Consider the following 57671-nt stretch of genomic DNA (forward strand, 5'->3'; position numbering starts at 1 on the left):
AATTAATTTAAAAATATCATTTAGAATATTAGCATTATAATTAATTTAAAAATATCATTTAGAATATTAGCATTATAATTAATTTAAAAATATTATCTAAATCATGATTTTATAATTTTTTTAAAAAATATCATTAGAATAAATTATTATAAATGATTTCATAATATTATTTAAAAAAATTTAATAATATGTAAATAAAATATTATTAAGTTCAGCTATTATTAATTTTGATATAAACAAAATTTTTGACAGTGAAAAACTTAACGATAATTTAATTTGAGGATACAAATGATTAAAGAAAAAGAGACATTAAAAGGAAAAATAACTTTAGCTTTGCTAAACCATCTAAAAATTTCTAGAGCACAACTTTTTGCAATTTTGACTGCATTGACAACAACTGTTTTAATTGTTAGTAATCTCGCTAGTACTAAAATGTTTGACTTTTTTGGAACAGGATTAGTTTGGGATGGAGGTGCGATACTTTTTCCTCTTTCTTATATTTTAGGGGATGTAATTACTGAGATCTTCGGTTTTAAGTGTGCAAAAAAAATTATCTGGACAGCATTTGCAATGAATCTGATAGCTGTTTTAGCATTATTTGTTGTTCAACTTTTGCCTCCAGGTCCTGGTTGGGGAAATCAGGCAGCTTATGAAACCATTATAGGTTTTATGCCCCGTATTGTTTTTGGTAGTCTGATTGCTTTTGTCACAGGACAAATTCTTAATTCTTATGTTTTTGTAAAAATTAAAGAGATGACTCATGGTAAACACTTATGGCAGAGGGCACTTGGATCTAGCTTAGTTGGTGATTTAGTCGATACTCTTATATTTACAACAATTGCATTTGTTGGTACTATTTCAACTACTCAATTTTTGGGATTATTGTTAATTGCATACCTTTCAAAGATCATTGGTGAAACCGTATTATTGCCTGTGACTTATGGAACAATTAATTTATGTAAAAAACTGGTGGAAAATGAATCAAAATCAGTTTAATTTTGAAATTAATGCTAAAATTCCTGATGCATTAGGTAGGGCAGGTATTATTCATACTCCTCATGGAAATATTAAGACACCTACTTTTGTTGTGGTTGGTACTTATGGTAATGTTAGGTTTTTATCACAATCTCAATTTAGTAATATTGGTCTTCAAACCATGATTAGTAATGGGTTTCATTTATCCAAAATTTCTAATGAAATTGAACAATCTGGAGGATTGTCACAATATTCTGGATATAATTGCCCTACTATTACTGATAGTGGTGGATTTCAGGTTATGTCTTTTGGTAGTGGATTAGGTAAAGTAATTTCAATGGATAAACGAAATATTGCTCGCGAACAATTTAAAACTGAAAATAAAAAACGTTTAGCAAGAGTAACAGAACATGGAGTATATTTCAAAACAAAAGATGATGATGATGAAAAACTTTTCACTCCGGAATATTCTATGGAATTTCAACATGAAATCGGTGCAGATATTATTATGGCATTTGATGAACTTACTAATATTGGGGATAGTAGAAATTATAATGAAGAGGCACTTGACCGCACTCATCGATGGGGAATAAGGTGTTTAGCTGAACATGAAAAATTAACTCGTGAAAGAAAAGATAAGCCTTATCAAGCTCTTTATGGTGTTTTACAAGGTGCACATTATAAAGATTTACGAGAAAAAGCTGCTAGAGAGTTAGGGGCTATGAATTTTGATGGTTATGGTTTGGGTGGTGCATTTGAAAAAGAACATTTGCCTGATATTTTATTTTGGTCTAATAGTATTTTACCTGAATTAAAACCTCGTCATTTACTTGGTCTTTCTAAACCCGATGATATTTTTGTTGGAGTTGAAAATGGTTGTGATACTTTTGATTGTGTTGCTCCTACTCGTGAGGCAAGGCATGGAAAAGTTTACACTCTTGATGGGGATATTAATCTAAGAAATGCAGAATTTGTTGATGATCCTTTGCCTTTGTTTGAAGGATGTCAGTGTCCAACTTGTAAATCTGATTATTCAAGAGAGAAAATTCGTCAATTATTAAAAAATAAAGAAGGTAAAAAAACTAAAAAGCAAATTGCCGATGATAAAAAACTTGCTTTGGAACTTTTAACTATTCATAATGTATATTTCATCGTAAACCTTACACATCAGATTCGTCAATCTATTCTTGATGGGAATTTCTTCAATTTTCGCGATAATTGGCTAAAAAGATATTATAAATAATTAAATATTAATTCTTAAAAAATCGAATTTTTTTAGTTAGCTTTAAAATAATAATTTTATTTTTATTATTATTTTATTTTCATTTTTTATTATTATTTTTCACTATATTATTTTTTAAATTATTTTTCACTATATTATTTTTCACTATATTATTTTTTAAATTATTTTTATTCTTAATAAAATTTGAATATTTTAATTAATATTTCAATTAATATAAAAATAATTAATGAGAAATATAAAAAATAAGATATAATCAGTGTTTTTAAGTAAAAAATGCAAGATAATTTAAAAAATAATAAAAATAAAAAGTAATAATGACAATAATAAATAAAATAAGAATAAAAATAAGAATAAAATAAGAATATTTCAAAGTATATTCAATATTATAAATAAAATATTATATATAATAAAAATATTCTAAAATAAATTTATTAATTTATAATAAATTAGAATAAGTTTAAAATATAAAATAAGTTTAAAATATAAAATAAATTTAAAATATAAATTTAGATTAATTAAGGAGTTAATCTACGTCTGTCTCTTGGGAATAAAACTGTTTCTCTTATGTTTTTCAAACCAGTTAATGTCATATTAAATCTGTCTGCTCCAAGACCCCAACCTGCATGAGGTGGCATACCATATTCAAATGCTTTTAAATACCCTCCAAATGCATCTGGATTTAATCCTTTTTCAGCTATTTTTTCTCTTAAAAGGTCGTGTTGATGGACCCTCATAGCTCCTGAGGATATTTCAAGATCTTTATACATTAAATCGAAAGCATGACTTTTTACAGGATTTTTTTCATTTGGCATTACATAAAATGGTTTTATTTCTGTTGGCCATTCAGTTAAGAAATAATAACCATCCATAACTTTTCCAAGTGCTTTTTCAGCAGCTCTTGACAAGTCTTCTCCCCATTCCATAGGAACATCTTTGGAATTTACAATATCAACTGCATCATCATATGTTACAATATCAAAATGTCCTTCTGGTATTTCTAAGTCCATTTCAAGTGTCTTCAGCTCTTCTTTACAGTCTTGTTTAACATTTATAATTACTTTTTGAACTAAGTCATTTAATATTTTCATAACATCAACATCGTCCATAAATGATGCTTCCATATCAATAGAAATTGCTTCATTTAAGTGACGAAGAGTATCATGTTCTTCTGCTCTAAATATTTGGGCTATTTCATAAACTTTATCAAAACCAGCAGACATCATCATCTGTTTATATAATTGAGGACTTTGACCGAGAAATGCTTCTTTTTCAAAGTATGTAATAGGGAATAATTCTGTTCCTCCTTCTGTAGCTGAAGCTACAAGTTTTGGAGTATTTATTTCTAAGAAATCTTCTTCTTCAAAGAAAGTTCTAACAGTATGCAACATCTTACTTTTTATTTTAAATATTGCACTTATTGATGGTTTTCTAAGATCTATAAATCTAGAATCTAGCCGAGTATCAATTTCTGCTTTAACTTTTTCAGTAGGATCCATTGGTAGTGGTTGATTAGCTAAACTAAATATTTTTATTTCAGATGGAATAATTTCCACACCATTAGGTGCTTTTCCACTTTCTTGAACTTTACCTTTAAGTCCAATAACTGATTCTTTTCTTAATTTTCTTATTTTCTCTAATAATTCGGGATCTATTTCTTTACTTGGAGCGGTTAATTGAATCATTCCATTCCTATCTCTAATAAGTACAAATATAATTCCTCCAAGATCTCTTATTTCATGTACCCATCCCATTACAGTAATTTCTTCATCAGTTAAACTTTCATCCACATCTTTTGTATAGTGTGTTCTTCTCCATTCACTAGATAATCTTGTCAACTTTTCACCTTTAATGACTATTGTTTATTTTTGTAATTTTCAATTTAATTTTAACTTTAAATATAAAAATTTAATTATAAATTTAAATATAACTATTTTATTTTATTCTAAATGAAATAATTTGGTTTTATAATATAATTTAAGTTTTAATTATTGTATATTAGTAAAAATATGTATTTTATATAGTTTATTATTTTATATGGTTTATTATTTTATACAGTTTATAATTTAATAAAAAATTTATAAAATAATTATATATGAACATTTATCCATAAGATAGTTATATAATAAATAATTATTTATAAAATAATATTAATTAAAATAATATTTAAATCTTTTTTAGACCTATTAACTTAATATAGAAGTTTTTATATTTTATTTTTTATTTATTTATATAATTCTTTTTTTAGGTATATCATATCAATTAACTGCTCATCATCTTCAAAAATTTCTTCACTATAATTATCAACAAAGAAATTTGGTATTATGTGAGATTTCTCAAAACCACATTTTTCATAAAAGCTAATTGCTTTTTCTACGTCTCCTGTTCCAACATAAATCTTTTTGAATTTATTTTGATCTTTACAATAACTAAACACAAATTCTATTAATTTTTGCCCATATCCTTGATTTTGGTATTTTGGGTATGTTGCAATATTTTTTATTTCATAGCTATCATTTAACGAATTGACTACGCAGATACTTTTTAAATCATTATCATATAAAGCAAATAATTCTCCATTTTCTAGATATTTGTCTATCATTCTTTCTTCTTCATCAGCTAAGAGTAATAAATCTAAAAATTCTTTTTTATTTTCTTTTATTTTCTCTATTTTCATTATTATTCTCTATATCTCTTATTTTTAATTTTTATATCTTATTTTTTCTTTAATCTAACTTTAACGGAGTTTGCATGAGCATAAAATCCTTCATAATTAGCTATTGGGACAATTGTTTCTTCTAAAGATTTTAAACCTTCTTTTGTAATTTTTTGCACCGTAGGTTTTTTTAAAAAAGAATCTGTTGATAATCCAGAATACATTCTAGCTCCTCTATCTGTTGGAAGCACATGATTAGTACCGGATCCATAATCTCCAGCTGCCACTGGGGAATATTTTCCTAAAAAGATTGAACCTGCATTTTTTATTTCTTCAAGTATCTTTTTATCTTTTTTAGAATCTTTAGTCATTATGATTAAATGTTCTGGAGCATATTCATTGGATATATCAATAGCTTCTTCAATTGTTTTTGTTACTATGATTTTTCCAAATTTTTCTAAAGATTCTTCAATAATTTCTTTTCTTTCAGCTTCTATAATCAGAGAATCAATTTCTTTTTTAGTTTCTTCTGCTAAATCTAAACTATCTGTAACTAAATAACAAGAAGCATTAGGGTCATGTTCAGCTTGTGAAAGTAGATCATGGGCTATATATTTTGGATCAGCAGTCCTATCTGCTATTATTAAAACTTCTGAAGGTCCTGCTGGAAATTCAATGTCAACAGTACCATAAACAAGCTTTTTTGCTGCTGTAACAAATATATTTCCAGGACCAACAATCTTTTCAACTTGTGGAATTGACTCAGTTCCATATGCCATAGCCGCTATGGCTTGAGCTCCCCCTACTTTGTATATTTCATCTGCTCCAGCTATATCTGCTGCAACTAAAATTGCATCCATTATTTTTCCATCTTTTTGTGGAGGACTACAACATATTATTTTTTTAACTCCAGCTATTTTGGCAGGAATAACTGTCATTAAAATTGTAGATGGATATGCTGCTCTTCCACCAGGAATATAACAACCAACTTTATTTATTGGCCTAATTATTTGTCCTGCATTTATTCCTTCTATTATTTCCATATTCCATTCATTAGGGATCTGTCTTTTGTGAAATTTTTCTATATTTCTACCAGCTTTTTTAAGAGAGTTAATTAAATTAGGATTTGATTCCTCTAAATTTTTATAACTTTCTTTTATTTCAGCTTCAGTAACTTTGAATGATTCTATAGATACCTTATCAAATTTTTTGGTATATTCTTTAAGGCTCGAGTCTTTAGAATTTTTAATATTTTTTAAAATTTCAGAAACAATAGGTATGATGTTTTCATCGGTTTCTTTTGTTTTTTTTGCGAATTTACTTAAATTTTCTTTGTTATAATATAAGATTTCCATATAAATCAACTATTAAAATTAAAAATAAAATCTAATTAGTAATTATTAGCATTATTTAATACTATTAAAATGAATTATCATATATAAAGTATTTATCTGAAATAATATAAATATTATGTTATATTAGATTATTCATAAAAACATTTATAAGCAATTTAAAGATAATATGTTTTATAGCTACAAAATTATTTATAATAAATTATAATAAAAACATTTAGCAACAATTTTAAATATTATTAAAATATAAATAATGTAGTAATATGGGTATACAAATATTGTATTGAGATGGGCATACATATAGTTTTCTTGATAATATTTAGAATTATATAACATTGTATAATATTATAAGGATAAAAAGTAATAACTATGATTATCAAAATATTTTGAAAAATATTTTATTTATTTAATTGATATTATTAAATTGCCAATATTTTTAAATAATTTATAATATTAATAATAAATTATTTAATTATTATTAAAATATTTTTAAAATATTAAAAATTAATCTATCATTAATTCAGAATTACTAATAAGAATCTATAAATTTATATAATACTTTTATACAATGTTATTATTATATAAATATAAACTGTTATTTTTATAGCTATAATATAGTATTTATATAATTATATACTATTGTTTAGATAAATATTAGCTATTATTAACAAGATCTCAGTGCTTGAAATTGATTTCATCAATTTATAATAGTAAGAGAGTAGCTATTTAATGATGAAGTGGTAAGAGGTTATTTATGTATAAAGATGAAATGATTCAGATGCACCAATTTTTAGTATATGTTTTAAAATTTTTAGAAACAGAAAGTGAGATACCTAATTCATGTAGTGAATATATTGCACTTAATATAAGTCCTCATCATATTCATAGAACTAAGGCAGAACATAAACATGCGATTTTTGTACTTTCAAATACAATTTCAGAAATTATCTTAAAAGAAGATAATGATTCTGTTCCTACTAACGTTTCTAATGCATTATCAGAGCTTGTAAAACGTTCTAGAAAGGAATTAAAAGTTGAAAGTGCTCCTGTACCTGTTGAATCAAAATAGAATATAAATATATATTTAAAATCATTTATTAAAAAACCATATAAGTACCTGTTGAATCAAAATAGAATATAAATTAAAATAGAGTATAAATCAAAATATTGTATGATTAAAAGAAGATAATGGAATGAAAATACTCTAATATTTCATTTTATTTATTAATATCTAACTTATTTTATTTAAAATATCTATAAACTGTAAAATATTGATTTGGGGGATATATTATCATATATTACGTATTATAATGGATATGTAATATTTTAACGTGTTTTTATATACTTTCTTATAATTTAATTTTAATAAACAAATTTAAAATCTTTTATTTTTTATTTTATGATTTTGTCAATATTATTAATATTAATTAATTATTATATTATATAAAAGATTTTATATTTTATAAAAGATTTTTAATTATATAAAAGATTTTTAATTTTATATTTTTTATAATAATTTTAAATTTTATTAAACTATTTATTTTTATTAAATAAACTTATTAAACAAAATATTTTCATATATATTTTTAGATATATTCTCAGATATATTCTCAGATATATTTTTAGATATATTTTCTACATATTCTTTATTATTTTTATTTTTATTTTTATTTATAGAGATATTCGTATTTTTAATTTTTTTGGGGTGTTCTAATGGAAAATTCAAATATTATGTATTACGATGAGGAGGGAACTTCAAATGATGAAATTATCATATTTATCCATAGTAATTTACTGAGTAATTGGATTTGGATAAATCAGAGAGATTATTTCAGAGATTTTCATTGCATATATTTAGATCTTCCTAATCATGGTAAAAGCCATTTTGACAATGAATTTTCAATAGAAAAATCCACTGAGTTGATTAAATCATTAATCCAAGAAAAATCTTTAGGTTTATCAAATGATACAAATTCTAATAGAAAAACAAAAAAAGTAAATTTAGTAGGTATTTCTTTAGGAGGTCAAATTGCTTTAGATTTATTGGCTAAATACCCTGAATTAATTGATAAAGTTGTTGTATCTGGTGTTAACTTATATGAAAATCCTGAAGAAAATGACTTTCATGAAGTAATTTCCATGATGGATTTACTTAAAATTAATATTCTTGATAAAAAACCTGAAAAATTTTTAATTAAGGCATTATTAGCAGAATATGGCATAAAAAAGGATTATGCTCCGTTTATAAAAGAATCATATGCTAAAATTTCAAAAAAAGACTTGAATTCAATCACTAAAGAATCTTTAAAATTTACAATTCCAAATGATATTGGAAGTTTTAATAAAAAAGGGTTTAATAAAGATAATAAATCTGAAATTAAATATAATAATATTTCTGAAATTAGTAAAAATAGCAATAAAAATAATAATATTAACAATATTAACGATAATAATCTTAATAACAATAAAAATAATAATATTAACAATATTAACGATAATAATCTTAATAACAATAAAAATAATAATATTAACAATAATAATCTTAATGGTAATAACAATAATTTTGAAATTAGCAATAATAATGAATATGAGAATCTTTTAATATTATATGGAACAAAAGAGTATCCTAGAGTTAAAACATCTGCAAGGTTGATAAAAGATGTATTTAATCAAGCAGAAATTTTTGGAGTCTACAGATCGATTCATCTTTGGAATATTATAGATTATGAATGGTTCAATGAAATTGTTAAAGATTTTTTATGTAATAAAAAAAATGATTTAAAGAATAAAGATTATTTGATTGGATTTAAGGATGAATAAGTGATATTTAAACTTCTTATATAAATATTTTTATTTATTATCTTTATTTATTATTTTTATTTAATATTTTTAATTAGGTATTTTAGGTTTTTTTATGGATAAATATGGATTTATTGGATATGGAAACATGGGGCAAATGATAATTGAGAATATTCTTAATTTGAAGATTTTTAACCCTGAGGAGATGATTATTTCAAATAGGACTTTATCAAAGCTTGATGAAATTAAGAAAAAATATCCTAATATCAGTGTTACAGATAATAATATAGAACTAGCTAAAAATTCTAGCAAAATATTTATTTTTGTTGAAACTCCCGAGTTTAAAGATTTAATCTGCCAAATTTCTCCTTTTCTTCATGAAGATTCACATATTATTCATGTATGTGCGGGATTAAGTTTTGATAATATAAAAAATTTTTATAATGGGTCTATTACTCAAGTTATTCCTTCTATCTCTTCTAAATTTAATAATGGTGATATTGATTATATCAATCATATTAATAAGAATTTTACAAAAGAAAATCAAAATGTTGGAAGTTATACTAAATTAGGGGTTTCTCTGATTTTACATAACAAAAATACATTGGATAATGATAAATGTTTGGTTGAAGAAATTTTTAATGAGTTTAGCTATATACAAATAATTGATGATTTTGAATTTAATATAAATGGGAACAATGAGAGAGTTATTGAAATAGCTACTATTTTAACTAGTTGCGGACCTGCTTTTTTTTCTAGTATAATTGATAATTTAGCTAATATTGCTTTTTCAAAGTCTGAAAATGGTATTAGTATTGATGAAGCTAAATATTTAATTGTTAAAACTCTTTTAAGTACCTTGATTCAAATTAACAATAATAACTTAGCTACTGATGAAATAATTGATAAAACTTCAACAAAAAAAGGGATAACTGAAATAGGTGTCAATTATTTAGATAAAAATTCAAATATATTAATTGAAAAACTTTTTGATTTACTTATTGAGAGATATGATGAAGTTAAATTGAGTCTAAAAAAAAATTATTCTTGATACCTTTTTAAAATTTTATTATTTTATTTTTTGGCAGAAGAAAAAGCCCTTAATTAAATTTCCTTTCATTTGCATTTTTTATAATATGAGGATAAATTTGTTAGTTTATGGAGGATTTAAATTTTTTTAATTAAGGGCTTTAGGACATAAATATTGCATTGTTTTTCGTGTTTTGTCCTGTAATTATAGTAGTGTTTTTTCTACTATATAAATATTTAGGTATGCCTAAATATTTTTTCTTTATTTTTATATTTAAAATCTATTAAATAATTAAATTTTATATATTCCATATATTTTAAATTTGTTTTGTTTTTGTGGTTGTTATATAAATATGAGTTTTATAATAATCCTTTAACTATTTTTAAGGAATAGAATATCTTAAATTAGTAAAAATATCTTTTTGTGTTGATAATTATGGGTTGATTATTATGTGGAATTTGAAAAGTTACTAATTGTAGGATTTATTTTCTATAACTTCATATGTTTTATAACAATTGTTATATTATTTTTTTAGTATTGCTTATCTTTTTGTTGATTCTAAAAAAATATATTATAACAATTGTTATATTATTCATTAAAGTATATAAATGTTGCGGTCATTAATCTAGAAAACATAAATATTTATTACTTAAAAACTATTAAAAATAAATAATATCAATTAATTATTTTATTAATTAAAATTAGCTATAATAAAAGTATCAATATCAAAAATTAGTAACTATAAGTTTATATTATAATTAAATAGGATGAATAGTTTTAATAGTATTTTCAATAAATTTATTCACTTGTGTTATGTTGGAATTATTTTTTGTATTTGTAATAATATAAAAGTTTGTGCCATTTTTTCTGAAATATACTTTTATAGTTGTTATATTTCCTTGATGAAGTTTTGAATTACCTTTAGATGTGATATAAACATATGAAATATTATCAATACTTTTATTTTTTACATTATCTCCGTAAACAGATATATCTGGGTTATCATATCCATAAACATCATTCACTCCAATATCATAACTTGTATTTTGATAGTATATTAGGGCATTATTTTTAGATGCTGATTGTGCTTGTTTAACATTATTTGGGACATCAAAAGAGAATCCATTAAAATTAATGCTCTGATTGGGACTTGTTTCTCCACCAATACATCCACTAACAGATATTACTCCCACTATTATCAAAATTATCAATATTATGGAATTTTTATTCATATTGAACACATCAGACTAATGTAAAATTCTATTTAAAATTCAGAACTAAATAATAATCTAAATTAAACAATTCTAATCAATTAATATAATAATATAATATAAATAATATAAATCATTTTAAAAATATAATAATCTAAACTTTAATATAATATTTAAATTTTAATTTAATATTCTAATATAATATTTAGTTTTAATATGACATTTAAATATAATATTTAAATGTAATTTCATTAATATTAATTCAGATATCTATTAATTGTAAATATATTTTTGTTAAAATTATAATTTTATTTGGATTCTTTCGTTGATATAAATTTAACATATTTTCCGTCAATGTTAAATACTCTACATTCTTCTAATGTTTTTTTACCATCGGTAATATCAAATTTTAATCCATGTCGGTATATCTCATTTCTTTTTTCTAGGTCTACTTCAACATCACATAGTAAACCAGTAGTAGGGGAAATATCAGGTTTAGAAAGCTCTATTAATCTTGCATCAATTATCTCTTTATTTTTTCTTAATTTCAATTTAACTTTTTTCAACATTTTTAATCATCAATTAACTATTTGTATCAAGATTATAATAAATCTATTCTTAAGATAATTTTCATATTTTTCTTCTTTCTAAATTTAATTTTTGTTAGTTTAAAAATTTATATTAATTTATTTTTTTCATGTTTATAATTAGAATTATAATTTAAATATTCTTGTTATATTTATAGTTGAAATATTATAATTATTATATAGTTGAGATATTATAATTATTATATAGTTGAAATATCATGACCATTATTATAATATTTTTATTCTTCTAGGACATATTTAAAATCCCAAAATGGAATTCCTTTTATTTCTCTATTTTCAAGATGTTCTATTTCATGTGAGGAACCATAAGCACCAGAACCATAAAATTTTAATGGTCCATTGATATGTTTTACTGATATTTTCATATCTTTAGGGTTTAGAATTGACTCTAAAATGTAATCTCCATCTACTTTTGTCATGAAAGGCCTTTCTACTAACTCTCTTTCATTTTTATTTCCGCATTTTTCCATTCGGTATATTTTGCCTTCTTCAGCTAAAATTTTAGGATTAACAAATAAGTATATTTTTTCTAATGTATATCCTATTTTACTTTTTTTATCATATTCTGTCACTTTTTCTTTTATTGACATTAGTTTTTTAGAGTTTTTACTGACACTCCAATCTCCTCCGAATCTTACTGAAAAGAAAAGAGGTAAAAAAACTTCTTCTGGAAGATTTAATTTTTTAATTATTTCTTTTTCTTTCATGGTGAATGTTAAAATCTTTTTTATATCTTCTTTTTCCAAAATGACACCCTATTTATTTTATCTGCACTTAGCTCTTATTAATATTTTGAATTTTAATGTTCTTAAATTTTTTATTAAAATATATTTTTTTAATTGAAATATATTTTTTTAATTGAAATATATTTTTTTATTGAAATATATTTTTTTTAATTGAAACATTTATAAAAATTGCATATTTCTAATTATTTAACTAAATTTTTTTTATTTTTATTTTTAAAATTTCTTGAAATATTATTTATTATTAAAGTTATTCAAAAAATTTTTATTCAATCATATCTTTATTTTGATATTTGAATAGTTATCATAATATCAATTCTTGCATAATGCAAGAGTTTTTATATGATGAGATTTATAATATTTACAATTCTTGCAATACGCAAGAGTTTATTTTTTTAATTATACTCTTGCATTAAGCAAGAATTAAATTTATATTTTATTTAATTTTTAGGAGATGTAAAAATGACAAATGAATTTTCTGATGCAGATAAGAGGATTGAATTAATAAAAAACAACCCTAAAGATGCTATATTAAAATTATCATGGCCTATGATGTTAGTAATGTTATTGATGGTTGGTTATAATATTGTTGATACTATTTGGGTAGCTGGATTGGGTGTAAATGCATTAGCTGCTCTCGGATTTATTACTCCACTTTATATGGTTATTGTTGGTCTTGGTCAGGGTATGGGTGCAGGTACTACTTCTTTTATTGCTCGTTGTATCGGTGAAGAAGATAGAAATAAAGCTAGTAATGGGGGAATTCATGGGATTTTAATCATTGTTTTTACTTCAATAATTTTACCAATTTTTCTAATTTTCTTTTTAAAAGATATTTTGATATTAATGGGAGCATCAGAAGTATTAAACATTTCTATGCAATATGGTATCATTGTTTTTTTAGGTTCTTTCGCGATTTTATTTAGTTTATTAGGTTCTAGCATATTACGTGCAGAAGGAGATATGAAAAGAGTTACTTATGCAATGATATTAACAAGTATTTTAAACATAATTCTAGATCCTATATTTATTTATGTATTAAATATGGGTATATCTGGTGCTGCAATAGCTACTATAATCTCTTCTTTTGTTTCTGCAATAATAATATTTTATTGGATATTAAAAAAACAAGATACCTATCTAAAGCTTAATTTCAAAGATTTTAAATTTAATTCTGATATTATTAAAGATATACTTAATGTTTCTTTACCTGCAAGCTTAGAAGAATTTACTTTGGCTTTATCTGCAATTGGAACTAATACTATTTTATCATTTGTTGCAGGAGCTTCAGCTGTGGCTGTCTATACTGTAGGTTGGAAAATTGTTACATTAGGCATTATTCCAGCTATAGGGCTAGAAATGGCTACTTTAACTGTTGCAGGAATGGCATATGGTGCTAGAAATTGGAAAAATTTAGAAATAATTTTTAATTATGCTACACAAATAGGAGTTTTTTTAGGTGTTATTTTAGCTATTATCACATTCATATTTGCTCCACAAATAGCAGCAATGTTCACTTACTCTACTGGAGCTGAAGAAATAATAACAAATTTAATTTCATTTATAAGGATTATGTCATTATTTTTCATAGCTATTCCTTTAGGACTTGTTTCAACAGCTATTTTTCAAGCTGCAGGAAAAGGAATAACTTCTTTAATATTAAACTTTATAAGGGATATTGGTTTAACTTTATTTACTTCTTTTATTTTAGCTATTGTATTTAATTTTGGAGAATTTGGTGTTTATTGGGGTATTGTTTTAGGTGTTATATTTGGGTCAATTATTAATTATCTTTACTTTAAATTTTTTTTAGGAAAATTGAAAAATAGAAACAATATTTTTAATAATAAAAATTCTAAAGAGGATATTTTACCCAAATAATTACTGATATTTAAATAATTACCGATATCTTTATTTTAATTAAAATTATAATTTATACTATATTTTTTATTAATTAATTTATTAATTAAATATCTCAATATGTTATTTTATTAAATACATTATTTAGAAAGATTTTATAAATTCAAATAGTGATAATATGGATCCATTAAATCATATTATAAATGCAGACCCTTCAAATATTTCTTTAAGTTTTCTAATTGAAATTTTAAATAGATATAATAATATACGTTTATTTTTTGAGATGAATAAATTAGGAATAACCTATCATGAATACCAATTTCTATTTTATTTATATTATGAAAAAAACGCAATTCAAGAGGATATTGCTAAGATTTTTAGAAGAAATGAAAGTACAATAACCAGGGCTTTGAAAAAATTAGAAGATAAAGATTTGATAAGAAGAGAACCAGACGAAAATAATCGTAGGAAAAATATTGTTTTTCTTAAAGAAAATGGAATTGAACTTGTAAAAAAAATTCAAGAAGTCAATAATGAATGGGAAAAAGAAGCTTTAAGTGGTTTTTCTAAAGAAGAAAAAGAAAATTTAAAGAAAGCATTAAAAAAAATCGCTGTGAATTCATTTAAAAAGGATAATATATGATTTTAAAATTAGTTTTAAATCATATTAATTATAAATTTAATCAATCTATAAATCCTATTAATTTTTAAATTACATTAATTTTTAACTCATATTAATCTTTAAACCAACACAATTTTTAAATAAATATCTATTCGGATAGTCATTATTTAATTTAATCAGTTGATTAATCATTTATTAATTGGTTAATTACTATAATTATTGAATAAATTATTGATTTATACTAATTATTGCTCTAAAGGCATTAAAATCCTAGTCAATAATTTATCTTCTGGTACATCGTCAGGACTATTATAGTAACTTTCTAGAAATATTCCATTTGTTGTCATTCCATTTTCTTCAATCCAATTAATGATTTCATCATATGTTTCCCCCATTTCTTGATAAGGTCCTTGGTAAAGTGCATATACAGCTATCATCTCTTCTATATGGCTGAATTTTATGTCTTCTTTTCCAGATAATTCTTTAGAAACAGGAAAACCTATTTCTACTTTTAAATTTTCCATTTCCATATTAAAATATCTTACAAAAGGAATATCTTCTGGATATTCTCCAATTTCAGCTAAATATTTTTCTATTTTTTGGTATGTTTCTTTTATTAATTTTGGTAGCTTTTCTAATTCTGTAGTGATTTTAATAGAAATTACTGGTTGTTTAGCTTTTTTTACAATTTCTATTCTTGATAAAAGTGGCATTTTATCTCCTTTTATTTATTTTATAAATTTTATTTTATGCTAAATCATTATTATGCTATTTTATAATTATTACTTTCATTCTTATTTCTATTATTATTCCTATCATTTCTATTATTTCTATTATTTCTATTATTATTCTTATTTTGATTATTTATTATTAAAATCTTCAATTGCCCCATCAACTATTTCCAGTATGGATTCATTAATATTAGGATATTTTTCGTCTATTGCTATTGGAATATTATCACAATAAACAACTTCCAGCCCTGCTTCAAGAGAATCTTTAGTAGCTACATCGACTGCAGCTGCTTTTAATTCTGTAAGCATTAAATCTGCTTGATCTATATATTTTTCTATATCTGCTTGTAAAAGTGGCCTATTTGAAAGGTGAGGTGTTGTTCCAACAACTTTACAATCATAATTACTTTCAAGATGATTTACTAAAACATCTTTTATTTCATCTGGAGCAGTTGTTGCAAATAGAACTTTTTTATTTTTTATATCTCCTAATGGTTTAGGTCTAAATACAGTTGATATTATTTTTGCATTAGGATTTACTTCACTTATAAATTCTTCAATAACTTTCATTTTTTCTGGTGTTGTCATTGGTTCTTCACACATTGTAAGAATTACTAAATCAGCTAATTTTATTCTGAATGGCCCAAAAAAATTAGTTATATTTAGAAGTGGTTGATTTGCACCTATTAATGCAATATGTTTATCTGTTTTAATTGGTGGGATTGCTGCACCACTGCCTTCAAAAATAATAAATTTTGATTCAACGGAGTTAGCTATTTCAGCACCTTTTTTCATGTTTGTCATAAATACATCGCCAGACATTCCTCCTCCACATCTTCTACAACCTATTGTAAGTATTCTGCTCATAAGAGCATCTTCCCAATGGTCAGAAGCAGCGTGAACTCCTTTTTCTGACTGTTCCATTAAAAATTGTGGGGTGATTTCCATTTCATCCCCTCTCACGATTTCTGGTTCTTCTGGGCCTCCTCTACCCATAGCAACAACACAAGGTTCATAACCATTTTCATCTATGAGTCTAGCTGCAAATGCAGAAACTGCTGTTTTACCTATTCTTTTGCCTGTTCCAAGTATTTTTATAGATGGTTTTTTAGGTATTTTATACTCAGTTAATGGTTGAAATTCAAAATCAGGTCCTCTGTATAAAACACCTTCTGCAATTACTTTTGAAGCTATTTTAAATCTTTTAGAGTAATCAAGGACTGGCTCATCACTTAAATCCATTACAACATCTGCATTATACTCTTTAATCATTTCAATTATTAAATCATAAGGAATTTGATTTTCATCTGGGCCAAAGTGTACTGGCATTCCCATCATCTTAGCATAACTCTCAGGATCATCAGTTCTTAATTTTTCAGTTCCTCCAATAAAAACTGTTGCAACAACATCTACATGTTCTAAACTATTTAATATTTCTATTGCAGATTTAGTGACAGGTAAGTAATGTTCACCATCTACTAAACATACCATTTTTTCCATATTTTTCATAAAACCACTTTTTAGATTTTTCAATATATTTTTTAAAATCTTTTTTATTATATTCTATCTATAAAATATTGTTAATATTTGTTTTGTTTTTCTATTATTTTAATTAAATAATTTTATTACTAATAATAAAGATATATTAAATTTAATTAATAATATTGGGAGTATACTAAATTTAATTGATAATATTGGGAGTATATTAAATTTAATTACGTATTTTATGTCTTAGAAATATTGTAATATTAGAGAGTATTGTAACTTTTACATTATATTTTTAATATTAAATTTATAATTTTAATATTCTTGGTTTTAATTTTTGGTTTTAAATTTATAATTTTAATATTATTTGTATTATTTTAATTTATTAAAATTAGAAATATATTTAATATATTATTAATATATAGATATAAAAAGTTTCATAAATATTTTAGGTTGTTCACCTTGAATAATCTTAATTATAAATAGTATCAATTAATTATTAATATAACATTAATTTAAAATTTTTAAAGAGTTTTAGTTATTTGGGCTGTTTTCATCAGTTAATTGTTTCAATGTTTTAGTATTAATTAGTTTTAATGGCTCAATTCATTAAATTTTAATTATTTTAATAAATTAATTATTAATTGATATTTAATATTCAAAATTAAATTTAGATAATATAAAATTTAGATAATATAAGTATTAATTTAGATGTTTTATAAAGAACAATATAACTATTATAAATTGAAATTTTTATGGTGTTAAAATGAAAGCAGATGCATTTAAAATAGCAGATGGGGTATATTGGGTTGGTGTCCTTGACTGGGATTTAAGAGATTATCATGGATATACTTTAGATGGTACAACATACAATTGTTACTTGGTATTTGGTGATGAAAAAACAGCATTAATTGATAATACATATCCTGGATCTTCTGCACAACTTTGGGCAAGAATATATGATGCTTTTGAAAAAGAAGGTAAAGAACCAAAGATTGATGTAATTATACAAAATCACATTGAAAATGACCATAGTGGCTGTTTGGCAGAATTTACAAAAAAATTCCCAGATTTAGATCTTTATTGTTCTTCAAAAGCAGTTCCAGGGCTTAAAAGTCACATTCCTTCTTTAGAAAACTTTGATATGAATGTAGTTAAAACTGGGGATTCATTGGATATTGGTGGTAAAACTTTTACTTTTCTTGAAGCACCTATGTTACATTGGCCAGATAGTATGTTTACATTTTTAGAGCAAGATGGGATATTATTTTCTAATGATGCTTTTGGTCAACATATATGTTCAAGTGAAAGATATGATGTTGATATTTCAGAAGATTTCTTAATGAGGCATGCACAAAAGTTTTATGCTAATTTAATAACTCCTTCATCTCCTCTTGTTTTAAGAAAACTTAATGAAGTTGTAGAATTAGGACTTCTTGAAAAAATCAAGATTATTGCTCCTTCACATGGGCAAATGTTAACTAAGCCTATGAAAATAATTAATAAATATCAAGAATGGGCTTCTGGAGAATGTAAAGATAAGGTAACATTTTTATATGATACAATGCATCATTCCACTCAAAAAATGGCATATTCTATGATGGAAGGACTTATAAGTGAAGGGATCAAAGTTAAATCTTATTTTTTACATACTGATGGTAGAAGTGATGTTGTAACTGATGTTCTTGATAGTAAAGCTATTTTTGTTGGTAGCCCGACTATGATGAATAATCCTTATCCTAGTTTGGGTGATTTAATCTATTATTTTAACGCTCTTTCTTTTAAAAAAACTGGATATGAGAAAAAAGCTGTTGTTTTTGGTTCTAAAGGTTGGGGTGGTGGAGCAAACAGAAAACTCACCACTGATCTTGAAGGAGCAGGATTTGAAGTAATTGAACAATATGATTTGACTTTCATTCCTAAAGAGGAAGATTTAATTAAATGTTATGAAATTGGAAAAGAAGTAGGTAGAAAGTTGAAAGAACAATAATCATTTTTTTATTTTGTAATTTATTTTTTATTTTCTTATTTTTTATTTTCTTATTTTCTTATTTTTTTATTTTCTTATTTTCTTATTTTTTTATTTTCTTATTTTTTTTTATTTTGTAATTTATTTTCTTATTTTTTTTTATTTTTCTAAGTTAATTTCTAAATTATTTTCTATTAAATAATATCTATATAAATTAAAATTTTTGTTCACATTTTAGGAATAAAAATTCCTAAAAGGTAAACTTTATATATTTTGAAATACAATATATTTTTGTACAAGTATATTAAATCAAAAATAGTTTTAATGGTTATTTAATTTATAATATATATTTTATAACTTTAAAACTAATGAAAGTATATATTATAACTTCAAAACTAATTAAAGTATATATTATAACTTCAAAATTAATAAAAATATATATTACAACATTAAAATTATATTTAAATGATTTAAAATAAAAAAGGTGATGTTTAAATTTATTAATTAAATTTAAAAGTTATAGGTGACTAAAAACTATTGGCCTATGAATGCTTATAATATGTTGAATATTTTATTAAATATTAATATTATTATTAAATATTATTATTTTAGTTCTTATATTAATTAAGCAAGAGGTTAAAGTCTTTAGTTTTTGTAAAAAAACAAAGATAGTATCGAAAATATAAAATTAGTTACCTATGCTAATATTAAAATATAGGCTACCGGCATGAACAAAACAACCACATTATTTATAGTGCTTTTGTTCCTATATCTCCTCTGTAGCTTTGAACCAATTTCATCCACCGAACAAAGCCTTTCAAATGAGCTAATGGAACACACTGAGCATTATGAAAACCCTGAAAGACCAAAAGAACCTAAAAATACAAAAAAAACAATTAAATCAAAAATATTTCGTGATATTAAAAAGATAAACAGAATTTTAGAACATGATGGATTACTTTTAAAATTATTAAAAATGGAAAATAATAATTTTAAAGAATAGATAAAAATTATAAAGAGATAATCATTAAATGAAAAAGATTATTGTGTGATTGATATTAAGTGAATTTTTAAAGTGAATTTGTAATAATTTTTACTAGTAATTTTCTTTCACAATTAATATCTTTTCTTGTTTTATGGAAGTTTTGTCTATTAAAAGTAACCTTGTTCTTTTGATTAATCAATAAATAATTGATTATATTAATATCTTTTTAATTTCCTTATTAATTTTTTAAATCTTATTTTTAATCTTGTTTTACTTGAATATTATTTTAAATTATAATTTTTTTATTTAACATTATTTTATTTACTTATTGTTTTATTTAATTTGATCTTATTTTAACATTATTTAATTTATTAGTTACTAGTTTGAAACATGATATTATAATTTAAAATCATTTATTTTTTTTTAAATATCTTTTATTACTATTTTAAAATTCAATAATTTTATTTTTAGGGACTGAATTTTCACTAGTTACTGAAATAACCTCTTTTATATACCTATACATTTCAATGACCTTCAAGTATATATTATAGACCAACATATTATTACTATAAATTATTTTATAGGTCCTTTTTAAAATCATTTTTAAATCATTTTTTTAAAAGGACTTTTTGTGGCGAATTTTTTGTATTAAAAAATTATATATTAGCTAATTGGTGAAAATATGAGTACATTTGATATAATAAACAAAAGAAGAAGTGTAAGAAGTTATTCTGATGAAAAGATTGATGAAAAAGATTTAAAAAAAATTATAGAAACTGGTAAAATTGCGCCTGTTGCAGGTAAATTTCAGATTACTGTAATCCAAAATAAAGAAATTTTAGAAAGAATAAATAATACTGTTAAAGAATTTTTTAAAGGAAGTGGGGATGAAGAAAAAATAGCTCAAGGGGAAGATCCTAATTTTAATGCTTTATATGGGGCTAATACTTTAGTATTATTTTCTGCACCAGATGAAAATCCTTTCGGAGGGTTAGACACTTCACTTGCTGCTGAAAATATCATACTTGCTAGTACAGAGTTAGGTTTAGGGACTTGTTATATGCTGACTCCTATTTTCGCCATTCAATCTCCAGGTAATGAAGATTTAATTAAAAAATTCAATTTACCTGATGGATACAATCTTATATCTGCTTTAACAATCGGAAAAGAATCTTCTAACAGTCCAAAACCAGATAGAATAGATTCAGATAATATTAATTATATAAAATAAAAGTTTTAAATTATTGAATAATTTGAATTAAAAATGTAATATTTTAAATTTATTATTTTATAGTTATTTTTTTATTTTATTATTTTACATTTATTTGATATTTTATTATTATTTTAGATTTATTTAACATTTTCTTGTTATTTTTTTATTATTTTTTTTATTTTAATTGATTTTATATCCTTTCATTAAGATTTAACTAATTATTAATTAAATTAAATCATCTTTGTTAATATTAGGTTAATACTTGTATGCTGGGGAATTTTTTTTAAATTAGATTATTTTTATATTTCTATTATCCTATTTCTTCAGTTATTATAGTTTAATATTTTTCTTTTTTTTTAAAAAATTTTATATACTATGTTATCAAAACATTCCTCTATGCATATTTGTTGTTATTATAAAAATATTTTTCATTCGTATATTTAGAAAATAAAACTAATTTTCATGCTTTAAATATTCATTTGAATGTATTATATATTTTTATAAGCAATATGTCTTTTTTTCAACAATTTTTATAGTATATTTGGGGGTGTTAAATATTTTTAATAATAAAAAATTAAGTCTTATTCTTTTGGTTGTTTTGTTTTGCTTTTTTATTTTAGCTTCAACCAGCTCAGCATTTGCTAGTGAAGTTAATATAAATAATACTACTAGTGATGGGATTAAAGGTAGTTTAGGTAATGATACTATCAATTTAGAAGGTGGAATTTATGGTGGTGATAATAATACTAATATTTCATTTGATAATAGTAGAAATTTAACGATTCAAAGTGCTGATCCAAATAATAAGGCTATAATAGACCTTGGTGAAGGCGAAGGAATAACTTTTATAAATAATACTGGTGATGTAGATAGTTTAGGAAGCTTAACACTAAAAAATTTAGTAATAAAGAATGCTAGATTCTTTGCTTTGCTTTGCTTTAATTCTAAACTTACAGTAATTAATTGTACATTTATACATAACAACGCATTACTTTATGGTTTAATTGATATGGGTTATCATTCAAGACTCACTATTATTGATTCGGATTTCATAAATAATACTGGAAGATATGGTACTGCAATTGCTACTGGTCCTTCTACAAAAGGATTAAATATTACTAATTGTAATTTCATAAATAATAAAGCTTCAGAATCTGGTGGAGCACTTTTTATATTCTCTTCAGAGTTTAATAATACAATCATTGCTAATTGTAATTTTATTAATAATACTGCTCTAAATGGTGGAGCAATTTATAATTTTGAAGGTGAAAAAAATATCACTAATTGTACTTTTATAAATAATACTGCATCTTCTCTTGGAGGAGCAATATATAATGAAAATAATGTTTATAATAACATTAAAAATTGTACTTTTATAAATAATACTGGTTATTCTGGTGGTGCAATAGCTAATAATGGGACAAAAAGTTTAGACATTTCAAACACTATTTTCTTTAATAATTCTGCTACTAATTATGGTGGTGCAATATTCAATGATAATCTTGTTGTTTTTAATCTTTCAAGTTCTAAATTTTTAAAAAACAATGCTTTCTATGGGGGTGCTTTATATTCTTCAGGGAGTATTAATAATAGCATTTCTAGTTCAAACTTTGTAAATAATACTGCTGAAGCTTATGGCGGAGCTTTTTATAACCAAGATTATAATCAGATTATTATAAATTCTAATTTTTCAAATAATTCTGCTACTAATTATGGTGGTGCAATTTTTAACTCTGGAAACAATCAAAATGTAATTAATTCAACATTTGATTCTAATAATGCTTATGATGGTGGTGCAATTTTTAATCAAGGAGAATATCAAAATATAATATTTTCTAAGTTTATTAATAATAGTGCATATTATCAAGGAGGAGCTATTTTTAATGTTAAAAATGGCCAGTTTATAAATAATTCTATATTTAATAATAATCAAGCTTATCAAGATGGAGGAGCTATTTTTATTGATGGATTTAATAATAGCATTAATAACTGTAATTTCACAAATAATAGTGCAAATACAAGAGCAGGAGCATTATATTTAAATGGTATTAATAGTACTGTAATTAATTCTATATTTAAATACAATAATGCTAATGACGGTGGTGCAATCTATATTAAATATAATTATGATAATATTATTGGAAATGTTAATAATTCTTCTTTTATTAATAATAGTGCTACTTATGGGGGAGCAATATATAATGAAGGATTACAATTAATATATGCTAGAATTGCAGAAAATATTATTGATTCTTATGTTCTTCAACAAATCACTGACTCTATTTTTATAAATAATTCTGCTGAATTTGGTGGGGCCATTTATAATTTTGGTTATTTAAACATCTCTAAATCTAATTTTACAAATAATTCTGCTAATTATTCTGGTGGAGGAATTTTTAACAATAAATTTTTATTTGTATCTGCTAATTTAATGGCTAATAATTATGCACTCTCTATTGGAAATGTTATTTATAATAATGGTTCTTTAAATGTTATATTGTCTTATTTAAATAATTCTACAATTCCTGTTTATAAGAAAAATAATATTTTATTTGCAAATTTAACTGATGATATGGGAAATCCTGTCACTGGCCAAAATATTTCTTTCTTTGTTAATGGGACATTTATTGGAAACTCAATAGCTAATGAGGGATATGCTTTTATCAATTACTATGTGACTCAAAATGAAGGTATTTTAGTCGTTGATGGAGGTTATACTGGTCATGAAGATCAAAATATTACTATTAAAGATGGATCTTTATTAATAAGTAAAACTAATGTTTTGCCAGTTATTAATCTAAATAAAAATAAGTATTGGGTTAATGAAATTCTTAAAGGCGTTTTTAAAGTATCAAATATTGGAAATGGTGATGGTGAAAATTTAAATGCTACACTTACTTTCCCATCTAATTTCAAATTATATGATTTTATTGTTTCAAAAGGCCAATTTGATAAAAGTACTGGGATTTGGTATATTGGTGATTTAGCTGTAAATGAAAGTGCTAGTTTATTTTTCATTGGTTCATTTAAAGAAAAAGGCCAAAAAACATTTAGAGCTACTTTAAGTGGGTCTGATATAAATAATTCTTCTATTCAAAAGACAGTTTTTGTTTATAAAAAGTCTCCTGGCCCTAAACCTGGCCCTACTCCTGGCCCTTCTCCAGACCCTAATCCTTCACCTAACCATGGTGCTAGTGCAGGTATGAAAAATACAGGAATGCCTATTTTTGCTTTGTTATTAATATTAATAACATCTTCATTAGCTATTAGGTTTAAAAAATAGTTATTTAAATAATATTTTGGGTTTTTTACCCATTTTATTATTATTTTTATTATTTTTATATAAAATTTTATAATTTTTTATTTTTAATTTCTTAATTTTTTATTTTTTATAATATTTTTTTATTTTTAAAAGATTTTAAAATTACTAAAAATAAGGTTTATATTATAATATATTTATTTATATCAATAGTATAAAATATATAAATTAATAAAACTAATATAAAACTAATATAAAAGTAGTATAATGAGTAAGTATTATGTGAATTGTATAGGGCATGATTATTATCAAATTTGAATCATCAAATTTGAATCATTTACTTATTATAAATTTAAAAATGTATTATGGAATAATAAATAAGATTGTTATGTTTCCTGATTTTTTATATGCCTCTTTTTGGGGGTTTATTGGAACTTTTCCATTGGTTATTGGCTCAATTTTAGGATATTACTTTAATATCTCTAAAAAATTACTAGCTTCATTTACTATATTTAGTGCAGGAATTCTAAGCTCGGCTGTATGTTTTGAAATACTTTTTGAAGCATATTCCTATGGGGGATTAGCTCCAACAGTTTATGGTTTTCTTATTGGTGCTTTTACCTTTACAATTTTTGACATTATTATTAATCATCTAAATATAACAAATAAAAAAAGGGAATTTTCTTCTAAAAAAAAGAATTATATTAGTAATCATGGGGTTTTCTTTAGTAAAGGCATTTTAGGTTCTTTAAGAGATGCATTAATAAATGTATATATACATAAATCTAAAAAAGAGTATAATCGATACCAAGTTGAAAGTTTAACTATCATGACTGGAGTTATTCTTGATGGAATTCCGGAAGCAATAGCTATTGGGTTATTAGTAATAATTGGTGGCCCTATTAGTTTAGCTCTTGTAATATCTATTCTTATTGTTAACTTATTCGAAAGTCTTTCTGGATCGACTAATATGAAATTAGGTGGTTGGAATAACAAATCAATCATATTTATATGGTCTTTTGTTACAGTATTAGCTACATTATCTGCAACATTGAGTTTCATTATTTTTTCAAATACTGATCAATATATATTGGCTATGGCTTTGGGAATTGCTGCTGGAGCTTTAATTTCTCTTATAGCTGATGTAATGCTTCCAGAAGCTTTTAAAGAAACCCATGAATTAACTGGACTTTTAATGGGTTTGGGTTTTTTAACTTCTTTTATTCTTTCTCATTTAAAGTTCCACTAAATATTTTTTAATTAAAAATATGCCAATCAAAATTACTTTTTCAATTCAAAACCATGATTTTGTGCATTTGTTTTAAAAACAATACCTTCTTCTCCAATAAATTCTTTTGTTAACTTAAAAACGTCCTGATTTTCTTTATCTAAAATTCCATATACTGCGGGGCCAAATGAACTCATACCTACGCCATATGCCCCAAATTCTTTCATTTTATTCATTGTATTTTTAATCTTTTCTTGTTGAAGACTTACTTCTACTTTTTTAAATCCTATTTTCTGAATTTCATTTATTACATTTCCCATTGATTTGATATTTTTTTCTAGTAGAAATGGAACTAAATTCATAAAAATTAAGTGAGATAATTTTTCAACATCTTTTTTTGGAACCGGACAATATTCCTGAAATATATTTACTTCATTTTCTCCCATAATTGTGTTTGATTGAGGGATAGCCACTAAAATTTCCCATTCATTTGGAAATTCATATCTTCCAATTAAATTTGGTGGACTAGCTTTTGAAGCTGAAGATGGTAAAAATTCCGGTTTTTCATTTATATCATGGCCCCCATCTATTATTAATCCTCCATAATCGAAAGAATATATTCCTACTCCCGATGTTCCACCTCTACCAAGTATTTTTCCTAATTCTACTCCACTTACAGATATTCCATTATATTCACATATTAATTTGGCAGTAGCTAAAGATATTTGGGTTCCAGATCCTAAACCAGAATGGGTCAAAAATGCTTCTTTAACATTGAAATGAAATCCACTGTCTAAATTAAAGTGTGAAATTATTTTTTCAGTGGAATCTTTTATTTTTAAAAGGCATTGGTTTTTTATTTCAATATCTTCTATATTTTTATCAAAATCGATACTTACTCCTTTTTTACAAGTTTCCGATTCTAAAATAAAATTTGGTTTTTCTATTGTTAATCCAATACCTCCATCCCGCCTTCCATAAGACCCATTTAAATCTATTAATGCCATGTGTATTCTTGAGGGAGTTTTTATAATCATAAATTAAGCCTCTATTTATAAAAATCTTTTTAGCTATTATAATAATTTTGATTTACTTTATTATATTATTCCTTCTTAATTTATTCTGATTTATGGGGTAATGTTCTAAAATTTTATTTAAATTTCAATTTTATAATATTTTACATATCTCTCCTATATTATCAATAATTTCAATATTGGAATTATTTAAAGTTTCTTTAGGAATAATATGTGCATCATCAGAATTTACTAATATTGCGGACATACCTGCATTTACAGCACCAATAATATCAATTTCTGCTTTATTACCTACCATAATACTATTTTCAGCTTTACAATTCATTCTATTTAAAGCTTCTTCAAATATCTTTTTTTTAGGTTTTTCAAAGCCAACTTCTTCTGATGTAATGACCTCTTCAAAGAAGTAATGAATATCTAATCTAACTAATTTTTCCCATTGTTTAATAGTTATGCCATTAGAAATTACTCCTAATTTATATCCTTTATTTTTTAGATATATAAGCACATTCATTGTTTCTGGAAAAGGCCTAAGCAAAGCAAATTTAACATTATGGTAGGTAACCATTCCTAAAGCAACTAATAAATTGTTTTCTTCGCCACATATTTTTTTTGTAAGAACATTAAAATGTTTGTTGTAGTTTGAACCTTTATCTGAAATTATATCTTTTAGTAAACTATATGTTTCTTCTTTATTTGAAGGTAGGCCGTTTTCTATCATTATATCAATAGCTGCTCTTCTAGCTACTTTTGCAAAGCTAGAAGTGTCTAATAATGTTCCATCTATATCGAAAAAAATTGCCTTATCCATTTTAGCACCAAAATCTATATTTATTAAATTTAATATGTTATATTAATTTTTATTAGCATCTTATTTTGCTTAAATTAGTATTTATTATTTCTATATTATATATTTATTATCATCAAATAAACTGAATATTATATAAAATTTGTTAAATATTATGTCTATATTATTAATTAACCATAAATTTAATTAAGCACAGATTAATTAAGCATAAAACAATTAAATATAAATTAATTTTAGATTAATATTTATTATATTAATTATTTACAAATTAAATAATTAAAAATTAAATATTTACAAATTAAATAATTAAAAATTAAATATTATAAACTCAATATTTTATGGAATATCTATAAATACGGATTAAGGATGATGTATCTAAAAAAATGCATCTAATGTTTTTTGTTTTTCTTTTTCCCCAAGTTCTTTTAATTTTTCTTTAGAATATCCAAAAGATTCCATTATTCTAGAAACAGCAGGAATTATTTGATTATCAATATAATAGTCTGAATCATATTCATAATTCTCTGAATCTTCAAATGGAACTGCTCTTTGACTTATGGGACCCTTTCCTCTAACAACTACATATTGAATTATAGTACCTCTACCAATTTTCATTCCTTTATCTTCTAATCTTTGTGCAGCTACGACATGAGGTCCAATTTGTTTATAATCAGATAATCTTTTTGTTATTTGTGTATGAATAATCATATCTTTCATACTAACATTCCCTGACTTTACTTCTTTCAAAATCTTTTCTATAATCTTTATTGCTTTTTCAACATCACCGTCTTTTAATATGGCCATTAATATTCCTTGTTGAGTATCTTTAGCTACAGGTGCCCAATCTCTCCTAACAAGTTCTAAACCTTTAGCTATAATCACTCCATCTTCTATTACAGCATATCTTTTTTTTGTTACAAAAAAACCCCTTCTATAAAATCCTTCATATTCTAATTCCATACTCTCAGGCAAAGTTGCATTAAAATTTGTAAGAAATTTTTTGGCTTGTGTTTTTATCTCATTTTCAAGGTTTATTTGTTTTTGAGTTTCAGTTACCATAATAAAACACTTAATTTTAATATTGAATATTTAAATTTAGTTATATATTTTTACTTTCACTATAAAATAATTATATCAACTATTTTATAAAAATATATATTAAAAAATTATTTATAAATAAATTAATTATATATTAGTTTAAACTTATTAATAGATTTAATCTATTATTTTAAAAAATAAATTATAATCACTTCATTTTCATATTTTTTGATAGGATATATTTTATTAATATAATATTATTTAATAATATAAAATAAAAGGATTATAAAATAAAAGGATAATTAGTTATTTATAAATAGTATTATAAATTATAAACTAACTAATAATGATTATATATTAGAGTAATTATAGAAATTAATGTTATTAAAATTAGTATTATAAAATTAAATATTATTTTATTTATTTAATTAATTTAATAAGTAATATGCTAAAAATATACTAAAGAATATACTAAATATTTATTTTATTTAATTAATTCACTTAAAAATATTTAATTAAATAAAATATTTAACTACTAAATTTTAAAAAAGTTTTTTTAAAATTCTTTTTTGTTTTTACTATTAATTATATAATTTAATATTAAAGTTTATATATGAGGAAAACCAATAGTTTGTTATCATATCTAAAAGACTATTTTTCTTTTAAATTTAAATAAAATATAAGAAAATAAATAAATATAATAAAGATATCATTAATATTTTAGTCATAATCTAATATTTATAACAGGATTATGCTTTTTATGTCTTAATTACAATAAAGATTTAATATGGTCTTTTGAAAATTATTAAATTACAAAATTTAAAAAATTAAATTATACAAAAATAAAATTAATTTTAATTTAGGTGAAATAATGGCAATATCACAAGGAAAATCCACAAGGAAGTCAACTGGTGGAAGATATATAGCAAATCATGGGAAAAGAAAATCAGAACTTGGAAGAGAACCAGCTTATACTAGATTGGATGAAAAAAGTTTAAGAAAAATTAGAACTCGTGGTGGAAATGAAAAATTGAGATTAGCTTCTGAAAATAAAATTAATGTTGTTAATCCAGAATCAAACAAAGCTGAAACTGTTGAAATAATTACAGTACTTGAAAATTCCGCTGATCCCAACTACGTAAGAAGGAACATTATTACAAAAGGAGCTATCGTTGAAACTAGTGCAGGCAAAGCAAAAGTAACCTCAAGGCCTGGACAAGATGGTATCCTTAATGGTGTAATAATAACTGAATAAGATATCTAATATTATTATATACTTGATGTATATAATCACTTTATTTTTTTAATATTTTTATATTATTTTATTTATATCATTTTTAGATATTTTATCTATATTTTTTACTATTTTTATATTATTTTATTTATATCATTTTTAGATATTTTATCTATATTTTTTACTATTTTTATATTACTCCATTTTATTTTATTATTAAGTATTTTATTTTTATTTTTTTCAACATTTTATTTTTAGTTTAACGTTTTATTCAGTTTTTTTTAAGTGATTAATTTTATTTAACCTATTAAATTATCCTAGTAATTATTAGAATAGATTATATGAAATTTTTGACTTAACAGTTGTTAATCACAATAATTATTAAATCTTTTAATAATATTTTATTAAATCATTAACAATTTATAAAAATCATTTATAAAATTTTAAATAGTACAAAAATAATTATTAATATATTATAAAAATTTAATTTAATTTTAACTTTGAGGTAAAATTATGCTTAGTGTTAATTTAGAAGCTAAAAAAACAGTAGATGTAATGATTGAAAAAGCAGATGAGCTTAATATAGCTGTTTCCAAATTGAATAATGGTGCAACTATCATTGATTGTGGTGTTAATGTAGATGGAAGCTTAAAAGCTGGTGAATATTATACTAAAGTATGTCTTGGAGGATTAGCAGAAGTTGGTATTTCTATTCCTGGAGACCTTTCTGAAAAATTTGCTCTCCCATCTGTTAAGATTAAAACTGATTTCCCAGCTATTTCTACTCTTGGTGCACAAAAAGCGGGATGGTCTGTAAGTGTTGGGGACTTTTTTGCTTTAGGTTCTGGCCCTGCAAGAGCATTAGCTAAAAAACCAGCTGAAACTTATGAAGAAATCAAATATGAAGATGATGCAGATATAGCAATCCTTACTCTTGAATCTGATAATTTACCTGGCGAAGATGTTGCAGATGCTATAGCTAAAGATTGTGGTGTAGAAGTTAAAGATGTAACTTTACTTGTAGCTCCTACTTCTTCTCTTGTTGGATCAATACAAATTGCTGGAAGAGTTGTAGAAAATGGAACTTATAAAATGTTAGAAGCTCTTCATTTTGATGTTACTAAAGTTAAATATGCTGCTGGGATAGCTCCAATAGCACCAATTGACCCAGATGGATTGAAAGCTATGGGTAAAACAAATGATGCTGTTCTATTTGGAGGAAGAACTTATTATTACATTGAATCTGAAGAAGGAGATGATATTAAAGATTTAGCTGAAAAATTACCGTCTTCTGCTGCTGATGGTTATGGAAAACCATTTTTTGATGTATTTAAAGAAGCTGAATTTGACTTTTATAAAATAGATAAAGGAATGTTTGCACCTGCAGAAGTTGTTATCAATGATTTAAGAACTGGGGAACTGTTCAAAGCAGGATATGTAAATGTTGATCTTTTGAAAAAATCTTTTGGATTATAATTTGATTTTATAACAACTATTAATAAAAAATAGCTAGTTTAATTTACTATTAGCTATATTTTTTATTATTAATTTCATTTTTCTAATTTTTATAATAATTATTTTTTAAAATTTTTGTAATATTTATTTTTTTAAGATTTTCATATAATTTATAAATAATCAGTAGTTAAGTTTATATAGTATGTTATTTATAATTATAGTGTAGAGATTGTTCTGTATTTAATATTTTTTATTAGAAATTCTGCTCCAGTATTATAGAATAATAGTTTTTTAATTAAAAAATAATTTTAAAAATTGTTTCTATTTTAGGATGTTTTAATAAAAAATTAAAAAAGAGAATATTCTCTTTTATTAGAAGTTTAATTTATAAGAATTATATTATTATTATTATTATTAGATAATGTATTTTCTAATAAAAAGGTGATTAATAAACTTATTAGAAGCAGGGAGTTGTAAATGGAAAGTATTTAATTAATTATTTTAGTGGGGATGATATATGTTATTTTTCTTGTAATCGTATTCACCCCCCTTTTTTCGATTGTGGATAAATATTAATTTTTTTAGGCAGATGGTCACTCCGCTCCTATATTCTTAAGACTGTTATCCCCACTAAAATAATTAATTATGCAATTTTCATTAAACATCCTAATTTTACTTTTTGTTTTTTATAATGGGGTTCTTTAAAAAATTTTATTTTAAATATTATTCTATTTTTTAATTATTTTATCTATTTTTATTATTCTATTTATTTTCATTATTTTTATTATATTAGCAATTTTATCTCTTTATATATTTATTATATATCTATTATCTATTTATCTTCTATTTATCTTCTATTTATCTTCTATTTATCTTGTTATTATTATGATTTCCTTTGATTTAATATTTTTTCAATTCTACGATCGGGTATAAACCAAAAAAGAGCAACTAAAATATATAATATCTGTGAAATATGGGGAATAACAAATGCAAATCCAATTGCAAGAATATAACATATTAGGGATGTTTTTTCTTTGTAATTATGTCCGACTGCTTTTTTAAGTATTGATTTTTTACCTTCACTTTTAATAATCTCATGTTGTAGAAGATAAAAAGATAAAGCTGCCATTAAAAGTATTATTCCATATAATATTGTTGGCCATGTTTTAAAATGATTTTCAGCCATCCATGATGTTGTAAATGGAAACAAAGATAACCAAAACAAAAATAGTAGATTGATCCATAGTATTTTACCTGAAACATTATTTAATGTTTGTAACAGATGATGGTGATTGTTCCAATAGATACCCACATATATAAAACTAAGAACATAACCTAAAATTATGGGTATTAATGGGTATAATGCATTGAGTTCTGAACTATGAGGAATACCTAATTGTAATACCATTATTGTAATAATAATAGCTATTACTCCATCACTAAAAGATTCTAATCGATTTTTATTCATTTTCATTTACCTATTTTAATATTAAAATTGAGTCATAATATATTTATTTTTATAGTAATTCTTTTCATATTAATTGTTTTCAAATGTTTATTTTAATTTAAACTTGCTTTAGTTCTAAATAAGAGAATATTAAAGTTTAATTATAGATTAAAATTAGAATGAATTAATTTTAGAAAATTTTTTTATTTTATGGGCAAAAAATTTAAAATATTTTTGAATAGATTATTTATAAATTTTATATAAATTTTAGATGCTCATAAAAGAATAATTAGTAGTGATTGCTATTTATGTGAACTGAAGATATATATAGTTTCTCTTTTTATAACTTAAAATGAAATTTTTAATATTATAATTATCATATATAAAAATATAGCTAATATAAATAGTCTAATTTGAAAATGAAAAGAATTTAAAATTAATAATATAATAAAAAAAATTTAATAAAAATATATTACTTAATTATTTATAAAAATTAATAGATAATTATTGAAATAATATAAATAAATAAAAATTGTAAAGTTTAGCAATTTATTATATTATTATAAAAATTTATATAATGAATATAATTTTTTGAAAATAAAATAAATTGAAAGTATATAATATTTTCAATTGGTTTATTTTTTTATGTTTTCCCATATCATTTTTAAATTTGTTTCTATTATTTTTTCTAAGCTGAATTTTGGGAATACTGTTGAAAGTTCTAGGAATCCCATAAAAATTGTGAAAATATAGATAGCTAATTCTTCTGAATCAATGTCTTCTTTAATCTCTTTTTTTTCTATAGATTCTTCAATCAATTCTTTATAAAAATTGAATATTTCAAGATTCATATCATGGAAAACATCTCTAAGTTCTGGATGTTGATGATATACACCCATTAATAAGAGGTAATACTCTTTATAATCAACATGAGATTTATCAGATAATTCTAATATATTACTATAGTCTCCAATATTAAGACCTGTATGATAATAGAATGTGAATCTTAGCTTTTCAATTGGTGTTCCTTCATGGTTTTTAAGAATTTTTTTAAAATTTTTAACCTCATTTAAGAGATACATTTCAACCATATGTTTTAAAATATCATTTTTATCTTTAAAATGATAATATACTGCACCAGTAGTTACATTAGCAGTGTCTTGGATTTGCTTTAAAGATACATTATCAAAACCATACTTTAGTGCTAATGAAAATGTAGCTTCAGCAATCTTATCTTTATTATTCATTTATATAACCCCCCGAGTTTTATCAAAAATAAATTATATACTAAATTCTATTATTATAAATAAAATTAAAAATGATAACTCACTATAGTAGTTATTTTTAAATTTAGTTTATAATATATATAAATATTTCCATATTTTTTTATTTAGTAATTAATCTCATATTTAAGATAAAAATAGCAATTAGTAATCTATACTGGTGTTTATTTTTTTATCTTATTTTATATAATGTTGCATCTCTGTCGATTTGATTTACTCTGTTTAATGAGTCTAATTTTATGTTTTTCCAAAGTTTTTGGTATTTTTTTGGTATGTTAAAGTATATTCTTACTATTGCTGATTTTCCTGATGATATTGCTTTTAGTTTAGAACTTTTAGTATATTTTTTAAGTTTTGGATATATTTTGCCAAAGTTCTTGTCTCCTGGTTTTTGGTACCACATTTTTATTTTTGTTGCTTTTGATTTTGTGGATCCTACATTTGTTACTTTAATATCTAAGTAATTTATGTTTTTCTTCTTGTAATTTGCGTAACTTGTGTATCCTGAAGTTATGTTACTTATTGCTAGTTGTGGTTTATTTGCTACATATACTAAATATTCTTTTGTTCCATTTATTATCTCACCAGTTCCAGAAGATTCCATTCCTAAGAACATACATTTTTCGAATGTTGCATTGAATTTAATTGTGATTTTGTACCATCCTGATTTTTTATAAGCATGTGATATCCATTTTGTTGTTCTTTTTTTGGTTCCATCCCCAAAGTCTATATATGCATTTTTAACTTTTACCCCACTCATATTTGTTATTAAAGGGTTTCCATTGGGGTTTATGCTTGCTTTATATTTTATAGCTTTGTTTTTTGCTACTTGAAATGTGTAATTTTCGTAGTTTTTCCATTTTTTAGGAATTTTACCTTTTTCAATACTATAAACCTTTGTATTAGAACTTAATTGTCCATAATCATTACCACTTTCGTCGGTTATTTTTACATTTCCTGGTCCACTAATACTAGCAGAAGTAGCAGATATAGTAAACAACATGAAGAATATGGTTATAATTAATAAAATTCCTATTTTTTGCTTATTTATATTCAACATTATCACTCTCATTATTCAATTGATTTTTGGGTTATTTCATAAGTCATAAGTAATCTAAATATTATCTTATCCATAGTTAGATTGTTCAATTTATCATTTTATAAAAGAGAATACTTTCTTTTTAAAAAATCATTATGAAATTATCACTACTTAAAATAGTAATGAATAAAATCAATATTGGCTAAAATTATATATAATAACAATTAATAATTTCCAAATCATTAATATTGGGGAATTTACGCATAATTTTTAAAAATAAACTAATATTATGTGTTATATTATATATTCATATAAATTTTATAAAAGAAAGCATTCTCTAATGTACTAATATATATTTTATTTAATATATAAATGTTTGTATTTTAAAAAATAATATATATTTTATATTATTAAATGTTATAAAAAATGCTATTTAATGTTATAAAAAACGTTATTTATAAAAAAATTTTAAATTAATAATGATTTTTTAATATTATCTTAAATAAAATCGATATTTTAAATAAAAGTTATAAAAATAATTCAAATTTAATTATTAGATAATTTTTCATTTAGTTCATTTAAACCTTTTAAAAGATTTTTTAAGTTTTCATCATCTATTGTATTTGTTTTTTCAATGAAAGTTTTACTCACTTCTTTTTTTATATTATTAATTAAATTTTTCCCTTTTTCAGTAAAAGTCACTCTATTTTTCCTCTGATCAGTTTCATCTCTTACTTTTTTAACAAGTCCCTTTTTTTCAAGCCTTTTTATTTTTTCGGATAATGTATGTGGTGCATTTCCAATATCTATTGCTATTTCACCAATTGTAGGGGGGATAAATTCATCAGAAACCATTTCTAACTTTAATTCATCTAATTCAATTAATAAATGGAACTGTTCAAGTGTTAAACCATATTTTTTAGCTACTTCATGATGTTTTAAGCGTAAAATTCTGTTTATTTTTTCCCATGATTCCCATAACTTTTCAGCATCCACATAATCACATCTTATTTTTTATAAAATTATATATATTACTAATTGTATTATTTTTTTTAATAATTTATAAATTTATTTTTTAATTTTATTTTTTATTTTTATTTTTTATTTTTGGAGTGATTTTTTTATTAGAATTGATATCGCTGCTCCTATTATTAATGCAACTCCCATAACTAAATAAGGTAATGAATTTATTCCTGTTGTTAATAAATATGTAGCTAATATTGGCCCAATACCTGCCCCTATAAATAAAATTACTGTATGAAGTGAAAGTGCAGCTCCTTTTGATTTTCCTCCTAGTTGTCCTATTAGTTCAATAATACTTGGAGCTACTATGGCAATTCCTGCTACAAATATGACACTAAATAATGTCATTAAAAGGATATTTGATAATAATCCTATTAATATTATACTTATAGATGATATTAATAATCCTGAAATTATAATATTGAAAAAATGGAATTTTTTTGCAAGTATTCCAGATGTAGCTGCAAATAGGATACCTACTACTCCAACCGCTCTTATATAAAGAATTTCCTGATTACTTAAATAAAATGGATATCCACTTAAATAATATCCTAGAGCAGTATACATACACATCATGGACATTAGTAACATAACATCCACTATTAATGTAAGTACTAATGGCCTAATTTTAAATAGAAGAGCTATATTTTTAATAGATTCTTTTACACTATTTTTTGGCCTTTGAATATTATCATATGGTAAAAAAATTGCTATAAGTCCAAATGTTATTAAATACATTAACCCCATAATTAAAAATATATAATTCCAACTAAAATATTGAACAATAAAACTGCTTATTACTTGGCCAATTATTCCTGCCATTAAGAATCCAGTTACTAAAAATCCAGTTGCAGTTAGTTTTTTTGTATCTGGAAAAATTTCTGCAATATATGCCAGTGCGACTGGTGAAAATGTTGCAGCTGCAAGTCCTTCAAGACCTCTGAATGCAATAATCCAATGTATATTATTTAATAAACCTACTAATGGTGTTATAATAGTTAATATTCCCATACCGATTAAAATAATTTTTTTCCGTCCATATTGATCAGATAAAGGTCCATATATTAAACAACCAATAGCAAAAAATATACAAAAAACAGTACTTGTTAATGCTACTTCATTTCCAGAAACACTAAATAATTCTGAAAATGATGAAAATAATGGTATGGTAAGATACATACTTGACATTACTATTAAACCACACCAAAATAGTACCAAGGTTATCAAACTATAATTTGCACTGTTCTTTTCTTTTATTGGATTTTTACTCATTTTTAACCACATTTTTTAGAAGATTATATTATTATTGTTATTGTTGTTGATATTATTATTGTGATTATATTGTTACAATAATTATGTTGTTATATCAATTATATTCTTACAATAATTATATCTTTAAAATAATTATGTCGTTATAACGATTATATCGTTATTAAGATATAAATATATATAATTAGATTTTATTTATATATAAATATATTCTTAAATCAAATAATTAAAAAATTAAATAAATTATTTGATGGATATTTAAATTAATAGATGATTTTATTTGTTAGTAATAAGTTTCTTATTCTTTTAAAAAAGATAAAACTTAACTATTAATAAAAAAAGGATATGTAAAAAAGAAATCATATAATAAATATTATAAAAATAATATTATAAAAAATATTATAAATTCAATTATAAAATTTATAAATAAAAAGTATATTATAAAAAATATTATAAATTCAATATATAAAATTTATAAATAAAAAGTATATTATAAACATTTATTATAAAAATTCAATTTCAAAAGCTATCACGGGATATTCTAACTCAAAATTGCTTATTACTTCTGGGGAAATTTCTCCAAAGAAACCATTTATATTACTATTTTTACTAGTTCCTTTAACACTAGCTACTCTACCTTCAATAAAAGTTTTGTTATCTAATGCAGAAATTTCTATTTTATATCCTAAATTAGCTAAAATACTTGCTATTGTAGATTTAATTTCAGTAAAATTAGCAGTTGAATGACAAATAGCTCCAGCAAGTTTTTTAACAGTTTTCACATTTGTTTCTTTTGAATTATCTATATATAATGTATCTCCAATTTCAAATATTTTTTGTGGAAGATCTTCATGCTTATTATCTTCTAAAAATTCCATAAGGCTATTTATTAAGCTTTTTCTAATCATTGTCCTATCTATTGTAATTGGTTTTGATACTTGAACATGATTATCTTCTTTTTGTTTCATTTTAGTATAATGATTTTCTTCACTTGTTAACATTAAACTCATTATTTCTTGGAAACCAAGACCAATCATAACTTCTCGAATGATTTTTTCACTTTTAAACCAATTATTTTCATATGCTACTGTTGAAACATCAGGAATTTTTGCTTCAACTTTATTTATGCAATATTGGATGGCCACGTTTTCAACAAGGTCTACTTCATGGAGGATATCTATTCTATATGAAGGAATTTCTGCTTGAACTTCATTTTCGTTTATTATCTTAGTATTCATTCTTGCTTTTAATAATAGCTCAGAAACATCTTTAGCATTAAGATTAACTCCACCAATAAGTTCATTACATAAATCAACCTTAACATTTCTAATTTTTGGAGTTAAATCCGGAGTTACAATTGTTTTGTTTTCATAAACAATATCTAAACTTTCAATTTTTCCACCAATTTCTCCAAAAGAACTACAAATAATATTTAATGTATGATTAACAGCTTTTTCATCAGTTCCAGTTACATCTACAAGTATATTTTCAGTATTTTCAGTAAGTTTTGTTAGTTCTCCATTTATAATTGGGGGCATAGATAATATGTTATCATTTTTGTCAAGTATAAGTGGATATTTGTCAAATTTTGATATTAACTTTGCATATTTTGATCCTTTCTCATGTTCAGCTAATATTTCCTTTGGAGTTAGTTTATTTGAGTGTTCTAATGGGACAAAACTATTTTCATTTGGAGAACTTGCAATATATTTATAATCTCCATTAATTACATCTAAATTATGTATTCCAATAGCTACTTTTTTCCTATCTCTACCGATAACCCAATGTAAATTTTCTTGAAAATCCATAATTTGTTTCAATTTATCTTCATCAAATTTAACATTTTTAATTAATGCAAAAGCTATATATGGACGAATATTTTCAATTTCTTTATCTACAAATACTTTTTCTCCAGAAGAAGTGACTTCATAATTAGGAAGGCCTATTTCCTGTGATATAAACCCTTTTAAACTACGGGATACTCCTGCAACTGATAGTTGGTCTGGACGATTTGGAAAAAATTCTACTTTAATGGTTTCATCATCAAAGTCTTCTATGTCGCTTCCAAGCATAGGTAAAATATCAATTAGCTTATCATTTTTAATATTAATTCCAAGCTCTTCTAAATCTTGATATTTAAATGTAATTACGGGCATCGATTATCTCCTGAATGTTTTTTTTTTAACATATTTAATTATTTTAAATATTATTATTTAATTTTAATTTTTTAATTAAATTTATTTTTAAAATTTGATTATTTTTAAGATTTTAATAATAATCTATTAACTTAATTTTAAAATATATTTAATAATTATTTATTAAACTTAACAAAATTTTAGTGTTAATAAATTTTTTCATTGATTTTAGAGTCCAAATATGCATATGAAGAATAGTGATTCAAAAACAAAATGCAATGCTCTATGCTCAATGTGACTCATATGTTTTATTGTCAAAGAGTGGATAACATCAATAACAAAATGAACCAGTCCTCCCAAGAATCCAATTTCTACTGAGAAAAAGACTATTGATAATATAAAAAAGTGAAATACCGCTTCTAATCCCTCATGAATAAGCCATGCTTGTAGGTTAGAATAAACTATCTCTTGAATAAGTCCCCCAAATATTATGTAAAAATTGTGAAGGAATTTCCACATGATTAAGCTGTGTAATTCATCACTTATAGCTAGTACAACAGCTATATAGAACCATAATAAATCCATCCTTTCACCATACTTTTTAATATATTATATTTAATTAATTGGTATAAAAATTGATATAAATGTATATTTAAGTAGTTATTATATATTTAAACAATTATTAAATATATATTTAATTATAATTATTTTACTATTTATCTATTGATTATATTAAATTGATTACTTAAAATGAATAAATAATTAAATATTTTCATTTTATTTAGAAATCAAATTGATTAACATAATATTATTCATAAAAGTCTTAAATGCTAATGATCTATCATTTAAATTAAAATACCAATATTTCAATAAGACTTATTTTTAAAAATTTTTAATATTTATTAAAATTTACTTTTAAAATTTGAGTTAAATTTTCTTTATATTATAAGAAATATTCAATTTTTTAATATTTTATTTATTTTAAAATTTTGTTTTTGATTTATAAATATAAAAAATTCATTTCTATTATAAAATATTAGGTTCAAATATATTTGGATTAAAATACATTAATTAAAATACATTAGACTCATTATCTATATTATTTATAATAAATATAGTTATTCATTTATTAATTAAAATATTTATCTATAATATATTATTCATTATATTCCTTAAAAAAATAAATTATTTATCAAAAAAGAAACAGAATTTATATTTATAACAAATAGAATATATCATTAAATTAAGATATATTTATTGATATTATTGGTATAAATACTATTAAATACTATATTTAGATAGTATAATATCATAAAATTATCATAAAATTAACATGAAAATAATATTCTTAAATTTTACATATCTAAATTTTATATCCTTGAATTTTTATATTTTTAAATTTATATTCTTAAATTTTTAATATAAATATTATTTTAATATAAATATTATTAAATTAATAATTCATTAATTGAAAAAGAATAATTTATTAAAAATGAATTATTATAAAAAATTCATATTATTGAAATTGATATTAATAAAAATTGGTATTATTAAAAATTGATATTGTTTAAATAAATTATTATTAAAAAAAATAATTATTAAAAAACTAATTAGAAAATGAGATGTGGAGAAGATACATGACAATAGATAATATTCCTAAAGATTATAATCACAAAAAAGAAAAAGAATGGCAAGAAAAATGGGATAATAATCAAATTTATAAATTCATTGGAGATGGAACAAAACCAAGGTATATAATTGATACTCCACCACCTTACCCAACAGGCTCTATTCACATGGGGCATGTTTTAAATTGGGTCTACATTGATATAACTGCAAGATTTAAACGATTAAAAGGATTTGATGTTTTATTCCCTCAGGGATGGGATTGTCATGGACTTCCAACTGAAGTTAAAGTTGAGGAGAATAATAGCATTAAGAAGAATGATGTCTCAAGGCAAAAATTTCGTGATATGTGTGTAGATCTTACAAAAGAAAATATCTCTCTAATGAAAAATCAAATGAAATCTATGGGATTTTCTCAAGATTGGTCAAGAGAATATATAACAATGACTCCAGAATATATGAGAAAAACACAATTATCTTTTCTTAAAATGTATGATGAAGGGTTAATATATCAAGGTATTCATCCAGTTAATTGGTGTCCTCGTTGTGAAACAGCTATAGCTTTTGCTGAAGTGGAATATAGTAGCAATGAAACATTTCTAAATTATGTTAATTTTCCATCTGCTGATTCTAATTCTGATGGTGTTTTGATAGCTACTACTCGTCCAGAACTTATGTCTGCATGTGTAGCAGTTGTAGTTAGTCCTGATGATAGTCGATATAAGGATATTCTTGGAAAAGAAGTAGAAGTTCCTCTTTCTGGACAAAAAGTTAAAGTTATAGCTGATAATGAAGTTGACCCAGAATTTGGTACTGGTGCAGTTATGGTATGTACTTTTGGAGATAAAACAGATGTTTCATGGGTCAATAAACATAATTTAGACATTATTGAAGCTATAGATGAAAAAGGTATAATGACCAAAGCTGCTGGAAGATATGAGGGAATGACTTTAAAAGAATGTAAGTTAGCTACTATTGAAGATCTTAAATCTGAAGGATGTATGCTTAAACAAGAGTCAGTTGATCAAAATGTTGGTCAATGTTGGAGATGTAAAACTCCTATTGAGATACTAGTTAAAAAACAATGGTTTGTAGCTGTAAATAAGTTGGTTGATGATATTAAATCTGCTGCTGAATCTATGAATTGGGTTCCAGAACATATGAAAAGTAGGCTTATTAATTGGGCAGATTCAATGGAATGGGATTGGTGTGTTTCAAGACAAAGAATTTTCGCAACACCTATTCCAGTATGGTTCTGTGATATTTGTGGAAAAATACATCTTCCAAAGCCTGAGGAGTTACCTATTGATCCTACTCAAAGGAAACCTTCTATTGAATCTTGTGAATGTGGTTCTACTAACTTTACTGGAGAAGAAGATGTATTAGATACCTGGATGGATAGTTCAATATCTCCATTAAATATTGCTGGTTGGCCAGATCCAATTTTCAAAGATAATTTCCCCGCTGATTTACGTCCACAAGGCCATGATATTATTCGTACATGGGCTTTTTATACAACTCTTAGGACATTGGCTCTTGAGGGAGAAAAACCTTTTGATGAGATTGTAATAAATGGAATGGTTTTTGGTGAAGATGGATATAAAATGAGCAAATCTCGAGGAAATGTTATTGGTCCAGAAGAAGTTATAGGTGAATATGGTGCTGATGCACTTAGAACTTGGGCAGCTAATAGTGTTCCAGGATCTGATGTTCCTTTTGATTGGAAAGATATTAAATATGGTTATAAATTCCTTAGAAAATTCTGGAATGCATTTAGATTTATTAGTATGCATATTTTTGATGATGATGAAATTATTGATAAAAAAGAAAATGAAAAAATTAAAGATAATGTTAATAATATAAAGAATAATTTACTTCCTTTAGATAAATGGATACTTTCAAAGTTAAATAATCTAAATAAAGAAGTATCTAATGCTTATGAAAGTTATAACTTTGCAGTAGCTATCAACTCAATTGAAAAATTTGTTTGGCATGATTTTTGTGATGAATATATTGAAGCTGTAAAATACAGACTTTACAATGATGATGTGGGTATTGATTCTAGATTAGCTGCAAAATATACTTTGAAAACAGTTATTGAAACTTCTTTAAAACTTCTTGCACCTATTACTCCTCATTTTGCTGATGAAGTTTATCAATATTTTGATAAAAATCAAAATGAAGATAAGAATACTAATAAGAATATGCATAGTATAAATAATATTATTTGGCCAGAAATTGTCAATGATTTAATTGATGTGGACATAGAAGAAAAAGGTCAACTAATAATTGAACTTATTGGTGATTTAAGACGATTTAAATCTTCTTCAAAGATTCCACTAAATGTTCCTTTATCTGAAGTTAATATTTATACCAATAACGATTTAAAATCCATTTTTGAAGATTATACTATGGATATTAAAGGTACCTTAAAAATAAATGAACTGGAATTAACTATAGGAAAACCTGATATTCACGAAAAAGTAGTTGAAATCACTCCTGCTATGGATAAAATTGGACCTCAATTTAAAGGAGAGGCTCCAAAAATCATAAAATATTTAAGTACAACTGATATTAATGAGATAGGTACATTATTAGAGAAAGATGGTGAAATAGCTATTGATGATAATATTATTACTAAAGAACATATTAATATGAAAAAAGAAATTGTTGGTAAAAGTGGTAAAAAAATTGATATTGTTCAAGCAGATAATTTAGATGTTATCTTTGAAATAATTAGATAAATATAAATATTTATTTAAAAATTTATACATCAATTTTAATTTATAAGTCAATTTTTAAGTATTAAAATTTAATAAATAATTAATCAATTATAATTAATATTTAAAATAAATAATTAATCAACTATAATTAATGTTAAAAATAAATAAGTGATTAATTATAATATTTAAAATAAATAAGTAATTAATTATAATCTAATACAATTATATTAATAAACTTAATATAAATATAAAGATTTACATGATTTTGAAAGTAAAAAAAGTATCGGAGATTGGAGGAATTGTGAAAGCACCTCCTTCTAAAAGTTATACTCATAGGGCTATTATCATATCTTCTTTTGCTGAGGGAACTTCTCGTTTATATGATCCTCTTTCTTCTGAAGATACTCTTTCTTCAGTTAACGCTTGTAGAAAATTTGGTGCAGAAATAAATACTTCTAATTTTAATTCACTTGGGAATAATCCTAATTCAAATAGTTTTTGGGAAATTGAAGGGGTTAAAAATATTGAGAACCTTTCAAAAAAACCAATTGATTTGAAAAACTCAGGAACAACTCTTAGAATAATGACTTCAATTGCAGGTCTATCAACTAACAATACAATCTTCACTGGTGATGAATCTCTTAAAACACGACCTATGGGCATGCTTTTGGAAGCTTTAAAACCTTTAGGGGGCAATGCAAAATCTATTCTTGAAAATGGAAAACCTCCTATTGAAGTTCAACCTGGTTTTGTTGGTGGAAAAACATCTATTGATGGTAATGTTAGTTCTCAATTTATATCTTCTCTATTAATAGCTGGAACTATTTCTGAAAAAGGAATTGATTTAGAAGTTAAAGGAGATTTCATTTCAAAATCCTATGTAGCTATGACATTAGATGTTATGGAGAAGTTTGGGGTTGAAATTGAAACTGATCTTTTCACTAAACACGAAAATTGTAATAAAGATGATAAAAAATGTTCATCAACATTTTTTTCAATCAAACCTCAAAAATTTATTTCAACTAATTACACTGTTGAAGGAGATTATTCTTCTGCATCATATTTATTAGGTGCTATAGCTGTTTTGGGTGGAAAAATAACAGTTAAAAATTTATTTAAAGATTCTAAACAAGGAGATAAATTAATTTTAGATATTTTAGATAAAATGGGTTGTCATATTGAAATTGAAAATGATTATGTGACATTAAGTTCTACTGGTGATTTAATTGGCATTGAAATTGATTTACATAATGCACCTGATCTTCTTCCAACTATAACTGCTTTAAGTGCATTAGCTAAAGGCAAAACTTTGATTAAAGGAGTTAAACATGCAAGATATAAGGAAACAGATAGAATAGCTAAATGTGCAGAAGAACTTTCTAAATTAGGCTGTATCATAAAAGAAAATGAAGATGGTATGGAGATTTTTAGTGGAATAGATTTGAAAAACTCAGTTTCGAACAGAGTAACATCTCACAATGACCATAGGTTGGCTATGGCATTTAGTTTAATTGGACTAAAACATGAAATAGTCATTGAAAAAGGAGAAGTATTTAATGTTTCTTTCCCTAATTATATTGAGGCTATGGCAGAAATTGGGGTAGAAATTGGACTATTTGATGATTTTTGCATTTAATATTTGCATAAATTTAAAAAATAATATTAAAAAAATAATATTAAAGAATAATACTAAGAATAATACTAAGAATAATATTAAAGAATAATACTATAAAATAATACTAAATCTAATTTTAAGGATATAAAATGACTTTAAGAATAGAAAAAATAATGGAAGAATTGAATAATTTATATACTTTACGTGTATTTGAAGATAGAGATCCTTATAGGGTTTTAGTTAGGACTATTCTTTCTCAAAGAACAAAGGATGTCAACACTGATAAAGCTACAAATCAACTATTTTCTAAATATAAGGATATTTATGAAGTAGCTGATGCACCGATAGAAGATATTGAAAAACTTATTAAAAGTGCAGGTTTTTTTAGGGTTAAAGCAAATAGAGTAAAAGAAGTTTCACAAATTATAATTGATCATTATGGGGGAGTAGTTCCGAATAATATGAAAGAACTTCTTGATTTGCCAGGTGTTGGAAGGAAAACTGCAAATTGTGTACTCGTTTTCGCGTTTCAAGAGCCTGCTATTCCAGTAGATACTCATGTCCATAGAATCCCTAATAGATGGGGAATTGTAAACACAAAAACTCCTGAAAAAACTGAAGAAGAGTTGATGAAAATAGTTCCAAAAAGTCTTTGGATTGAGATGAATGATTTAATTGTTCAATTTGGTCAGACAATCTGTAAACCTATCCATCCATTATGTGATCAATGTCCAATCACTGGGTTATGCAATTATTATAAAATGGAAGTTGAAAAAGATTGATTGAAATTTTTACTAGTTTAAGTTTTTTCTTAGTTTTTTAATTAAATTTTCTAATTATCTTTTTTCTTAATTTAGTTTTTTTTTTATTTTATTAATTTAGTTTTATTTTATTAATTTAGTTTTATTTTATTAATTTAGTTTTATTTTTTTTTGATTAAATTTTTTTATTTTTTCCATATATTTTAATAGTAATATTATTTAGAATAAAAAATTTTATAATAAAAAAATATTATAAAATAAAATAAATTCTTTAAACAATAAACTATTATTAATATAAAAAGCCTATTTTTCTTCCATCGCTGCTATTTTATTAGCAAATCCGCTTAATACTTCTTTTGACAAACCCTCAACGAATTTTATAGAGCCAGCTACTTCATGACCCCCACCATCTATCCCTGCTTCTGGTATTTTTTCTTGAAGTGCCCAGATAATTTCATTTAAGTTAAATCCAAATTTTTTATGTACTACTTCTGTTGCTCTAACAACTCCAAAATCAGGACCATAAGAAAGTGTTATTATTGGAGTATTTTCTCCAAGTTCTTTTACATACTTATCATGAACAAATCCACATGTTTTTCCTGGTGCTGGGAATGTAAATTTATGTGCATACTTTTCAACATCAAGAATATTAAAATGTATTCCATTAGCTAGTTTTTCTTCTTTAACATTTGGAAGTGTAGCTTTTAGCTGTGTAGCTATTCTACGATTATATTCTTTGTATAATGCATTAACAAGTTTTTCATGTTTATCTATATTATCAACAGCTAAAATTGTATCCATAATTCCTCTACCATTCATAAACCTAAGATAATAAGCTTCAAAATCAACACAAGCAGCTATTTTATCAAGATCTTCTCTGCTGTATCCTTTTTCTTTAGCTAATTTTATATATTTTTCTGCTTCTTCTGATTCAGCATGGTCACCTAAAGCAGCTACTCCTGGAAGATGACTTACTAAATCTTTTATTTCTGGATTAATTATATTTGCTACTTCAACAGCTAATGCTCCTGCAGTAATTTGTGAATCTCCTCCAACAAGATATGGGTTAACATGCACATCCACAAATTCATCTACTTCTACTTTACCTTCTATTACTTCTCCTGGGAAATGATGATCAATAACGACAATTTCAATGTCATATATTTTTGCTTTCATTAGTGCAAGAACATCTTCTTCAGTAGAACCATTATCTAAAAGTACAATAAGTGGTAATTTTTGTCCGTGCCTTTCTAAATCTTCAAGTGCAAAAGATAAGTCTTTTATAACATCTTCAAGTTCGTAAAAAGGTGCTTTACTAGGCGATCTTCTGAAATAATGCCATTCTGCATCAGTACTAGGACTTATTTCTCTCAGTAATGGAACAATAGCTTTTTCCATTGCAACTCCAGCAGATATTCCATCAGCATCAGCATGATGTCTAAGTAAAATTGTTCTACCATCCATAATGCCTTTCCTTATTGTTTTTGCAGCTTTTCTCATTTTTGGATGTAATTTGTCTAAAATTGGGCTTTCAATTAATGTTGGAACATTTTCTGGTTCTGCTTTTTCATCTAATGCTTTTTCAATTAGTTCTCTTACTTTGTCTTCTTTTTCCCCTTCTAATTTTTCTATTATTTGAGACTCAATTTGTATTTTACCACTATGTTGATTTACTTCTCCAATTATTTCAACAATGTCTCCAGTTTCAATATGAGGATAAACCCTAACTCCTGCTTCGTCAAAGGCAGCAGCCCATGTAATAGCAGTTTCATCAGTAATAGTAAAAATGGTTGGCCCAGATGTTTGTTGTATTTGTATAATTTCTCCTTCTATTCTTACAACTTTACCAATATTCTTGTTTGTTAATAATCCTATTTGAGTTTTAGCTATGTTCTTTTTAACTTTTTCTATTTCTATATTTCCAATAATATTAGCTGGTCCCATGTCAACTTCTCTTTTATGGGATTTGATTTCTGTAATTTTTACAAATATTTCGTCACCAACAGAGTAATTGGGATTTCCAGTTCTCATTAATCCCCAAACTTGATTATTTAAACTAACAAAAACACCATATTTTTCCACTCTTGTAATTTTTCCTTTATATATTAGGTCTACTTCTAAGTCTTCCATCTCACAAAGAGGGTCTAATACAAATACCTTAGTAGGCTGATTTTTAAGTTTTTCTTTTTGTTTCATTTTCTCTAATTTCTCTTTTTCTTTAAGTTCTCTTTCTTTTTCTATTTTTATTTTACATTCTTCACAATAATCAATATTATCTGGAAGTATTTTGTTACAAGATTTACAAACATTAATTTGACCAGTTCCTTCACAGGTTTCACATTCTTCGTTTATATCTACCATTCCTTTTCCTTTGCAAACTTCACATGGAATGTCTTCTTCTATTTCTAAATCAAATTTAGCTTTAGCATTATTAGTGACTCCTTTAAAATGGTTCTTAGTCTCAAAACTATCTTGAAATCCTGTTCCATCGCAGGAATCACATATTTTTTGATCGACTTTTGAAAATCCTGATCCTTTACAGTTAGGGCATTTTTTTTTCATTTTTTACCTCTATAATGATATTTAAGTGAATAATTTCACGGATTTTTGTAATATTCTTATTATCTTTGCAATCTCTTTATTAAAATAATCTATTTGTTAGAATAATTTAGTGTTAAATAATAGTTTATTATTAAAATAATGCTTGTATTATTAAACAATAATTATATTATTAAAATAATGCTTATATTATTAGAATAATATTTATATTATTAAATAATATTTAAATTAATAATTACTATTTTAATTTAATTAAATTATTTATTCTATTATTATATATTAAAAAATATATATTTATTATATTTAAAAAATATTTAGTATATTTTGAAAAATAATTTTATTTAAAAAATAATTATAAGTAGATTATAACTAGTATATTTAAAATAATTATATTTAAAAAACAATTATATTATTAAAAAATTATAAGATAGAAACAATTTAATTATTAAAATATTCATCATATTTATTATATTTAATATATATTTTAAATTTTTGAATATTCAAATTATACAATATAAAATAAATAAAAAATAATGAGGATTATATTAATATAATTACATTTTTATATTTTTTCATTGATTAATTTCTCTAAATTTATCAGGATTATTTTTAACAAGGTTATTTCTTTGGTTCTGTATACTTATTCCTTGATCCATAAGCTTGTTAGCAGTAGTAACATAATTATTTGCAGATACTTTATCTCCTTCTTTAAACTTTTGTATTGCTAATTGGAGATTAGAAGTCGCATTTTCTTTTAAATTTAATTCTTCTTCAATTAAACTAAGATATTGTAAGTATAATGTATCATTTATCTCATTAGTATATTTATTAATTTCTAAGATTTTATTTTTAGCATCAAGAAAGTTATTACTGGATATTTGTATTTTATTTTCAGCTGAGTCGTATTTTTGTAAATTAAGATAGCTAACAGCTTCATTATAATTTGCATCTCCAATTTCAATGTTTTGATTTAAGCTTGGGACAATATTATTTATATTATCCATAGGAGTTTTAATACAACCACTAACAGACACAGTAGCTAATAATACTATAATTACAATAATAATCTTTTTATTCATTAATATTTTTATGTGTATTATAAAATATAAATCTTATTAAATTAATCTGTTATTAGATTAAGATTATTATTATAATTTGTTTAATCAATTTTGAATGTTCAATATTTTTAATTAATATTTTTCTAAATAATTTTTTTATCTAGAAAGTATTATATTTTCCTATTTAAAATGTTTATTAATAAATTTGAATAGAAAATATTATTTAGTATAACTAAATAATATTCTAATCATGACAATTAATGATACAAATAATTATGATAAAATAAAAGAATATGCTATTAAAAACCGTCAAGCTATAGAAAAACTTTTAGAAATTGATATTGTAAAAATTAAAGACAAATCAATTAGCTCAGAATTAAATAAATTTTGGGATGAATTTGAAGGTAAATATAATAAGATTAAATCTGGTAAAAAAGCCAATCAAATTTTCAATGTTTATGTCGATTTAAATGATGGTAGATCTGTAGTAATAACTGAAATGGATACTATAGAACCTTGGTTTGTTAAAATAGTTGGAGTTAACTGTGAAAATGGTGAAAACACTTTAGAAATATTAAACTCAAGAAATGAAGAACCAGAAATAGTTGTAGAGTTAATAGATTTATAAATAAAATGATTACTATTTAAAAATTCACATTATTTTTATATATTACTCTTGTAATAATTCTTTAATATTAATTTTTATAATTTTAATAATAATTATGTTATTGAGTTAATTATATTTTTATTTATAATTTAGGTTTATTTATAATTATAAATTAATTTATAAGTTAAATATTATTTTTAATTTATAATATTAGTATTTGAATTTTAATTGTGAATATTAAATTCTAATATTATTTAATATATTAATATTTAAATTCTAATATTATATTATTAATATAAATATAATTTAATAATCTTTGAAATTCTTCATTTTTACTTTTTTAAAATATTTTTTACTTTTATTTGAACCTAATTTCAAATAGAAAAATTTATAAATAAATCACGAATATAATATTAATTAACATCGATATTTAGTATTATATTTTCTTAAAATAGAATTTATATTTCTTTTAAAAAAATTTCAATATTAAAAAATTATTAATATTAAAAAATATTCCTTTTAAAAATAAAAATGGTGATAAAATGATAGAAGTTGAAGAGAAATTAGGAAAAAATCATGCACGTTATGTTGAAAGAAATGAAAAAACCGTTGCAAAACATTTAGAGTTTAGACAAAAAAATTCTCTTAAAAAAATAAATGTTAAAGCTAGTAAAAATATGCAAGCTTTAAAAAGAGAAAATATGTAATAAATCTATTTTTGTATCAATTACTAATTTAATTATCAATTCAATTTAATTCAATTATTTAATTTAATTGTCAATTTAATTTTTAATTTAATTTTATTATTAAGTCAATTTTATTAAATTTCATTTGTATTATTATTTATATATTTTATATTTCATTTTTTTTATCATTCTTGATTTTATGTCTTAATTAAGAAATATATTTTTTTATCTTATATTTTTTTTATTTTATAATAATTTGAAATCTAACTTAAAATATAATTTAAAATATAATTTAAAATATTTCTTTTATTGTTTTCATTATTCTTTTAATTATTTTGTATTTTATATTAGATAATTTACATTGTTATTTAAATAATTTATATTATTATATCAAATTATTTTATAATTTTATTATTATCGAATAAAAAGTAATATTTAATAAGGTGTTCTAACATATCTAATATTGCATAATAAAATAGATATTTAAAGAATAATCAATTTAGTTATTTTCGATTAGATATATACTAAATTGTTTTTGTCTTTATTTGAGTAAACTACATGAAATCAAAGGTGATATGATGTCAAAAACTCTTGAAAATTTAACAAAAGCATTCATTGGAGAAAGTCAAGCTAGGAATAGATATACTTTTTATGCAAAACAGGCTGTGAAAGATGGATATGAACAAATAGCAGATATATTTTTACAAACAGCTGAAAATGAAAGAGAACATGCTAAATGGCTTTTTAGATTAATCAACGAAATAAAAAAAGACGATGAAGATATCATGGTAGATGCTGAAGCTCCTACTATTTTAGGTGATACCGTAGCTAATCTTAAAGCAGCTATTGCAGGGGAAAATTTTGAAAATAGTGAAATGTATCCTGAATTTGCAAAAATTGCTGAAGATGAAGGTTTTGACGAAATAGCTAAAAGATTAACAGCTATTGGCGAAGCTGAAGTGCATCATGAGAAAAGATATAGGATGTTACTTAAGATTGTTGAAGATGGAACTGCTCATAAAAAAGAAGAACCTGTTCAGTGGATGTGTCGTAAATGTGGACGTACAGAAATTGGTACAGAACCTCCTGAAAAATGTCCTGCATGTGATCACCCAACTAAATACTTTGAAATAGTATGTGATGAATATTAATAATAATGAATATTAATTATATTTATAAATACTTATTCAAATTACTAATATAAATTCAAATAATATTTATTTCATTTTTAATCATTATAATTTTGTTATTTGATAAGATTATTTGGTAATAAATTAATAATATAGTGATATTTTTATAATATCACTTATTTTAAGTTTATAGTTTATTAAGAATACAGGTGATAAAATGACAAAGCTTAATGAAATATACAGATGTAATGTCTGTGGAAATATGGTTGAAATAGTTAATGAGGGCGTTGGACAATTAGTCTGCTGTGGAGAAGATATGGAACTATTAGAGGAAAGACAACTTGATGTTGGTCCTGAAAAACATGTTCCTATTATTGAAAAAGACGGCGATAATATTGTTGTAAAAGTAGGGGAAGTTCCTCATCCAATGATTGAAGAACATCATATATGTTTCGTTGAATTATTCGTTGGAGATAAAATCTATCGCAAATTTTTAAATGCTGGAGATGAACCAAAAGCTATTTTTGAAGTTTGTGCAGATATTGATGATTTAAGAGCCCGTGAATATTGTAATGTTCATGGATTATGGAATTCTTAATCCATAAAACTTTTATTTATTAATTTTTAAATTAATTATTACAATTTATTTTTCTTATTTTTATTATTTTATAAAATATATTTATTAATTTAATTTTTTAATTTTCCTATTCATGACTTTTTTCCATTAAACTATTTTATTTCTTTCAAAATTTTTATCTTATTATTCTCATTATTTCTATTATTTTTACTATTATTATTCCTATTATTTCTATTATCACTCTTATTATTTCTATTATTATTCTTATTATTATTTCTATTATTAGTTCTATTATTATTCCTACTAGCATTGTTATTATTATCTAATATGATGTAAAATTATTTAATAAGGCCAAATATTTAATATTGTATCTTTTTATCCATTTTTTGAAGATTTTAATTTATTAAAAAATTTTAAAAAAGTTTAACTATTATTATCTTTATTTTTTGTTTTTCTTTTATGATTATGATACATTTATTTTAAATCTAATAGTTAAATATTATAATATAATATTAATAAAAAGAAAAAGGTTATAAACAATATATTTAAAATATTATTATAAAATGATACTATTATTATAAACTTGATTTTTAGAAATAATTTATTTTTATAAATATAATTGATTTAAAACATGATATATTAATAACTTGTTAGGTGTATTTGATGAGTCTAATCATTGCTTATGTTGGGAAAAAAGGATGTGTAATGGCAAGTGATAAAAGAAGAATTGCTTATTTTGGTGAAAAAGATACTCGTGAAAAGTTAGAGGAAGAAATTTATTCAGGGGTTATTGAAAATGATAAAGAACTAAAAGAAAGATCTGATGAACTTAATATAACTCTAAAAATTTCCGATGATGCTAATAAAATACGCTATATAGAAAGTGTTATTGTAGGGGAAGTAAGTTCTAGAACAACTTTTGAAACTCGACGTAAACGTATATATGGAACTACTAATGGTTATCAAATTATTGAAATGTTAGGTTCTGAAATAACTCATTCTGAGAATGGAGAAAGTGCAATAATATTATTTGGTAATAAGGTATCTAAATCTATAGCTAATGATTTGATTAGCAAAAAATGGAAATCAACATTTAGCTTGAAATATATGGGAGAGATATTTGAAAATATATTAGGAGAAGTGGCTTCTAAAACTCCTTCTGTAGGTAAAAAATATGATGTTATGATTGTTCATCCTGAATTTGATGATGAAGATCCTCAAAAATATTTAGATGGAGTTATTCAAAGAGATGTTCAATTATTAGGTAAATGGCGAGAAAAATTAAAAAGTGATCTGCTTGAACAAAATGAAACAATTCAATTAGCTAATAAGATTATAAATGAGGGAAATATTGGAGTTATTTCAGTAACTGATGGCCCTATAATACAAGTAACCTTAAATGAGAATGTTCAAGCATATGATACTAACTGGAAACAACTTGCAAAGCCTGGTGAAGATGTTGTAATGATTTCTAATCAAGAAGATATTGAACTAGGTGATAAGGTTGTTATTGAAAATGAAGTACTTTGTATTGAAAGAAACAAAAATAGTTTAAAATGTGATATAATACTTTGTAATCTTTAAACTATTTATTTTATTTATTTCTAATTTTTTTTATTATATTTTTTATTATATTTTTTATTATATTTTTTATTAGGATTATAGTCCTTTCAGGGGGGATTAAATCTCCCGTATTTCACCATAATTTATTTTTATGTTTTCATTTTTATTCAATATATTAATTTTAGTATTATAATGCACATAGCTAATTTTTAAATAGTTATTTTTATAATGTATAATTTTTATCATATATTTGATAATAATATTAAATTATTATCGTAATATTTATAGTTATGAAGAATATATATTATAATAATTATATTTGCATTTTTTAATAAATTATTATCATTTAATTAAAATAGAATGGATTTTATATATAAAATTTTTATTATAGGATATTGGTGGAATATGAAAATAACATTTTTAGGGACTGGAGGAGGTCGTTTTGCAACTATCACTCAGAAAAGAATGACTGGAGGTTTTCGAATTGATGATATCAATGGTAAAAACATCCATGTTGATCCAGGTCCTGGGGCTTTGGTTAGATCATTTCAATTTGGAATGTCTCCTGCTAAATTAGATGGTATTTTTATATCACATGCTCACACAGACCATTATACTGATGCAGAAGTACTTATCGAGGCAATGACTAGAGGAATGACCAAACAGAAAGGAATTGTAATGGGTAGTCGCAGTGTATTTGAAGGTTTTAAACAATGGGGGCCATCAATATCAAATTATCATACTGGCAAATCTGAAAAACTAATTTTAGGCCCTAATAAATCGAAAAATTTTTGGAATTTGAAGATAAAAGGTACTAAGACAATTCATGGAGATCCAACATGTGTAGGTTTTCAAATCCAATCAGAAGATTTTAATATATCTTATACATCAGATACTAAGTATTTTGAAAAACTACATAAATACCATAAAAATGCAGATATATTGATAGCTAGTGTCATTCGGCCAGGTAATCAATCTATAAAAGGACATATGTGCACAAAAAATTTTAAAGATTTAGTAAATGAAATTAATCCAAAGTTAGCTGTTATGACTCACTTTGGTTTTAAAATGTTAAATGAAAATCCAAAAAAAGAAGCAGAATTTATAACTAATGAAACTGGTGTTAAAACTTTAGCTGCCTTTGATGGCCTAGTATTAAATTTTGAAGAAAAAAATTTAAATAATTTTAAAATAGAGGAAGCTAAGGATAGATGTAAAGCTCCTAAGAATGATGATAATGATATTTCTTTAGATTTTTTCAAGTAGTTTATTTATTATTATTTAAAATTTATAAAAATAGAATTTTATACATAATTATTGGTTTTATATTACTCAAAATCAGCAATGTTTATATATTATTAAAAACATAATTGATATATCAATTATTTATATGTCAACTATAATATAAATATTTTTTTGAAAAGAACCCTAATATTTTGAATTTTAAATTGCAGTATATCACTAATTTTTTGTTTACTTTATTAGTCTCTCTTTTTATCTATTTTAAAGTGGTTTTTTTATTTTATATTAATTATTATTACTATTATTTTGATATTATTTTTTAAAAATAATATATAATTTATTTTATTAATAAATAATATATAATTTATTTTATTAATAAATAATATAATATTATTTGTTTCATAATAAATATCTGGACATAAATATATTTTAAATAGAAATATATTTATATTTAATATTTTTTCTTATAAATAATTGTTATAATAAGTCTAGGGGATGTTTAATTGATAAATAATCATCTTAAAGATGAATCATCTATTTTATGGTTAATTCTTAAAGTAAATTATATAATTAGAAGAGATGTACATATTAAACTAAGTGAACATAATTTATTATGGGAACAATATGTAACTTTAAGTAGAATTTACAAATTTGAGGGTTTAAATCAAAAAAAATTAGCTGATGAATCTCTTAGAAATGTGGCAGCTATTACAAGAACATTAAATGTTCTTGAACGGAAAGATTTGGTTAAAAGAGAAAAATCTTCAAAAGATAAAAGAGAATTTTTAATTTATTTAACTGAAAAAGGTCATAAATTGTATAAAGAGACTGAAGAAATATATCTAATGAATACTAATAAATTTAGCAGTATTTTTTCTAAGGAAGAGCTTGATGAATTAAGAAAATTGTTAAATCGATTTATTTTAGAATTCTTTTAGAATAATTTTAGATTTATCTTTAACTGATTTAATTATCGTTTAATAAATTCATTATCTCATATATTTTTTAATATTTATTCATAGTGGAAATTATTTATTTATTATATTTTTCAAAAAGATTGTAATAGGAGGACAAAAAAACGTCATATAATTCAAATAATAATTTTAAAGACAATTTTAAACAACCAAAAGTTGTATGGGCTGTATTTTTTGCAGCTATAACTGCTTTTATGGGTTTAGGGCTTGTAGACCCAATATTGCCTGTGATTTCGCAACAATTAGGTGCCTCACAAACAGAGGTTGCAATGCTTTTTACAACCTACAGTGCTGTAATGGCAGTAGCTATGTTGGTGACTGATGTAGTTTCTTCTAAATTGGGTATTAAAAGGACACTAATTATTGGTGTAATATTAATAGCTATATTTTCATTTTTATCAGGACTTTCTGATAATGTATGGACAATAATATTCTTAAGAATGGGTTGGGGATTAGGCAATGCTCTATTTGTAGCTGTAGCTCTAACTGCAATAGTTAAATTTTCTGGAAATGATACTCGTGGTTCTATAATACTTTATGAAACAGCATTAGGTCTAGGATTTTCAATTGGTCCTCTTCTTGGGGGATTATTAGGTGGTATATCTTGGAAATACCCTTTCATAGGTGTAGGATTTTTAATGTTAATTGGTTTCATATTATTAATAACATTCCTACCAAAGTCAGATGAAATTAATAATTATGAAGTGGATGATTATGATGAAACAGAATATTCTAATAAAATAAAAAAATCAGATGAATTAGAAGTTTCAGAACTAAAAAATGATTCAATTAATAATAAAAAAGAAGAAATTATAAATG

44 protein-coding genes and 1 pseudogene (1 of these 45 running past the window's edge) are annotated in these 57671 nt (G+C 23.5%); 25 read left to right on the forward strand and 20 right to left on the reverse strand.

From position 1 onward, the window contains the following. Positions 1-276: 276 nt before the first annotated feature. Entirely contained in the window at positions 277-996 is a 720-nt protein-coding gene (locus tag Q0087_RS03590) for a queuosine precursor transporter (protein WP_297898312.1), read from the forward strand. Further along, positions 977-2218 carry a tRNA guanosine(34) transglycosylase Tgt gene (gene tgt, locus Q0087_RS03595; protein WP_297898313.1) on the forward strand — a complete coding sequence of 414 codons (1242 nt, stop codon included), beginning with the start codon at positions 977-979 and terminating at the stop codon, positions 2216-2218. Before Q0087_RS03590 ends, tgt begins: the two co-directional genes overlap by 20 nt. A gap of 515 nt (positions 2219-2733) precedes the next feature. On the opposite strand, the gene aspS is transcribed toward tgt, so the two are convergent. The 3 genes from aspS to hisD all read right to left on the reverse strand — a co-directional run bounded on the left by aspS (position 2734) and on the right by hisD (position 6226). Continuing rightward, on the reverse strand, positions 2734-4053 hold the full coding sequence (gene aspS, locus Q0087_RS03600; RefSeq protein ID WP_297898314.1) for an aspartate--tRNA(Asn) ligase: 1320 nt from the start codon (positions 4051-4053) through the stop codon (positions 2734-2736). A 386-nt stretch (positions 4054-4439) separates the two neighbouring features. Next, the gene (locus Q0087_RS03605) at positions 4440-4892 is read right to left on the reverse strand and encodes an N-acetyltransferase (RefSeq protein WP_297898315.1); all 453 of its coding nucleotides are present in this window, start codon (positions 4890-4892) and stop codon (positions 4440-4442) included. A gap of 38 nt (positions 4893-4930) precedes the next feature. Further along, positions 4931-6226, reverse strand: coding sequence for a histidinol dehydrogenase (gene hisD / locus Q0087_RS03610; protein ID WP_297898316.1), 1296 nt, complete (start codon positions 6224-6226; stop codon positions 4931-4933). Between the two features lie 751 nt (positions 6227-6977). On the opposite strand from hisD, the gene Q0087_RS03615 reads away from it, so the two are divergent. The 3 genes from Q0087_RS03615 to Q0087_RS03625 all read left to right on the forward strand — a co-directional run bounded on the left by Q0087_RS03615 (position 6978) and on the right by Q0087_RS03625 (position 10073). After that, positions 6978-7292, forward strand: a complete 315-nt coding sequence (locus Q0087_RS03615; protein ID WP_297898317.1) for a UPF0058 family protein — start codon at positions 6978-6980, stop codon at positions 7290-7292. Positions 7293-7936: 644 nt separating this feature from the next. Continuing rightward, positions 7937-9043: an alpha/beta fold hydrolase gene (locus tag Q0087_RS03620; RefSeq protein ID WP_297898318.1), complete on the forward strand. Its 1107-nt coding sequence runs from the start codon at positions 7937-7939 to the stop codon at positions 9041-9043. A 94-nt stretch (positions 9044-9137) separates the two neighbouring features. After that, the gene (locus Q0087_RS03625; RefSeq protein WP_297898319.1) at positions 9138-10073 is read left to right on the forward strand and encodes a pyrroline-5-carboxylate reductase dimerization domain-containing protein; all 936 of its coding nucleotides are present in this window, start codon (positions 9138-9140) and stop codon (positions 10071-10073) included. Positions 10074-10810: 737 nt separating this feature from the next. Here the strand turns inward: Q0087_RS03625 and Q0087_RS03630 are convergent. The 3 genes from Q0087_RS03630 to Q0087_RS03640 all read right to left on the reverse strand — a co-directional run bounded on the left by Q0087_RS03630 (position 10811) and on the right by Q0087_RS03640 (position 12617). Next, entirely contained in the window at positions 10811-11284 is a 474-nt protein-coding gene (locus Q0087_RS03630) for a hypothetical protein (protein WP_297898320.1), read from the reverse strand. Positions 11285-11571: 287 nt separating this feature from the next. Further along, the gene (locus Q0087_RS03635) at positions 11572-11832 is read right to left on the reverse strand and encodes a hypothetical protein (protein WP_297898321.1); all 261 of its coding nucleotides are present in this window, start codon (positions 11830-11832) and stop codon (positions 11572-11574) included. Between the two features lie 257 nt (positions 11833-12089). Next, positions 12090-12617 carry a RimK/LysX family protein gene (locus Q0087_RS03640; RefSeq protein ID WP_297898322.1) on the reverse strand — a complete coding sequence of 176 codons (528 nt, stop codon included), beginning with the start codon at positions 12615-12617 and terminating at the stop codon, positions 12090-12092. 459 nt (positions 12618-13076) lie between these two features. On the opposite strand from Q0087_RS03640, the gene Q0087_RS03645 reads away from it, so the two are divergent. Both Q0087_RS03645 and Q0087_RS03650 read left to right on the forward strand, forming a co-directional pair. Further along, positions 13077-14495 carry an MATE family efflux transporter gene (locus Q0087_RS03645; RefSeq protein WP_297898323.1) on the forward strand — a complete coding sequence of 473 codons (1419 nt, stop codon included), beginning with the start codon at positions 13077-13079 and terminating at the stop codon, positions 14493-14495. A 157-nt stretch (positions 14496-14652) separates the two neighbouring features. After that, positions 14653-15117, forward strand: coding sequence for a MarR family winged helix-turn-helix transcriptional regulator (locus Q0087_RS03650; RefSeq protein WP_297898324.1), 465 nt, complete (start codon positions 14653-14655; stop codon positions 15115-15117). 224 nt (positions 15118-15341) lie between these two features. Here the strand turns inward: Q0087_RS03650 and Q0087_RS03655 are convergent, their stop codons facing one another. Continuing rightward, positions 15342-15809, reverse strand: a complete 468-nt coding sequence (locus Q0087_RS03655; protein WP_297898325.1) for a GyrI-like domain-containing protein — start codon at positions 15807-15809, stop codon at positions 15342-15344. Positions 15810-15956: 147 nt separating this feature from the next. Next, positions 15957-17336 (reverse strand): cyclic 2,3-diphosphoglycerate synthase, encoded by a 1380-nt coding sequence (locus tag Q0087_RS03660; RefSeq protein WP_297898326.1) that lies wholly within the window; start codon positions 17334-17336, stop codon positions 15957-15959. A 742-nt stretch (positions 17337-18078) separates the two neighbouring features. Here Q0087_RS03660 and Q0087_RS03665 point away from each other — a divergent pair. From Q0087_RS03665 to Q0087_RS03685, 5 genes are all read left to right on the forward strand, one after another. Continuing rightward, complete coding sequence (locus Q0087_RS03665) at positions 18079-19302, forward strand: FprA family A-type flavoprotein (protein ID WP_297898327.1); 1224 nt, start codon at positions 18079-18081, stop codon at positions 19300-19302. 706 nt (positions 19303-20008) lie between these two features. Next, positions 20009-20284, forward strand: a complete 276-nt coding sequence (locus Q0087_RS03670) for a hypothetical protein (protein WP_297898328.1) — start codon at positions 20009-20011, stop codon at positions 20282-20284. A gap of 664 nt (positions 20285-20948) precedes the next feature. Further along, complete coding sequence (locus Q0087_RS03675; protein ID WP_297898329.1) at positions 20949-21497, forward strand: nitroreductase family protein; 549 nt, start codon at positions 20949-20951, stop codon at positions 21495-21497. Between the two features lie 529 nt (positions 21498-22026). Then, positions 22027-24762, forward strand: a complete 2736-nt coding sequence (locus Q0087_RS03680; RefSeq protein ID WP_297898330.1) for a right-handed parallel beta-helix repeat-containing protein — start codon at positions 22027-22029, stop codon at positions 24760-24762. 364 nt (positions 24763-25126) lie between these two features. Further along, the gene (locus tag Q0087_RS03685) at positions 25127-25987 is read left to right on the forward strand and encodes a ZIP family metal transporter (protein WP_297898331.1); all 861 of its coding nucleotides are present in this window, start codon (positions 25127-25129) and stop codon (positions 25985-25987) included. A gap of 32 nt (positions 25988-26019) precedes the next feature. On the opposite strand, the gene Q0087_RS03690 is transcribed toward Q0087_RS03685, so the two are convergent. The 3 genes from Q0087_RS03690 to Q0087_RS03700 form a co-directional block, all read right to left on the reverse strand. Continuing rightward, the gene (locus Q0087_RS03690; RefSeq protein ID WP_297898332.1) at positions 26020-27003 is read right to left on the reverse strand and encodes a beta-ribofuranosylaminobenzene 5'-phosphate synthase; all 984 of its coding nucleotides are present in this window, start codon (positions 27001-27003) and stop codon (positions 26020-26022) included. A 130-nt stretch (positions 27004-27133) separates the two neighbouring features. After that, positions 27134-27811, reverse strand: coding sequence for a TIGR02253 family HAD-type hydrolase (locus Q0087_RS03695; protein WP_297898333.1), 678 nt, complete (start codon positions 27809-27811; stop codon positions 27134-27136). A gap of 372 nt (positions 27812-28183) precedes the next feature. Beyond that, complete coding sequence (locus Q0087_RS03700; protein WP_297898334.1) at positions 28184-28867, reverse strand: DNA polymerase domain-containing protein; 684 nt, start codon at positions 28865-28867, stop codon at positions 28184-28186. 850 nt (positions 28868-29717) lie between these two features. Here Q0087_RS03700 and Q0087_RS03705 point away from each other — a divergent pair. Together Q0087_RS03705 and mch are read left to right on the forward strand one after the other, a co-directional pair. After that, positions 29718-30101 carry a 30S ribosomal protein S8e gene (locus tag Q0087_RS03705; protein WP_297898335.1) on the forward strand — a complete coding sequence of 128 codons (384 nt, stop codon included), beginning with the start codon at positions 29718-29720 and terminating at the stop codon, positions 30099-30101. Between the two features lie 492 nt (positions 30102-30593). Then, positions 30594-31556, forward strand: a complete 963-nt coding sequence (gene mch, locus Q0087_RS03710; protein WP_297898336.1) for a methenyltetrahydromethanopterin cyclohydrolase — start codon at positions 30594-30596, stop codon at positions 31554-31556. A gap of 862 nt (positions 31557-32418) precedes the next feature. On the opposite strand, the gene Q0087_RS03715 is transcribed toward mch, so the two are convergent. The 7 genes from Q0087_RS03715 to Q0087_RS03745 form a co-directional block, all read right to left on the reverse strand. After that, positions 32419-33003 (reverse strand): TMEM175 family protein, encoded by a 585-nt coding sequence (locus Q0087_RS03715; RefSeq protein ID WP_297898337.1) that lies wholly within the window; start codon positions 33001-33003, stop codon positions 32419-32421. A gap of 614 nt (positions 33004-33617) precedes the next feature. Beyond that, positions 33618-34229: a TetR/AcrR family transcriptional regulator gene (locus Q0087_RS03720; RefSeq protein WP_297898338.1), complete on the reverse strand. Its 612-nt coding sequence runs from the start codon at positions 34227-34229 to the stop codon at positions 33618-33620. 208 nt (positions 34230-34437) lie between these two features. Beyond that, positions 34438-35325, reverse strand: coding sequence for a hypothetical protein (locus Q0087_RS03725; RefSeq protein WP_297898339.1), 888 nt, complete (start codon positions 35323-35325; stop codon positions 34438-34440). A gap of 525 nt (positions 35326-35850) precedes the next feature. Then, the gene (locus tag Q0087_RS03730; RefSeq protein WP_297898340.1) at positions 35851-36300 is read right to left on the reverse strand and encodes a MarR family winged helix-turn-helix transcriptional regulator; all 450 of its coding nucleotides are present in this window, start codon (positions 36298-36300) and stop codon (positions 35851-35853) included. 105 nt (positions 36301-36405) lie between these two features. Beyond that, positions 36406-37599, reverse strand: coding sequence for an MFS transporter (locus Q0087_RS03735; protein ID WP_297898341.1), 1194 nt, complete (start codon positions 37597-37599; stop codon positions 36406-36408). Between the two features lie 500 nt (positions 37600-38099). After that, on the reverse strand, positions 38100-39752 hold the full coding sequence (gene pheT / locus Q0087_RS03740; RefSeq protein ID WP_297898342.1) for a phenylalanine--tRNA ligase subunit beta: 1653 nt from the start codon (positions 39750-39752) through the stop codon (positions 38100-38102). A 207-nt stretch (positions 39753-39959) separates the two neighbouring features. Continuing rightward, positions 39960-40316, reverse strand: a complete 357-nt coding sequence (locus Q0087_RS03745; protein ID WP_297898343.1) for a hypothetical protein — start codon at positions 40314-40316, stop codon at positions 39960-39962. 1052 nt (positions 40317-41368) lie between these two features. Here Q0087_RS03745 and Q0087_RS03750 point away from each other — a divergent pair. The 3 genes from Q0087_RS03750 to nth all read left to right on the forward strand — a co-directional run bounded on the left by Q0087_RS03750 (position 41369) and on the right by nth (position 46477). Continuing rightward, positions 41369-44101 carry a valine--tRNA ligase gene (locus Q0087_RS03750; protein WP_297898344.1) on the forward strand — a complete coding sequence of 911 codons (2733 nt, stop codon included), beginning with the start codon at positions 41369-41371 and terminating at the stop codon, positions 44099-44101. Between the two features lie 238 nt (positions 44102-44339). Further along, entirely contained in the window at positions 44340-45716 is a 1377-nt protein-coding gene (aroA, locus tag Q0087_RS03755; protein ID WP_297898345.1) for a 3-phosphoshikimate 1-carboxyvinyltransferase, read from the forward strand. A gap of 128 nt (positions 45717-45844) precedes the next feature. After that, positions 45845-46477, forward strand: coding sequence for an endonuclease III (gene nth, locus Q0087_RS03760; RefSeq protein ID WP_297898346.1), 633 nt, complete (start codon positions 45845-45847; stop codon positions 46475-46477). Positions 46478-46759: 282 nt separating this feature from the next. On the opposite strand, the gene Q0087_RS03765 is transcribed toward nth, so the two are convergent. Together Q0087_RS03765 and Q0087_RS03770 are read right to left on the reverse strand one after the other, a co-directional pair. Continuing rightward, a complete protein-coding gene (locus Q0087_RS03765; RefSeq protein WP_297898347.1) occupies positions 46760-49018 on the reverse strand; it encodes a DHH family phosphoesterase in 2259 nt (752 codons plus the stop codon). A 569-nt stretch (positions 49019-49587) separates the two neighbouring features. Next, positions 49588-50094 carry a hypothetical protein gene (locus Q0087_RS03770; protein WP_297898348.1) on the reverse strand — a complete coding sequence of 169 codons (507 nt, stop codon included), beginning with the start codon at positions 50092-50094 and terminating at the stop codon, positions 49588-49590. 229 nt (positions 50095-50323) lie between these two features. Between Q0087_RS03770 and Q0087_RS03775 the strand changes: the two genes are divergently transcribed. From Q0087_RS03775 to Q0087_RS03810, 8 genes and pseudogenes are all read left to right on the forward strand, one after another. After that, complete coding sequence (locus tag Q0087_RS03775; protein WP_297898349.1) at positions 50324-50701, forward strand: hypothetical protein; 378 nt, start codon at positions 50324-50326, stop codon at positions 50699-50701. A gap of 521 nt (positions 50702-51222) precedes the next feature. Beyond that, complete coding sequence (locus Q0087_RS03780; protein WP_297898350.1) at positions 51223-51387, forward strand: hypothetical protein; 165 nt, start codon at positions 51223-51225, stop codon at positions 51385-51387. A gap of 557 nt (positions 51388-51944) precedes the next feature. After that, positions 51945-52517, forward strand: a complete 573-nt coding sequence (gene rbr / locus Q0087_RS03785; RefSeq protein WP_297898351.1) for a rubrerythrin — start codon at positions 51945-51947, stop codon at positions 52515-52517. 196 nt (positions 52518-52713) lie between these two features. Next, positions 52714-53094 (forward strand): desulfoferrodoxin, encoded by a 381-nt coding sequence (locus tag Q0087_RS03790; protein WP_297898352.1) that lies wholly within the window; start codon positions 52714-52716, stop codon positions 53092-53094. Positions 53095-53736: 642 nt separating this feature from the next. Continuing rightward, positions 53737-54657, forward strand: a complete 921-nt coding sequence (locus tag Q0087_RS03795; RefSeq protein WP_297898353.1) for a DUF2121 domain-containing protein — start codon at positions 53737-53739, stop codon at positions 54655-54657. A gap of 384 nt (positions 54658-55041) precedes the next feature. Then, positions 55042-55902, forward strand: coding sequence for an MBL fold metallo-hydrolase (locus Q0087_RS03800; protein WP_297898354.1), 861 nt, complete (start codon positions 55042-55044; stop codon positions 55900-55902). Positions 55903-56381: 479 nt separating this feature from the next. Then, positions 56382-56816, forward strand: coding sequence for a MarR family winged helix-turn-helix transcriptional regulator (locus Q0087_RS03805; protein ID WP_297898355.1), 435 nt, complete (start codon positions 56382-56384; stop codon positions 56814-56816). 215 nt (positions 56817-57031) lie between these two features. Next, positions 57032-57671, forward strand: a pseudogene (locus Q0087_RS03810) (MFS transporter); its annotated part runs 599 nt beyond the window's last position; the annotation flags it as partial.

The sequence above is a fragment of the uncultured Methanobrevibacter sp. genome (assembly GCF_937881195.1).
GTDB lineage: Archaea > Methanobacteriota > Methanobacteria > Methanobacteriales > Methanobacteriaceae > Methanobinarius.

Coding starts and splice junctions, on each gene's coding strand:
- tgt (WP_297898313.1), top strand. CDS start 977: ATGAATCAAAATCAGTTTAATTTTGAAATTAATGCTAAAATTCCTGAT.
- Q0087_RS03605 (WP_297898315.1), bottom strand. CDS start 4,892: ATGAAAATAGAGAAAATAAAAGAAAATAAAAAAGAATTTTTAGATTTA.
- hisD (WP_297898316.1), bottom strand. CDS start 6,226: ATGGAAATCTTATATTATAACAAAGAAAATTTAAGTAAATTCGCAAAA.
- Q0087_RS03615 (WP_297898317.1), top strand. CDS start 6,978: ATGTATAAAGATGAAATGATTCAGATGCACCAATTTTTAGTATATGTT.
- Q0087_RS03620 (WP_297898318.1), top strand. CDS start 7,937: ATGGAAAATTCAAATATTATGTATTACGATGAGGAGGGAACTTCAAAT.
- Q0087_RS03625 (WP_297898319.1), top strand. CDS start 9,138: ATGGATAAATATGGATTTATTGGATATGGAAACATGGGGCAAATGATA.
- Q0087_RS03630 (WP_297898320.1), bottom strand. CDS start 11,284: ATGAATAAAAATTCCATAATATTGATAATTTTGATAATAGTGGGAGTA.
- Q0087_RS03635 (WP_297898321.1), bottom strand. CDS start 11,832: ATGTTGAAAAAAGTTAAATTGAAATTAAGAAAAAATAAAGAGATAATT.
- Q0087_RS03645 (WP_297898323.1), top strand. CDS start 13,077: ATGACAAATGAATTTTCTGATGCAGATAAGAGGATTGAATTAATAAAA.
- Q0087_RS03650 (WP_297898324.1), top strand. CDS start 14,653: ATGGATCCATTAAATCATATTATAAATGCAGACCCTTCAAATATTTCT.
- Q0087_RS03655 (WP_297898325.1), bottom strand. CDS start 15,809: ATGCCACTTTTATCAAGAATAGAAATTGTAAAAAAAGCTAAACAACCA.
- Q0087_RS03660 (WP_297898326.1), bottom strand. CDS start 17,336: ATGAAAAATATGGAAAAAATGGTATGTTTAGTAGATGGTGAACATTAC.
- Q0087_RS03665 (WP_297898327.1), top strand. CDS start 18,079: ATGAAAGCAGATGCATTTAAAATAGCAGATGGGGTATATTGGGTTGGT.
- Q0087_RS03670 (WP_297898328.1), top strand. CDS start 20,009: ATGAACAAAACAACCACATTATTTATAGTGCTTTTGTTCCTATATCTC.
- Q0087_RS03675 (WP_297898329.1), top strand. CDS start 20,949: ATGAGTACATTTGATATAATAAACAAAAGAAGAAGTGTAAGAAGTTAT.
- Q0087_RS03685 (WP_297898331.1), top strand. CDS start 25,127: ATGTTTCCTGATTTTTTATATGCCTCTTTTTGGGGGTTTATTGGAACT.
- Q0087_RS03690 (WP_297898332.1), bottom strand. CDS start 27,003: ATGATTATAAAAACTCCCTCAAGAATACACATGGCATTAATAGATTTA.
- Q0087_RS03695 (WP_297898333.1), bottom strand. CDS start 27,811: ATGGATAAGGCAATTTTTTTCGATATAGATGGAACATTATTAGACACT.
- Q0087_RS03700 (WP_297898334.1), bottom strand. CDS start 28,867: ATGGTAACTGAAACTCAAAAACAAATAAACCTTGAAAATGAGATAAAA.
- Q0087_RS03705 (WP_297898335.1), top strand. CDS start 29,718: ATGGCAATATCACAAGGAAAATCCACAAGGAAGTCAACTGGTGGAAGA.
- mch (WP_297898336.1), top strand. CDS start 30,594: ATGCTTAGTGTTAATTTAGAAGCTAAAAAAACAGTAGATGTAATGATT.
- Q0087_RS03715 (WP_297898337.1), bottom strand. CDS start 33,003: ATGAATAAAAATCGATTAGAATCTTTTAGTGATGGAGTAATAGCTATT.
- Q0087_RS03720 (WP_297898338.1), bottom strand. CDS start 34,229: ATGAATAATAAAGATAAGATTGCTGAAGCTACATTTTCATTAGCACTA.
- Q0087_RS03725 (WP_297898339.1), bottom strand. CDS start 35,325: ATGTTGAATATAAATAAGCAAAAAATAGGAATTTTATTAATTATAACC.
- Q0087_RS03735 (WP_297898341.1), bottom strand. CDS start 37,599: ATGAGTAAAAATCCAATAAAAGAAAAGAACAGTGCAAATTATAGTTTG.
- pheT (WP_297898342.1), bottom strand. CDS start 39,752: ATGCCCGTAATTACATTTAAATATCAAGATTTAGAAGAGCTTGGAATT.
- Q0087_RS03745 (WP_297898343.1), bottom strand. CDS start 40,316: ATGGATTTATTATGGTTCTATATAGCTGTTGTACTAGCTATAAGTGAT.
- Q0087_RS03750 (WP_297898344.1), top strand. CDS start 41,369: ATGACAATAGATAATATTCCTAAAGATTATAATCACAAAAAAGAAAAA.
- aroA (WP_297898345.1), top strand. CDS start 44,340: ATGATTTTGAAAGTAAAAAAAGTATCGGAGATTGGAGGAATTGTGAAA.
- nth (WP_297898346.1), top strand. CDS start 45,845: ATGACTTTAAGAATAGAAAAAATAATGGAAGAATTGAATAATTTATAT.
- Q0087_RS03765 (WP_297898347.1), bottom strand. CDS start 49,018: ATGAAAAAAAAATGCCCTAACTGTAAAGGATCAGGATTTTCAAAAGTC.
- Q0087_RS03770 (WP_297898348.1), bottom strand. CDS start 50,094: ATGAATAAAAAGATTATTATTGTAATTATAGTATTATTAGCTACTGTG.
- Q0087_RS03775 (WP_297898349.1), top strand. CDS start 50,324: ATGACAATTAATGATACAAATAATTATGATAAAATAAAAGAATATGCT.
- Q0087_RS03780 (WP_297898350.1), top strand. CDS start 51,223: ATGATAGAAGTTGAAGAGAAATTAGGAAAAAATCATGCACGTTATGTT.
- rbr (WP_297898351.1), top strand. CDS start 51,945: ATGTCAAAAACTCTTGAAAATTTAACAAAAGCATTCATTGGAGAAAGT.
- Q0087_RS03790 (WP_297898352.1), top strand. CDS start 52,714: ATGACAAAGCTTAATGAAATATACAGATGTAATGTCTGTGGAAATATG.
- Q0087_RS03795 (WP_297898353.1), top strand. CDS start 53,737: ATGAGTCTAATCATTGCTTATGTTGGGAAAAAAGGATGTGTAATGGCA.
- Q0087_RS03800 (WP_297898354.1), top strand. CDS start 55,042: ATGAAAATAACATTTTTAGGGACTGGAGGAGGTCGTTTTGCAACTATC.